This window comes from Mesorhizobium sp. WSM4806, assembly GCF_055811635.1.
Map to the genome: position 1 here is coordinate 1 of NZ_JBVVQZ010000024.1, position 42,438 is coordinate 42,438.

Sequence of the window (42,438 nt, forward strand, 5' to 3'; positions counted from 1 at the left end):
CCCCCCCCCCCCACGACAGGGGGAAAACTGTAACCCATGTATCCGGTTCAAAGTGTTACCCATCTATCAACTGGACAGCCTTCACAAAAGATTTCGCCAATGATCGCGTTTCGGAATGGCCTGTTCTCCGGGAAGTGTCCACTTGTAATAGACGATGGATTTGCTAAATGTAGTTGCGTGCAACCACAATGGAGGCAACAGCAGTGAAACACATCAACATTCGCGAAGCCAAGGCCACTTTGACGGCTCTCGTCGATGCCGCCGAGGCCGGCGAACCGATCACGATCACGAGGCACGGCAAGCCAGTGGCCGCTATCGTTCCGATCGAAGAAGCGAGGAAGATTTACCCCGAGAAGCCCAGCCTTGCGGAATACCTGCTGTCGTTCCCCGGTTGGCCCGAGGGCTTCGAACCGGAGCGCGACCGCACCCAGCAAAGCCGCGAGGTTAACCTTTGACCTCATACCTTTTCGACACCTCGGTGCTGTCGGCGACCGCGCCGGGAAAGCCTCCGCTGCCCCCGAATGCGGCAGCTTGGCTATTGCAGCAGACGGGCAACTTGTTTGTGCCTGCCTTTGCCCTCCACGAACTTCGGAGAGGCATCGCCAAGCTCGACCGCTCGGGTGCAACAGCGAAGGCTCTGACGCTAATGGCGTGGCTGCAGGGCATCATGACGGACTACAGCGCGGAAATCTTGCCGATCGATGCGGCGGTGGCGTTGGAGGCAGGCCTCATGGAAGACGCCGCCACAGCCGCAGGGAGTCATCCAGGGCTGGCTGACATTCTCATCGCCGCGACCGCTAAAGCGAACTCCTTGACGCTCCTGACTGGGAACCTGAGACACTTCCAGCCCTTAGGAGTTCCTTGCCTCGATCCACTGACGCTTTGACGGAGAAGAGATCCTAAAGGGGTCTGCTGCGGCTAGCCAAATCCGGCTGCGTAATCCGCATACCTCAAATGCGGGATGAGCGCGTCCAGGCTCCGTCTCGGGATAATTGAAGTCCCAATGCGGCGGCGGGCAACGGTTCGTCACATGCTTGTCACGTTTGGTGATTCGATTTCGGTCGCGTGATGTGAAAGACTTCGTTTTTGGCCCGACTTTTTTCACCATCGGGCCCTGTTTGCCGGAAACCACATGGTCAACAGTGAGTTTAAAGGTTCGATCAGGCACATAGCGATCGACCGGGAGGAAACAATGGATCGCCTGCAATTCTTTACGCCTGTGCGTATTTCGCGCGGGCAGGAAAGTCCTGCCGAAGAAATTGATAGCGTAGCCGAAGCGATGGAGTTCTTGCGTAGATGGCCAGTCGGCCGGCGTGGGCCAGTCTACCAATGCGCGGTAAATTGCTGCTCCGCGGCTCTGGCGGGCCGGATGTCGGCAGAGGAAGCAAGGAAGGCTTTTACCGGATTCGCCCGCATCACGCGCCTGCTCGACGAAGACATGGCACTGCCGATAGGCGGCGGCAATCTTGATAGCGTTCATGCGCTGAGGCGATGAACATTCCTGTTTGACCCGTGCCAGTAACGGGATGTCGGCAAGTCACAGCACCTCGAAAGTCACTGTACCTGGACCGGGGCAGCGAAGACGTAGCCAGCGCCCCGCTCGGTGACAATGAGTTTCGGCTCGCTCGGGCTGACCTCGAGCTTGCGGCGCAGTCGCAGTATCTGCACATCGATACTGCGGTCAAACACCTCTTCGTCGTGACTCCTGCTGGCGGCGAGAAGCTGCTCGCGGCTCATCTTTCACTGACCCCCTGATTTGGACTGCACCGGTATACGAGGCGCGGTGAATTGCTGCTCCGCGGCCTTGCGGACTCTGCGGCTCACGGGCCTGCTTTGAGGAAAGCCCGGGCAAACCCGGGTTGCGCTGCTTCTATCGTTCCATCGGGCAGCTTCAAAAGCCGGTCGATTGCGATGCCGTAGAGCCGCAGCCGATCATCGAGCAGTCGCGCCGCCTCGTCGATATTGCCCTGCTCGGCCTTCAGCAGGGCGCGGTGCATTACATCCCGAAAGATCAGCCGCAGCTGCAAGAACATCTCGGCGAAGGCTTCCGGGTCGGGCACATCGAAGATGCCTTCGTCGCTGCCTTTCCTGAGCAGATCGGTAATTATCGGCATGGCCAATTCCCTGGCCGCCTGGTCGACCCGATGGAAGAGGGCAAGGTTCTCGGGCCGGAACAGGACGAAAAATGTCTTGCGCATTTGCGGGGCAAGCTCGACGTTCAGCCGCCGCGAGCCGGCAAACAGGGCATTGAGCCGGCCAAGCCCATCGAGTGAAGGATCGTTGAGCACCGGCTGCAACTCGGCGAAGCTGTCGCGGGCGAGACGTGTGGCGAGCGCCTCCAGCAGGGCCTCTTTCGATGCGAAATAGTGGTAGAACGCGCCCTTCGACAGGCCGGCCTGGCGGATGATGTCGTTCACCGTCGTGTTGTCGTAGCCGCGCTCGAAGAAAAGCCGCTGGGCGCAGTCGAGGAGCTCGGCGGATCGTATCTCCGGCGGCTTTATCACTCGGGGCAAATCGAACCTCACAAAGTGCAGGTGGAGCAAGAGGAGCACGAACCGGAGCTTTATGCAACTTTTATAGACCGACGGTCGGTCTAGTGCTATTATCTGTCACCGCAGGACATTCGGATTCGATCATGAAGGAGAGTCTCTTGCGACGGATACGCTGGACGGCCAGCATCGTTGTTGTCGCGGCCGCGGCTGCTTTCGGCGCCTGGTATCTGTGGCAACCGGCCAAGGTTTCGCTGGTGACGCCACAACGCGGCGACGCGGCGGAAATCGTTTACGCGAGTGGCTCCGTCGAGCCGCGAACCTGGGCCAAGGTAACTCCGGTGGTTCGCGAAAGGATCGTCGAGCAATGCAATTGCGAGGGATCGAGGGTTGCACAAGGCGACGTGCTCGCCAGGCTCGACGACAGCGAGGCCCGGGCCGTGCTTGGCGAACTCGAGGCCCGTCAAGCGCTTGCCCAGGAAGAGCTCCGGCGGCTGAAGGTGCTTGCCGAAAGGCGTGCGGCGAGCCAGCAGGCTCTCGATCGTGCGCAGAGCGAGCTCGGCCAGATCGAAGCGCTGGTCGCCGGACAGAAGGCGCGACTTGACTCCTACGTGTTACGCGCGCCGAGCGCCGGCGTCGTGCTCAGGCAGGACGGCGAGGTGGGTGAGGTCGCCGAACTCGGCACGGTGTTATTCTGGGTCGGCGAGCCGAAGCCGCTCCTGGTGGTCGCCGAGGTGAACGAGGAGGACATACCCCGGGTCGAGGTCGGCCAGCGCGCGTTGCTTAAATCCGACGCGTTCCGCCAGCAGAACCTGGAAGCGGTGTTCGACAGCATCACACCCAAGGGCGATCCGGTGACGAAGACCTATCGCGTCCGTTTCCGCCTGCCGGACGATACGCCGCTTCGTATCGGCATGTCGACCGACGTGAACATCGTCATCCGCGTTTCGAAAAACGCGCTGTTGATCCCATCCGTTGCTGTGGACGGGAATAAGGTGTTCGTCGTCGAAGGCGACAAGGCCTGGCGACGTGAAATCCGAACCGGCATTCGCGGCACCAATGGCATCGAGGTTCTGTCGGGGCTCGATGAGAAGGCTCGCGTCGTCTCGCCCTATCCCGCCGACCTCACCGACGGCGCGCGCGCCAACATCACTGGCGCCCAGGAGCGATGAAGCAGGATGCCGCTCATCTTCGACATCGCCCTCACGCACATTGCCGGCCGCGGTCGCCAGACGCTGGTTGCCGTGATCGGCGTTGCGGTCGGTGTCGGATTCTCCATTGCCATGGCGGCGCTGATGCAGGGTGGGCAGGACGATTTCGTCAGGCAACTCGTCGACACGATGCCGCATGTCGACATCACCGACGAGCAGCGCACAGCCCGCCGTCAACCGGCCGAGGATGCTTTTGCGACTGTGGCGATTTCCGGGCTCAGGCCGCGCGACGATCGCCGCGGCATCATCAACCCGACCGCCGCGACCTCCTGGCTGGAGAGCTGGATTCCCGGTCGGTTCGCGGCAAGCCTCAAAACGAAGGGTGTGATCCGCTTTTCCAGCCGCGAAGTCGGCGCGGCGATCATTGGCATCGAACCGGAGCGCGAGTCCGGCGTGTCGCCGATTGTCGGAAACTTCGTCGAAGGCAGCTTTTCGGCGCTTGCCGCGGGCGGCAATAACGTGCTCATCGGCGACACGATGGCGAGCCGGCTCGGCGCCGGGTTCGGCGACACGATAACGGCGGTTTCTGCCGAGGGACTGTCGCGCAACTTCAAGATCGCCGGCCTGTTCCACACCGGCACCACCGCGCGCGACGAAGGCGAGGCCTATGTGCTTCTGAAAAACGCGCAGATCCTCTCGGCGCGTCCGAACGCCATCAACGAGATCCGCATCAAGCTCGACGATCCTGACCGCGCTCCGGCGGTGGCGCAGCGTGCCGAGGCCGAACTGGGCTACAAGGCGGTGGCGTGGCAGGAGGCCAATGAATCGATCCTCGAAGCGCTCGTCGTACGCAACGTCATCATGTACACCGTTGTCGGCGCGATCATGCTGGTCGCTGGCTTCGGCATCTACAACATCATCTCCACCATCACGCACGAAAAGGCGCGCGACATCGCCATCATGAAGTCGCTGGGCTTCCCGGAGTCCGACATGCGCCGGCTCTTTCTGCTGGAAGGCGTCGCGATCGGCGCTGCCGGCTCCGTGCTCGGCGGGCTGCTCGGCATCTCCATGACCTATGCGCTGTCGCTGGTGCGTTTCGAGATCGCCGCGACCGGCCAGGAGATGACCCGGCTGCCGATCGCCTGGAGCTTGATGCACTACGTCATCGCGTCGGCTTTCGCGCTGGGCTCGGCGGCAGTGGCCGGCTACCTGCCGGCGCGTCATGCGGCGCGCCTGAACCCCGTCGAGATCATCAGAGGCGCGTCATGAGCGCACTCATCGAGACCGAGAAACTCACCCGCGTGTTGCCCGAGACGGTTCCCGTCACGCTGGTCAAGGACATCACGCTGGCGATCAACGAAAGGGAATTCGTCGCCGTCACGGGTCCCTCCGGCTCCGGAAAATCGTCATTGCTCTACCTGCTCGGGCTGCTCGACCGGCCGACCGCCGGGACGTTGACAATAGGCGGCCGCGACGCCGAGCCGATGAATGAAAGGGAGCGCGCGCGGACCAGGCTTTCGATGCTGGGCTTCGTGTTCCAGTTTCATTTTCTGCTGCCGGAGTTCACGGCCCGCGAAAATGTCGAAATACCAATGCGCAAGCTTGGCCGGCTGGCGCGGCCTCAGATGCGCGAACGGGCCGGTGAGCTGCTTTCATCCCTGGGGCTCGGCGAACATCTCGACAAGCGGCCCGACCAGCTCTCTGGCGGCCAGCGTCAGCGCGTCGCGGTGGCACGCTCGCTCGCCAACGACCCGCCGCTTATCCTCGCCGATGAGCCGACGGGGAGCCTCGACAGCAAGAGCTCGGAGCAAGTCTTCGCAATTCTTGAGAATCTGGTGCGCGAGCGCGGCAAGACCGTCGTGGCAGTTACGCATGATCTCGACATGGCGGCGCGCATGGATCGCCGCATTCACATCGTGGACGGGAAGATCGGCTGAACCGGAACCAATCGGCGTTGATGGGATTAGCCATGGCGCGAGCCTGTCTGATGATCACCGGGATCGCGATCAGGACACCCACGCCGCGCCGAAATTGGCCTCGAGCCAGGCTATTGCCTGGGTCACGTCGTCCAGAACATAGCTTGCAGCCGTCGGTCCGCGCGGCTTCACGCGGATAGAGATGCCGCTGGCCTCGTTTATTGCCTCGAAACCGTTTTCGTCCGAAGTGTCATCTCCGAGGAATACGGGCCGCCGGCCGGCAAAGGGCTGGATTTCCATGAAACGCCGGATGGCAGCTCCTTTGACGGCTTCCAGCGGCATGAGTTCCACGCCAGCGTTTCCGGCAATCACGCGGTACCCCCGCGGAAGCTGCGTCAATGCTTGTTCGACAAGCTGCGTTGCCCGGGCAAGCAGTTGCGGCGCAGCGCGGGTATGGATGGCCAGGACTGGCCCCTTGCGCTCGACATAGACCTTGCGTCCACCCAGTTCGGCCTCAATCTCGTCGGCAAGAGCCGCGATATCCGCCGGAGCGTCGGCAAGGTCGACTTGACCGTCCGCCGTTAACCGATGCTCGAGGCCGTATAGCCCGGCAACGCGCAGTTTCAGGGGATGAAACAATCTGTCCGCGGCAGAGACCGAACGCCCGGTGATGAAGGCGAGGGCGCCGCCCAGCCTTCGCTCGATATCTCCGAGAAGCTGACGCAGTTCATCACCGACGAAGACAGCGTCGGGATGAGCGGCATGTTCCAGCAAGGTGCCGTCGATATCGAGAAAAAGCGCCCATTGCCCTTCCGGCAGGTCGGGGGCCAGCGGCAGTCGAAGGTCCGTCACGACGCCGCCTTTCGTGCCCGCTCGAAGATGGAAACGACGTTGTTGCTGTTGGATGGCCGCTCGCCGTTGCCGGTCACCCCGCGTTTGCGAAGGCGCGCAGCGTCCAAGAGCATGCTGCCGGCCCAGCGATACACATTATTGTCGCGGATCATCTCGCGCATGGGCCGCATGCGCTCGCGCTGCTCGTCCGGCGTCATGGTCAGCGCCTGCAGCAGCGCCTCGCCCATCATGGTCGCATCATAGGGGTTGACGATCAGTGCCTCCAGCAGTTCGCGCGAAGCGCCGGCAAAGGTGCTGAGCAGCAGCACGCCCTGTTCGTCGTCGCGCGCCGCGACGAATTCCTTGGCCACCAGGTTCATGCCGTCATGCAGGCTGGTGACCATGCATATGTCGGCGGCGCGATAGATCTCGTAGACCTGCTCCTGCGAATGATGTTCGGCGAGCATCAGGACGGGACTGTAGTTGTCGCTGCCGTAGCGCTGGTTGAGCTCTTCGGCAGAGCGATGGCATTCGTCATGAAGTTGCTGGTAGACCGGCAATGTGCCCCGGCTGGGCGCCGCCACCTGCAGGAAAACCACTTTGCCTACCCATTCGGGATATCGCGTGAACAATTCGTCCAAGGCGTGAAAGCGATCGGGAATGCCTTTGGTGTAGTCGAGGCGCTCGACGCCGACGCACAGTTTGACGTTCGCAGGCAGCCCGAATCTTTGGCGCACACGGGCACGGCATTCCTCGACGGCCGGCAATCTTGCCAGCAGTTCGGCCGGCCATTCTATGGAGATGGGGTAAGCGTGGACCAGAGTCGTTTGCCCGCCATAGGAGATCGCCGCGTCCGCCCGTTCTATCCGGCTTTCCAGGATGCGATCGACGCTCTCGGTGAAATTATTGGCATGAAACTGCGTATGGAAGCCGATGATGGAGCTGCCGAGCAAACCTTCCAGGATCCGTTCACGCCATGGACAGATGCTGTACACTTCCGAGTTCGGCCATGGGATATGCCAGAAAGTAATGATGATCGCCTCGGGCAGGCGCTCACGGATCATGCGCGGCAAGAGCGCGAAATGGTAGTCCTGGACCAGCACGATCGGCCGCTCGTTGCGCGCTTCGGCAACCACCGTGTCGGCGAACTTCCGGTTGACGGCTTCATAGGCCTGCCAGTCCGACGCCCGAAAAATCGGGCGGGTGAAGGCGATATGACAAAGCGGCCACAGGCCTTCATTGGCGAAGCCTAGATAATAGGCCTGGTATTCTTCCTCGCTCAGCCAGACCCTGCGCAGCGTGTAGGACGGATTGCCGGGCGGCACTTCAACCCGGTCGTTCTCATCGACGGTAAGACGGTCCGCTGTTCCGCCGCCATACGCAATCCAGGTGCCGGCACAGGCGCGGGTGATCGGCTCAAGTGCCGAAACCAGCCCGCTGGCCGGCACCAGGAGCTCGATGCCATCATTCCTGGTGTTGTGGATGTAGGGCTCGCGGTTGGATACGACGATCACCTGCGTCTCCGGCAGATCGTCGGCCAGGATCTTGCGCAAGGTGTCGGGCGACCATGTGATCAGCGCTGCATCGGCCGAGTGGCCATTCTTTTCAAACTCCCGCAGCACCGTGCGAGCCGCTTCCGAAGCCAGGTCATCGCCTGAGGAGGATGCGGCCGCAGGTATGTGGCGCCGGCGGGATATCGAGAACACCAGGGCAACAGCGGAAAGGCCAAGGCTTGCAATGATTAGAACCCAGAGTACCTCTGTGCCAAAGTCTGACATGGGAACAACGATCTTCTCCGGCCGGTCGGTGGCCCTTTTGATTGTTTTTCGAAACTCGCAGCCGCCAATCAGCTGCCGTGCGTCGGAACGCTCGGACGGGCCATCGGTTCCGCTAATTGCAGCCCGGCGGCTGGTTCCATGCGAAAAGCCAAACTAGGTCCGCACGATGAGCGGCACCAATCCCTCGTGCCGGTCGGCGAGAAAGGCGACCACCCTGTCGCCGACACGCTGGAATGTCAGATCCACCTTCCTGGTGCCAACGCCAAGATGCCTCAGCGTCAGCGTGTCGATGCCGATCGGCAGCCTGGGACGGGTGACGTGGATTTCGCCGTCCCAGCCATCGATCTCGAGACCGAGGCAGGCCTGCATCAGCATGAAGGCAGACCCAGCCGACCATGCCTGCGGCAGGCAGGCGACGGGATAGGCGATCGGCGCCTCGCCCGGCGCGCGGGTAAAGCCGCAGAACAGTTCGGGCAACCGCATGTTGAAGTGGACCGCCGATTCGAAGGTGCTGCTCATCAGCCGGATCACGTGTTCACGCTCGCCAAAGCGTGCCAGACCGGCGCCGCAAATGGCGGTGTCATGCGGCCAGATCGAGCCGTTGTGGTATGACATCGGGTTGAAGAACACAGCATCGTCGGCGAGCGTCCTCAGCCCCCAGCCCGAATGGAAGGACGCCGAAAGCAGCTGGTCGGCGACCATCTGCGCCCGTGCCGGCGCGGGGAGGCCGACATAGAGAAGGTGCCCGACATTAGACGTCCGCACCTTGCAGGGCTCGCCGGCGCCGTCGATCGCCAAGGCATAGAAGCCGAGATCGTCCAGCCAGAAATGGCGCTCCACAGCGGCGCGCATGGCTTCGGCGCTGCTCTCCCAATGATAGGCCCTGTCGATCTCGCCGCGGCGGCGGGCGAGCGCCGCCAACCCCCGGAACGCGGCAAAGGCATAGCCTTGCACCTCCACCAGGGCGATCGGTCCCCTGGGGGTTCGGCCGTCGGCATGGAAGACGGAATCGTGGCTGTCCTTCCATCCCTGGTTGGCGAGGCCCGACTCGGCGGCACGCTGATAGGTGACGAAGCCGGTCGGCCGGCTTGCCTCCTCGGTCCATTCAGCCGCAGCGCAGAGCGACGGCCACAGGCTGTCGACGAACGCCATGTCACCTGTACGGTCCGCATAGGCGCAGGCGAGGTGGATGTAGAGTGGCGTCGTGTCGACACCGCCATAGTAACGGCCGAAGGGGAGCTCCCGCAGCGCCGCCATTTCGCCTTTGCGGGTCTCGTGCATGATCTTGCCCGGCTGCGAATCGCTGAACGGCGATGTCTCAGTCGCCTGGTGCTGGGCAAGGAAGGCCAGCACGCCTCGCGCCAGGCCCGGGTTGAGCCACAGCATCTGCAAGGCGGAGATCACGCCGTCGCGGCCGAACGCCGTCGAAAACCAGGGGATGCCCGCATAGGGGTAGGGTCCGGTCGAAAGCTCGGTGGTCAGCAGCGCCACATCGGCGCGGGCACGCTCGACCCAATCGTTGAAGACGCGCCCGGAACTGTGCACCGTAGCACCGTGGCGGCGCTTGGCCCGCATGCCGAAGCGAGCCCGGGCCGCGGCGGCGCGGAAACGATCGCGGTTCGGCGTTTCCGCCATTTCGGGACCGACTTCGACATACAGCATCTTGCGGCTGCGCCTCGTCACGGCAATCAGGAAATCCGCACGGTCGCCCGTCAGCTGGTCTGGCGCCTGCGAGAACGATATCGCCGACATCCGCGCCAGCCCATCCAACCCGTCGTAGCGAAGCAGCACGCAGGTCGCATCCGTCTTGGCAGCATGGGCCATGCCGCGCTTCGGCCTTGTCGAGCCGCGCACTTCGAACATGTCGCGGAAATCGGCGGCAAAATGCAGCGAAACGCGGATGGTCGACTGTTCCTGGCTGTAGTTGGAAAGGGTGATGCGTTCAAACAGCCGGTCCTGCCAAAGCAGCCTGACGCGCTCGATATGGATCGCGCCCTGCGGAATGTCCCGGCCGCGGACGCTCTGCATCGGCAGATTGGTCAGGTTGGAGGTGAAGAGCACATTGTCCTGGCTGAGCGACGCACCGAGCAGCGATGTCTGCCGGTCGCCGACGGTCAGCCGGAATTCGGAAAGCACTCGCGTGTCGTCACGGAAGAAACCGTCGCCGGCGCCGCGGATATCGCCGTAGGCGTCGGACACGGCAAAACAATCGCCTTGCTTGAGGGCGAACAGCCGATGCGGCTCTCGAGGTGCGGTAGCGTCCAGGGACGCAAGCGCTACCGAGGGATCAAGCCTGCGCTCGTCGAGTTGGGCCATTCTCTACATATCCCTCTCGTTTCGCCCCCCCGAGGTAATGCCGCTCACGACGCTCTTGCTTCGGTCGAGGCGCCGATCAGGCGCGCATAAACGGAAACATAGTCGCGGGTCATTCTTTTGGCAGAAAACCGCCTTTCGAAGACAGCTCGCACCCTCCGCCTGTCGAGCCGCAGCAAGTCGGGCACCGAGGCAACCGCCCCTTGCATGGAATCCACGATAAAACCGGTCACGCGTTGATCGACGATTTCCGGCAAGGCGCCGGATTTCCAGGCGATCACCGGCGTGCCGCAGGCCATCGCTTCTATAACGGCAAGACCAAACGGCTCCGGCCAGTCGATCGGGAATACGAGGCCGGCCGCGTTGCCGAGGAATTCCGCCTTCTTGTCTTCCTCGATCTCGCCGACATAGTCGACACGATCGCCGTCGACCAGCGGCTCGACCATGTTGCGGAAATATGCCCGGTCGTCGTCGCCGATCTTTGCTGCAAGCTTCAGTTTCAGCCCCGAGCGCAGCGCGATCTCAATGGCACGATCCGGACGCTTGTCGCGCGACATCCGGCCAAGGAAGGCGAGGTAGGGCTCCCCTGGGCTCGGCTCGAAAACCGCCTTGTAGAGTTCGGTCGGCAGCCCGTGGTGGATCGTCGCCAGCCAGTTGGCGTCGGCCAGCCCCGTCCTTTGGCTGCCGGACACGGAGATCATCGGAAAGCGCGGAAAACGCTCATAGGCCGGTGCCAGATCGACATAGTCGAGCCTGCCATGCGGCGTCGTCACCGTCCGCTGATGGATGTGCTCGAAGAAGGAAAAATGCAGGAAATGGCTGAGGTGGAAGTGAATGATATCAAATTCGTGAGCTCGTTTCCTCACCTCGGAAAGCATCGAAAGGTGCGCGGCTGTCTCGGACTTCAGCGGGCTTGGGTCAAGACGCAGCGCACGCTCGCGGCACGGCACCAATTTTGCCGAGGTCTTTGTATCGCCACTGGCGAACAAAGTTACGTCATGGCCCAGCTCGACCAACCCTTCGGTCAGATAGGAGACAATGCGCTCCGTGCCTCCATAGAGCCGAGGCGGCACGGATTCGTGGAGCGGCGCCACATGGGCTATTTTCATAGACTGGCATTTCCCAGAAAGATCATCGCTGATGTCGAAATGCACCACTCCCCCGAACGTTCCGCAACGGCAAGAAGTCGGGCGATGACTGGCGATTCACCCAGCCGGCGTTTTTGCCGGGAACCAATTGGCTGGCCGTGAATTTAACTAGGTTCGATCGAACGCATCGCGATCGACGGGAGGAAAAGATGAATCGCCTGGAATTCTTTACGCCGGTGCGAATTGCGCGCGGGCACAGAGAGCCTGTGGAAGAAATCGACAATGTCAGCGAAGCGATGACGTTTTTGCGCCACTGGCCGAAGGGTAGGCGCGGCCCGGTGTATCAATGCGCGCTGAACTGCTGCGCTGCGGCACTGGCAGGTCGGATGTCTGCCGAGGAAGCAAGAAAGGCTTTTAAGGGCTTTGCCCGGATCACCCGGCTCCTGGATGATGACATAGCGCTGCCGATACGCGGCGAAAAGATGGACAGCGCATACACGCCTCGGCGATAGACGCCAGCGCTCCCAGGTGCCAGTTTGCCGACCGGCCCAGTTGGCGAGCAGCGTCACCGCGACAGCGGCGATCTGCGTCGGTGCGCAGGATGCCTGGGCGCCTGGATCCAGGCCGACCCCAAAATCATGGCAAGACCGAAATCCGCCCCAGAAGAGCCACCAGTTCCGCCTGACGTCTCGTTTCGGTCTTGGCGAACAGCGAGGCAAGCTGTGAGCGGATCGTGGTGCGGCTGAGCCGCCAGCTGCGGGCGATCTCCAACGGCGCATCGCCCTGAGCCAAACGCAGAGCCAGATGCGTTTCCGCGCTCGTCAGGCCAAACATCCTTTGCAGTGTCTGAGGGTTTGGCCCCGACCTGTTCACACGGCCAAGCAATGCCACGATGCTCGTTCCATCGGGGGCGATAAGACCGTTCTCTTTCAGTACCACCGGCCTGTCACCTGTGCTGCGGATCACCACCCAGGAAAGGGAGCCGGGCAGGAAAGGCGCCGGGACGTTTGCGACCAGCCGCCTTAGGGCTGCCGAAAGCACACTGGCTGTATCAGCCGCTTCGCCTTTGTGCTCCAGAGTGGGGCGCTCCGGCGTGGGGCGCTCCAGCGTGGTTAGAGCGGCCGCGTTCCATTCGATTACTTTTCTATCGCGGTCTAGTACGAGATAGCCACAGCCGAGGCGATCAAGCATGCCGGTGACGGATTCCAGGCTGCGTCTCCTTGGTTCGTCGCCCTCTGTCTCCGGCCGATCGGATGCACGAGCTGAAGGATAAGCATAGGAGGGCCGCGTCACCTGCGCGTCAGGGTTATACTTGGTTCCTGTCGTGATGTACCGGTCGCCCACAACGGCATCACTGTATCTATCGATCATAGCCATTTTTCAACCTCCCCAAAGGTCCATCAGCCCGTAGTAACTTGCCCGGGATTTACGAACAGTCTTCTTGCGCAGGGCTCGCAAAAAATGCGCTCCCTACTGTCTTGAAACTCGTTATATTCTGATGAGTTCTGTTCGCCCCTGTTTGATAAAATGCGCGCTGTGATAGTGGTATGGCAATCCCGCAGTCGGACTAGGTTGTACGTTTTTTGCTCTAGTCTCGATGGCCTAGTCAAAAGGTAGTAGTCTATGTCGATGAACTGGCAGTCGCGCAGGTCGGATTTGAACCCAACAGGCAGACTGCTAACTCACATTGCCTCCGCATCGGTGCTGGCTGCTACGCTGATATTTGAAACAAAAGCGTCAGCATACATCGGAGAAGGGTCGAGTTTCCTGGAATTTATTCCAGCTATTATTATCATTTCCTACCTTGAAGACCGTGGTCCTGCGCTTGCGGCGACGGTCCTGATGGTGGGTGCCGGCTTGTGGACACGAAGCACCCTGCATGGTCAGATCTCCGGAGAAGATTGGGCGCGCGCCATCCTGCTTCTGATTTCAGGTGGCGTGATTGCCATGACATTCCATCGGCTGCGGCAGGACGTGCGTGAGCTGCTGGAGGTAGCCGAAGCCAGGCTCGCTGCCGTCGAAGCAACCGAAAGCCGCTATCGTTGGGCTTTCGAGCGCGCCGCCATGGGGTTCGCAAACATCAACGAGAAAGGTGAGCTGCTGCAATCCAACAGACGCCTCAGCGAGATGACAGGCTACGAGGAGGACGAGCTTGCCCAATTGCAGCTGGAGACACTCGTTCACCCGGACGACCGTGATGCCTTGGCGCAATTGCTGGCTGGCCTGGGCAAAGACTCCGCTTCGTTCGCTTCGGAGGTGCGTCTGTCAAGAAAGAACGGTTCGGCATTCTGGGCGCGGCTAACGCTGTCTTTGTCCGTGCCCGACGGGGTTCTCTCAGAGACCATTTTCGTGGTGGTCGACGATATCTCGGGACGACGAGCCGTGCACGAAGCGCTTCGGGCTCAGAAGGAGTGGCTGGATCTCGCTTTGTCTGCTGGACGCCTGGCCACGTGGCGGATCGACCTTAAAGACGGCATCGTCACCGGTTCGGGCGCGTTCTGGGACATTCTCGGACTGCCTCCGGCCGGCAGCCGCCGGTTGGAGGAACTGTCGGCCGTCGTTCATCCGGCGGACTGGCCAAAGCTGGCCGTATCGAGAAAGCTCGCATCGGTCACCAACTACGACGTCGAGATTCGCGTCCGACGACCGGACGGACATATCCGCTGGGTTGCTCTGCGCGGAAGGGAAGAGAAATACGATGATCGTCTACAGCGGCTCGGCGTGGCCGCCGACCTGACCGAGCGACGGCAAACCACGCTGCTGCGTGCCGCGGCAAAGAAGCGGGAGCGCATCATGCTCGAGCAACGCCACAGGTTCATCAACCTGTTCCCGGTGATCACGGCACTGGTGAACATGGTCAATGATCCCGAGCACAATCTCGCCAGGTACAAGGAGACGCTCATCGACAGGATTCGTTCGCTCGAGGCAACGCATCTGCTCCTTTCGGGCAACAGCAGCGGGTCGGGGATGCTTCACGATCTCGTTGTCCAGGAGCTGCAACCGTATATGGGGACACGCGAAATATCTGTCGGCGGTCCTTCGGTTACGATGTCGGGAGGCGCCGCCGAGAGCTTTGCGATGATTGTTCACGAGCTTGCGACCAATTCCTTGAAACATGGAGCGCTTGGCGATTCAAAAGGCCGGATCGAGGTAAATTGGACGTTCGCCTCGGAAGATGCAGGCAGTGACATCGTGTTCGACTGGGTGGAATCAGGGCGGCGGCGGCGGCCTGCAAAAGTTGTCCGCCATGGTTTCGGTTCGATGATAATCGGAGTGGATGGGGCGCCGCTTGTCGGTCACTCTCCCAAGCTGGAAATGACGGATCACGGGCTGCGATATTCGCTGCGGCTGTCGCGCAAGGAAATCGGACCTTGACGCCATCGGAAGCGTTTAACAGCGCCCCTTGCGTATCAAAAGAACGTGGCGCTCTAATTAATTGATATCCCTCGTTAACCACGTCTTCAGCATAACGGCAGCCTCCGTCCGATTCCGCACCCCAAGCTCACGCAAAACGGCAGCGGCATGGATTTTCGTCGTCGCTTCGGCAATCTCCAGATCGCGCGCGATTTCCTTGTTCGAATAGCCTTCCGCCATCAGCTTCAGGACCTCCTTTTGCCTCGAGGTCAGCCTGCCAAGATTGCCGGTGGTGGTGCGTCGGTGCGGGACAGGCTCGGCGGGAGCAGGTATGTGAGGTGTTGGCGCAGCACCGGGGCGCGACAGAAGTGCAGGGACGTAGATGCGGCCCGAGAGGATTTCGTTGACGGCCATAACGACCTCCTCGTCTTTTTGCGACTTTACGATATAGCCGTGGAGACCGATCGACAGAGCCGTGAGTATCTCCGAGCGTGAATCGTTTCCGGAAACGATGGCAAATCGCGTATCCGGATAAGCCGACAGAATGCCGCTGAGCACTTCCTGATTGAACAATCCCGGCATGTTCAAGTCCAGGATCGCAAGATCAACGGACGCCTGCTCGGCCAGCAGACTGAGCGCGGCGTCGAAACACGACGCCTCGAATATCTCCACACCTGGAATGCCTGCGCTCAGAGCCAAGCGCAGGCCACGACGATACAGGCCGTGATCGTCGGCGATGACGATTCGATACATTGAACTACCCCAACGAAACCTGAATGGATTGAACGGTCACGGGCCTTTGGAGTCGTGGCCAATCACTCGTCAATTCATCCAGTCAACGCCAGCGGTGCCCCAACACCGCAAGCCCAGCTTGCTAATATAATCCTAAAAGGCAGGTAAGGCTCCTCTTTTTTTGAACCCTGTCAACGGGAGCCGCTGAACACGTCGAATCTTCCGTTCCTATCCTCCAGGACCATGTGCCAACGCCTTTGAGACGATGCCGATAACTCGCGATCGCAAATGCCCATGGCGAGGCGTGTTTTTCGATTGCCGATCGGGAACTTAGTGATTTAACTTCCACTCAATTGTCGGGCACTGCGACCCGGCAAGACAGGGAGGGAACTGTCGTGAGCGAAGAGATCAGTGTCGCCGAAGCCTACCGCAAAGGCCGCACCATCTTCATGGGGCTGGAGTTGCTCATCGCGCCCGGTGCGCTCGTTCCCCGGCCGGAGACGGAGTTGCTCGGCACGACAGCACTTGATGTTCTGCGGCAAATGAACCTGTCGGCGCCGCGGGTTGTCGACATGTGCTGCGGGGCCGGCAATCTGGCCTGCGCCATTGCGCATTACGCCCCTGCCGCGCAGGTCTGGGCGAGCGATCTCACCGATGGATGCGTCGAGGTCGCGCGCCGCAACGTCGCCCATCACGACATGGCAGATCGCGTGTCGGTGCTGAGGGGTGACTTGTTCAGTGCTTTCTCGGGCTTGCAACTCGACAGCACGATCGACGTGATCGTCTGCAACCCGCCATACATTTCGGAAAAGCGGCTCGAGGGCGACCGCGCGCATCTGACCGAGCTCGAGCCTCGTGAAGCGTTTGCAGCCGGCCCCTACGGCTTGAGCATCCATATGCGGGTGATCAAGGACGCGCCGCGCTACTTGCGGCGCGGAGGCATCCTGCTCTTCGAGGTCGGTCTCGGCCAGGACCGGCAGGTCATGCGTTTGCTGGAGCGCTCCAAGTCCTTCGAGGGGATCCGGGCGGTCACGAACGAAGCCGGCGAGGGAAGGGTGGTTGTGGGACATACCACGCCGTGAGCGTCAGCCATGCCGCAACGGCTGGCTCAATTCCCGGTGTTCACGCTTCTGGCGCGCTCCAGCAAAAAGCAAAAAAGGTGGCGCTTACTCGCGTCCCTGATCAGCTTTTTGGGCTTTTCTTGATTTATTCGGTGCTATTACAAGCCCGCTGTTGTCTGGGTTTGCGTCGGAGACAAAGCTGTATGCAAAGATATGTCCCCGGTTCTCGTCGGTCACTCGGATCCAATCCTTTTCCCACCTTCGCAGCGTAACATGTCGATCTGTCGACATGGCGGCGGCTTTGAAGGGGCTCGGCGCGTTGATGACACGCACCGTGATCACGTCGTCGCCCTCCATTTGTTCGACGAGGTACGTCTGCATAAAGGCCTCCCCAGCGCCACTGCAACCCTAACGTCAGTCAAAAAGTTCGGTTGCAGCGTAGCAAAGAGATTTCGACAAATGTGACGGACCGAAGAGGCGTGCGGGCGAGGGTTAGCCCTGGATCGACCAAGCGGCGCGCAGGTGGTTGGCTTGGGCGATCCTGACGCCACAAGCAGTCAGAGCGCCTCTGGTCGCTGTCACGAGCGCGGCATTGTCCTTGGCAGTCGTGCCATCGGCCAGGGTAAAATTGTTCTCGAAGCCGACGCGGGCATGACCGCCCAGCAGCGCACCGGCCGCAACGCAAGCGGTTTCCTGCCGACCGAAGGCACAGACCATCCAGTGCGCGAAGCGCGGGCGGTCCTGCGCAAGGAAGGGCAGCAGATCGGCCGGTCGCGAAACCTGTCCCGGCGTGTAGCGGCCGAGCACATAGAGCACCGGGATGTCGTCGAAAGGCACCAGCCCGCGCTGCTGCATGGCGGCCAGGGCCGACGCCTCTTCGGGCGCGTAAAGGATGATCTGAGGGGCGATCCGCTCGCTCTTCAACCACGCCAGGAACTGCGCGAAATCAGTCTCATGGGCAGCGTCCGGCACCAGTTCACGCAGCGCCAGCGAAACCGCCTCAGGGCGGGCAGCGCGCACCACCGCCATCTGCTCGGCCGGCTGGTAGCGGCCGATCGCTTCGCTGGTGATCTGGATGATCAGCCGCTCGCCCACCGCATCACGTATCGCTTTCGTCGTCTCGCGATAGGCGTGCGCGTCAAGCAAATGGCCGCCGTCGCGGTCGCGGACATGGGTATGGATCATGGCGGCGCCCGCCTCGAGGCAGGCGGCGGCAGTCCGGGCCAATTCCCAGGGGCCGATCGGCAGGGCAGGGTGGTCTTGCTTGCCACGCCGTCCACCATTCGGTGCAACGGCGATTGCCGTCGGTGCGATAAGTCCGGGGCCGGTCGCGTCCCTGTCGGCGGTCATAAGCTCAGTCCAATTGTTTCAAGTATTGCGCAGTGTGTAACATATGTTGCATGATAGGTTCGCTGCAAATCGCGCCATCGTCAATCGGGGAACGCATGACACACATCCTGCACCGCCAGATCCACGCGAGCCTGCCCGTCGCGGCTGGCGGCAAGGGCATCGAACTGTTCGACCGCGATGGCCGCGCCTATATCGACGCGTCAGGTGGCGCGGCGGTTTCCTGCCTCGGCCACGGCCATCCCGAGGTGACAGCCGCGCTCCATGCGCAGGCCGACAAGCTCGCCTATGCCCACACCAGCTTCTTCACCAACGAGCCGGCCGAGACATTGGCCGACAAGCTCGTCGCCGGCGCGCCACAAGGTATCAGCCACGGCTACTTCGTGTCCGGCGGCTCCGAAGCGGTGGAGGCGGCGCTCAAGATGGCCCGCCAGTTTTTCGTCGAGACCGGCAGGCCAGAGCGGCGAAACGTCATCGCCCGCCGCCAGAGCTATCACGGCAACACGCTCGGCGCTCTCGCTGCCGGGGGCAATGAGTGGCGCCGCGCCCAATTCCGCCCTTTGCTGATCGACACGCATCACATCGACCCATGCTATGCCTACCGCTACCAGAAAGCCGGTGAGAGCGAGGCGGCCTACGGACTGCGCGCCGCCCAGGCGCTCGAGGATAGAATTCTCGAACTCGGTCCGGACACTGTCATGGCCTTCGTCGCGGAACCTGTGGTCGGCGCGACAGCAGGAGCTGTGCCCGCGGTTCCCGGCTATTTCAGGCGCGTTCGCGAAATCTGCGACCGCTACGGTGTGCTCCTCATCCTCGATGAGGTGATGTGCGGCATGGGCCGCACCGGCACGCTGCACGCCTGCGAGCAGGACGGCGTCGCGCCCGACCTGATGACAATCGCCAAAGGGCTCGGTGGCGGCTACCAACCCATCGGTGCGGTGCTGCTTTCGCGCCGCATCTTCGACGCTTTCGCCGAAGGCTCCGGCTTCTTCCAGCATGGCCACACCTATATGTGCCACCCGATGGCCTGCGCGGCGGCGCTCGCCGTCCAGGAGGTGATTGCTCGCGACGATCTGCTTGCCAATGTCCGGGCGATGGGAGCGCATCTTTCGCGGCGACTGGGCGAACGGTTCGGCAACCATGCCCATATCGGCGACATTCGCGGGCGTGGCCTTTTCATGGGTGTAGAGTTGGTCGAGGATCGCTCGACCAAGGCGCCGTTCGAACCGAAGCGGAAGCTCAATGCGAAGATCAGGCGCGAGGCGATGGCGCGCGGCCTGCTGGTCTATCCCGCAGGGGGAACGATCGACGGCGTGCGCGGCGATCATGTGCTGCTGGCGCCGCCCTTCATCATAGACGCCGCGGCAATCGACGCGGTTGTCGAACGGCTCGGCGACGCGATAGACGCTGCAGTGGCATAGCGCCAGCGCTCTTCATTCCGGCAGATAGGCACCGAACGCCTGTAACTCCAGTTCCGTCTCCCTGACACGAGCCGCGGCTGCCGGCCCGCTGCGCGCCAGCATCGTTGCGGCCAGCGCTTCCACGATAGCCATGGCTGCGGCTACCGATGGGAAGAAGGACGGGCTGTCGGTAGAGAATCGCAAGACAACCTGCGCATGCCGCGCGATCGGAGCAGCCATGCTGTCGACGATCGCGACAATCGGAACGCTGTGTCGTTGCGCAGCCTCCACCACGGGCCCGAGTTCACGCGAATACGGCGAAAAGCCGATCGCGACGACCGCTTCCTTCTTTCCAAGCGCTGCGAGTTCCGCCTCGATCGCACCGCCGTCGCCGCCGAGCAGCGTGATCTCGCGCCGAAACATCCGGCAGAGATAGACAAGCGCGTGGGCGGGCGCGCGGCAGCTTCGGAACCCGGCGACACGTATGCGCTGAGCCTTCTCCAGTATCGCGCAGGCCCTTGCGATTTCTTCGCTGCCGTTGACGGCTTCGGCCGTCGCCAGATTGGCCACCGTCGTCCTCAGCGATTCGGCGAAGATCGTCTCCGACCTGCGCCTGACAAGCGCATCGGCCCTTGCCGCGAAAGGCGCCTTGCCGGAGCGCAGCCGGTCTTCGAACGGCTTGCGCAGCGCCGCCCAGTCGCCAAAACCCAGTCGCCGCGCCAGTCGCACGAAGGTCGTCGGTGTCACCTCTGATCTCGAGGCCAGCACCCGCATGGACACCAGCGCCACCTCGTCAGGGTGATCGACCAGGAAACGCGCCGCCTTGCGCAGTTCCGAGCTCAATTTTGGGAGTTCGGTCAGTATGCGCGCCAAAAGCGCGTCGAAACCCATCTCCCGACTGTCCATTGTAACAAGCATTTCCCTTGATTGATAAAGCGCAACAATCGTAGCATGCATCGACGTGCCTTGACACCAAAACACCGGACGGCCGCGACGGCACGCAAAGTACCAAGGGAGAACCAGATGAAACATGCCCGGACTGCACGCCTCGGAGCGCAGATCGCCGCCTTGTCGGCGGCGCTGCTGTTTTCGGCCAGCGCAATGGCGCAGCAGAATTTCGTTACCATCGGGACCGGTGGCGTCACCGGCGTCTACTATGCCGCCGGCGGCGCTATCTGCCGGTTGCTCAACAAGGATCGCAAGACACACGGCATCCGCTGCTCGGTCGAATCGACCGGCGGATCGGCATTCAACGTGAACACGATCAAGGAAGGCGAACTCGACTTCGGCATGGCCCAGTCGGACGTCCAGTACAACGCCTACAAGGGACTGGAATCATTCAAGGACGGTGGCCCCCATACCGACCTGCGCGCGGTCTTCTCGATCCATCCGGAGCCGTTCACGGTGCTGGCGCATCCCAATGCCGGCGTGACGAAGTTCGAGGATTTTAAGGGCAAGCGTTTCAACGTCGGCAATCCTGGTTCCGGGACGCGCGCTTCTATGGAGCGTCTGCTCGGTGCGATGGGCTGGACGTTGGCCGACTTTTCCCTCGCATCGGAGCTGAAGGCTGACGAGCACGGGCCGGCGCTCTGCGACGGCAAGATCGACGGGTTCTTCTACGGCGTCGGCCATCCTTCAGCGAACATCCAGGATCCGACGACCACCTGCGCCGCCAAGCTGGTGCCGTTGACTGGAGAAGTCGTGGACAAGCTTGTCGCCGAGAATCCGTACTACGCCAAGGCGATCATTCCGGGCGGACTCTACGCGAACAATCCCGACGATACCGGGACTTTCGGCGTGCTCGCCACGTTGGTCACTTCGGCCAAGGTTCCCGATGAGAGCGTCTATCAATTGACCAGGGCGGTGTTCGAGAACTTCGACGAGTTCAAGTCGCTGCATCCGGCCTTCGCCAATCTCGATCCCGCCAAGATGGTAGCGGAAGGAAATTCCGCGCCGCTGCATCCGGGCGCTGAAAAATACTTCAAGGAGAAGGGCTGGTTGAAGTAGGCTTCGTGACCTGACGACGGGCCGGCGGGTCCAGCTGATCCGCCGGGGCCATCCGCAACAGGAGACGACGTCATGAGCGAAGTGAAGGCACAACCGGCCGGCGTCGATCTCGAAGAGCTCGAACAACTTGTCGCGGAGGCCGACACGGGTGGCCGGCATCCGGCTGGAACGGTCGGGCGAATCCTGCTGTGGGTTGCAGTCGCGTGGTCGCTTTTCCAGCTCTGGTACGCTTCGCCTTTGCCGTTCGTGTTCGGCTTCGGCATCCTCAACGACACGGAAGCGCGCGCCATCCATCTCGGCTTTGCGCTGTTCTTGACCTTTCTCGCCTATCCGGCGCTAAGATCCTCGCCCCGCGATCACGTGCCGCTGCTCGACTGGGTGCTGGCCGTGGTCGGCGGATTTGCCGGCGCCTACCTTTTTCTCTTTTACGTCGTGCTTTCCGGACGGCCGGGCCAGCCGACCACGCTCGATCTGGTGACCGGCACCGTTGGCATCCTGTTGTTGCTCGAGGCGACGCGCCGTGCGCTCGGCCTGCCGATGGTTGTCGTGGCCTGTACCTTCATCTTCTACACCTTTGCCGGCCAGTACATGCCGGACGTGATTCAGCATCGCGGCGCATCGCTCACCAAGTTTCTCAACCATCAATGGCTGACGACCGAAGGCGTCTTCGGGATTGCACTTGGCGTGTCGACGAGTTTCGTCTTTCTGTTCGTCCTGTTCGGCACGCTTCTGGAAAAGGCAGGCGCCGGCAACTGGATGATGCAGATTTCCATCGCGCTGCTCGGCCACCTGCGCGGCGGCCCGGCGAAAGTCGCCGTGGTCTCATCGGCTCTCAACGGCGTCGTGTCCGGCTCGTCCGTCTCCAACGTGGTTTCAGGCGGCATCTTCACCATCCCGCTGATGAAGCGCACCGGCCTTTCCGGCGTCAAGGCGGGCGCCATCGAGGCTTCAGCCTCGATCAACGGCCAGATCATGCCGCCGGTCATGGGCGCGGCCGCCTTCCTGATGGTCGAATATGTCGGCATTCCCTATTCGGAGATCGTCAAGCACGCGCTGCTGCCGGCGGTCTTCTCCTATATCGCGCTGCTCTACATGGTTCATCTCGAAGCGATAAAGATGGGCCTGAAGACGATCCCGCAGCGTCCGACGCCGGCAAGAGAACGGATGCTGCGGATGGGACTGGGACTGTCGGGCAGCGTTCTCGCCGTCTGTATCGTCTATTACGGCATTGTTGCTATCCAGGCTGTCTTCGGTGGGGCCGCGCCGCCGGTGCTCGCAATCGCCGGCTTCGCTCTCTACGTCGCCTCGGTCTGGTATTCCTCGCGCTATCCGGATCTCGCGCTCGACGATCCGAACGCGCCAATCCTGGAACTGCCGCGCGCCTGGGACGTCACCCGGACCGGGCTCGACTTCCTCATCCCGATCGCGGTGCTTCTGTGGTGCCTGATGGTCGAGCAGATGTCGCCCGGCCTTTCGGCGTTCTGGGCGACCGTTTCAATCCTCGGGATCGTCGCCACCCGCAAGCCGCTGATGGCGGTGTTCCGTAAAGAAAATCTCGCCGCCTCAGTGCGGGCTGCCTGGGACGATCTGATCGACGGGCTGGCGCTCGGCGCCCGCAACATGATCGGCATCGGTATCGCCACGGCCACTGCCGGCATCGTCGTCGGCACGATCACGCTGACCGGTCTCGGCCTGATGATGACGGAACTCGTCGAGTTCATCTCCGGCGGCAATGTCATCCTGATGCTGATCCTCATCGCCGCGATCAGCCTTGTGCTCGGCATGGGCATCCCGACCACCGCAAACTACATTCTGGTCGCCACGCTGATGGCCCCGGTCGTGGTCGATCTCGGCGCGCAGGCCGGACTGCCAATCCCGCTGATCGCGGTCCACCTGTTCGTCTTCTACTTCGGCATCATGGCCGACATCACCCCGCCCGTCGGGCTGGCAGCGTTCGCGGCGGCGGCGATTTCCAAGGAGGATCCGATCGCCACCGGTTTCCAGGGCGCGCTCTATTCGCTGCGCACTGCGATCCTGCCGTTTGTTTTCATCTTCAATCCGGCGATCCTGCTGATCGGAGTCGACACCTGGCCGCAGACGATCTGGGTGGCAACGGTCTCGTTGATCGCCATCCTGCTGTTTTCGGCCGCGACCATGAACTGGTTCGTGACCAAAAGCCGCCTGTGGGAAAGTGCGGCGCTGCTGCTCATCTGCTTCACGCTGTTTCGGCCGGACTGGTGGCTCAACCAGGTGTCGCCGCCTTACGAGGAGTTGCCGGCGAGCGAGTTCCTGTCGGCGGTGGCTCAGACGCCGGCCGATGGCCGCATCAATTTCGTCGTCGAGGGTGTCGACCTCATGGGCGAGGATGTCCGCAAGACGGTCAACGTGCCGCTTGGCGAGCCGGGCGAGCCGCTGGAGCGGCTGCGCGGCATCGGCCTTACCATCACGCAAGCGGGCGACGCGCTGATGATCAGCAATGTCGATTTCGGATCCTACGCCAAGCGCATCGGGCTGGATGTCGGGTATGACGTGGTGGCGGTGCTCAGAAAGGCCGACCAGCCCTCGAGCCTCATTCCTATCGGCCTGGCGCTCGCTGCGACGGCCGGCGTCGCCGGGCTGCAGTTTGCGCGGGCGCGCAAGCAGGCCGACAGGAAGGAAACCGGGCCGGCAGGCTGAGACTGGAACGGTTGATACAGTTGGGAGGCGCCGGGAAAAACGCGTCAGTCGGCGGTCAGCACCACCTTGACGCTCTGCGAGCGGTCGGCGGCCAGGGCAAACGCATCGTAGGCCGAGGAGAGGGGGCGTTCGGCGGTCACCAGCTTTAGGACATCTATATCCCCGCTGACGATGAGGTCGACCGCCTCGTTGAATTCTGCGCCGAAACGAAACGTGCCGTTCAGATTGATTTCCTTGGCCATCACCGCATTGGCGGCCACCGGGATCTGACCACCCGGCAGATTGCCGACCTGAACGACCGTGCCGCCGCGCCGGACGCTGGCGATCGCCGCTGCGAGACCCGCGGCGGTGCCTGAAATCTCGAACGCGACATCGATCATCTTGTCGGCCGCGAGCGCCTTGAGTTCGTCGTCGCCGCCGAACAGGTTGATCGTCCTGTTTGCTCCAAGTTTGCTGGCGAAGGCGAGCGGCGCCTCGGCTATGTCGGCGACGGTGAGCTCGCCACAACCCTTGAGCCTGGCGGCGAGCATGGTCAGGAGCCCGATGGGGCCGGCGCCGATCAGGATGACGTTGCGGCCGGCAATGTCGCCGGCCCGCGCCACGGCATGCAGGCTGACGGCGAGCGGTTCGGCGAGCGCCGCCGCCTTGTAGGCGACAGCATGCGGGACTTTGATGCATTGCGCCGGCGTGGCATCGAACACGCTGGCAAAACCGCCTTGCATGTGCGGCGTTTTCGACGCCGAGCCCATGAAATAGATGTTTTCACAGAGATTGGCGCGGCCCTCTGCGCATCGGACGCATTGTCCGCACCAGCGCGACGGGTTGACCGCCACGCGACCACCGACGGCAAGTCCTGGCGCGTCCGCGTTGATTTCGACGATCTCTCCGGCGACCTCGTGGCCGAGCACGAGCGGCGACGTGACGACAAAGTCGCCGGTCCGCGCGTGGCGGAAATAGTGCAGGTCGGAACCGCAGATGCCGCCTGCGCCGAAGCGCACGCGCACCATTCCGGGCGCGAGGGGGCCGAGCGGATGCTCGACGACGCGCAGATCCTCAGGGCCAAAAAGCGTTGCGGCGATTGGACTGTCGATCAACGGATCAGCCCCATTTGCGTCGGCAGCCACAGCGTGATGGCGGGGACGAAGGTGATCAGGATCAGCGCGACGATCAGCGGCACGAGCCAGGGCAGAATTGCCATGGTGGTACGCTCGACCGACAGTTTTGCGACCCGCGAGAGGACGAACAGCACCATGCCGAGCGGCGGATGGAGCAGACCGATCATCAGATTGAGCGTCATGATCAGACCGAAATGCACCGGATCGATGCCGTAGAGAACCACGATCGGCAGGAGGATCGGCACAAGGATCGTGATGGCGGCGATCGTGTCGAGAAAACAACCGACGACCAGCATCAGGATGTTGACCAGGATCAGGAACACCCATTTGTTTTCGGTCAGCGATGTGATGAAGACCGAGAACAGCTGCGCCGCCTGGCTGACCGTGAGCAACCAGGCGAAGATCGACGCTGCGGTGACGATGAAAAGGACCGACGCCGTCGTCTCGATCGTGTCGAAACTGGCCTTGGCGAGGGCTGAAAGTGTCATCGTCCGATAACGCACAAGCCCGAGAAACAACGACCAGATGACGGCGGCCATGGCCGCTTCGGTCGGGGTGAACCAGCCCATGGTCATGCCGCCGATCAGGATGATCGGCGTCATCAGCGCCATGACGGCGGAAAAGTCGAAATACCAGTCGCAGGCGATCAGGACGACGAGCGCGATGCCAACGGCGATGTTGAGCGACAGTCCCATCTGGACAAGGACATAGACGGCCAGCGGAAAGCAGCACACGACGGCGACCTCGATCGAGGCGGCGGCGAGCCGGTTCAGTTTGAACGGTGTGTCCGAACCCCAGCCCCGGCGGTGGGCGAAGATCGCGACCGTCACCATCATCAGCGCCGTCATGACGACGCCGGGCAGGATGCCGGCCATGAACAGCGCGCCGATCGAGACGTTGGCCATCATGCCGTAGATGACGAAGGGCAGCGACGGCGGGAAGATCGGGCCGAGCGTCGAGGAGGCGGCGGTGACGCCGACCGCCGCCTCGACGGGATAGCCGTGGTCCTTCATCGCCTTGATCTCGATGGTGCCGATGCCGGCGGCGTCGGCAAGGGCTGCGCCCGACATGCCGGCGAAGACCACCGATCCGATGATGTTCACCTGCGCGAGGCCGCCCTTCATCCAGCCGACAAGCGCCAGCGCGAAGGAATAGATCCGCCCGGTGACACCGGCGATGTTCATGAGGTTGCCGGCAAAGATGAAGAACGGCACGGCAAGCAGCGGAAAGCTCTCGACACCGGCGATCATGCGCTGCGCGGCGATGATGTCAGGCGCCACGCCATAGAAGACGAGATAGAGCAGCGACGACACCGCCATCGACACAGCGACAGGCACGCCGACCAGCATCAGGACGAGAAAGGCTCCGATCAGAAGCAGCATGGCCTATTCCCCCAATCCGTCGAACGCGGCGGGGCGCTCCAGCGCCGAGTAGCCACGGCGAATGTTGCCGATGAAGACCTGGATGGCGCGCAGCATCATCAGCACGAAACCGGCGAAGACGGCGTAGAAGACGACGTTGCGCGGCAGGTTGATGGTGACCATCCGCTCGCGGTGGACGATCCCGACATAGCGCCAGAGGAGCCAGGACATGTAGGCGAAGAAGCAAATGGTAATCACATTGACCGCGAGCGCCAGGTAGCGCCCGGCCCCAGCGGGGAGATAGTGATAGAGCACGTCGACGTGGATGTGGCGCGTGGTGCGCGTGCACATGACCGAGCCCAGGAAGACCACGACGACGAGGCAGTTGATGGCGATCTCCTCGGTCCAGGCAAAACTGTTGTTCATGACGTAGCGCGTAAAGAACTGCAGGAACACGCAGAACGACATGCCCCAGAACACGGCGAGCGTGACCCAGTCCTCCACCGCGTATCGCGACAGATCGATGGGCGGCGCTTCTTCCTCGAAGGCATGCGCCAGTTCTTCTGCTGTAACCTGGGTGTGGACCTCTTGGGTCATCGGCAAGCTCCGGGCACTGTTGGACAGCGGGCTCGACAGACCCGACGCGCTTGTCGCGCCGGGCCCGGATCGATGCGGCTTACTTGACGGCGCGGATCGCCTCCCAATCCTCCTTGCGGTAGCCGAACTCCTCGAACGTCACCTTCTCCATCACGTTCTTTTCGAAATCGGCGCGATCGACTTCGGTGACGGTGAGACCGCGCTCCTTGAAGGTTTCGACCAAAGCCTTCTCGCGATCGACGATGATCTTGGTCGCTCGCGCGGCGGCTTCCTGCATCACCTCGGTGAAGATCGCCTTGTCCTCGTCCGACAATTGCGACCAGCGCGATTGCGACACGAGCGTGTTGAGATGATCGACGATGTGCCCGGTCAGGATAATGTGCTTTTGCACTTCGTAGAATTTTTTGGCGTCGATCGTCGTCAGCGGGTTTTCCTGCGCTTCCACCGTACCCTGCTGCAAGGCGAGATAGACCTCGGCGAAGGCGATCGGCGCGGTGTTGGCACCGCAGGCGCGCGGCATGGCGAGATAGGCCGGCACATCAGGCACGCGGATCTTCAGGCCCTGCATGTCGGCGCATTTCTCGATCGGCCGGTTGGAGGTCGTGTGACGCGTGCCGTAGTAGGTGGTCGCGGTGATGTGATGGCCGGAGGCCTCTTCGAAGCCGGCGGTCAACTCCTTGTATTTGGCGCTCTTGGTGTAAGCGAGCAGGTGATCCGCGTCGCGGAAAGTGAACGGGAAGTAGGTCACGCCGATCGGCGGGTATTCGCGGGCGGCGAAGCTCGATCCGGAGATGATGATGTCGACCGTGCCGAGGGTCAGCCCCTGGTTGATGTCGGCTTCCTTGCCGAGTTGCGAAGCCGGGAAGACGTCGATCGTATAGCGGCCGTCGGTGCGCTTCTTGATCTCCTCTGCCGCCCACACCGACTCGGTGTGGAAGGGTTCGGACGTTTCGTAGACATGGGCCCATTTCAGCGCGGTTTGTGCAGAGGCCGAAGCCATGGGCAGAGCGATTGCGGCGATCGTGCCGAGCAGAACGGCGTATTTCCTCAACATCATATTCCTCCCTGTGAATGGATTGACGGTGCCGACAGGACCCTCCCGGTCGGCTGACTCCTATCCCGCGACCTCCCTGGCCGCGGATTTCTCACCGAAATTGCGTGAGAATCTCAGTTGCGACTGACGCAGATGTTCTTGCATGGCGGCCTTGGCCCGTTCAGGGTCGCGCGCCGCGATCGCGTCGCGCACGGCGCGATGCTCCTCCGCGGCGGCCCGCCAGGACTCCCTGTTCTCGAAATAGCTCGACAGGCGTTCGAAACATGGGTTCATGCGCTGGTCGAAGAGCTCGCCAATGCAGCGCACCAGCACGGCGTTTCCGAGAATGCCCGCCACTATCGTATGGAACTCGCGGTCGAGCGCGATCGTCATCCTGGTCGGGCGAGGTATGTCCTCCATGCGGCGCAGCACGTCGTCCATATGTTCGATGTCGATCGGCCGGGCATGGAGGGCGGCTTCGGCGGCGATCGCCCCTTCGATGAACTCGCGCGCCCGCAACAGCTCGAACGGGCCTTCATCCATTTCTGCCGTCAAAATTTCGGCGCGCGGCGGTTCGGTGACGTAGATGCCCGAGCCGACGCGAATGCGTATGCGCCCCTCGACCTCGAGCGCGATCAGCGCTTCACGGACGGTCGGGCGGGAGATGCCAAGCTGATCGGCCAGCTCGCGCTCGGTCGGCAGCCGATCGCCGACTGCGAACTCACCCGCGTCGATCAGCTGCCTGAGCTGATCGGCGATCTGTCGGTAAAGTCGACGCGGTTCAACGGCCTGGATCGGCATTGTTACCCAGTTCTACTTCAACGGAATCATCTGGCAGATCCCGGATCGGTAAATTGGTCTGACCTATTGATCGAAACCTGCCGCGAAAAAGGCTGAGAGTCAAGTAGCAGAGAACGCCGATGGGAACCCATTCTCCGTGACTTTCTTGCAAACGACGGATCGGCCATGGCTGGACGGCAACTCTTGAACTTCCAGCAGCTGGAAGGATTATCGCGTGGTTTCCGCCGGCGGACAGCCGAATTATTTCACCATCAACGGCCGCGCCTATCCTTCGAGGGACACGATCAGGATGAAAGTCGGCGAAACTCTGAAAGTGCGCTTCATCGGCACCAATGTGCCACTTATGGCAGCGGATCATGCAGAGGCGACTTCCGGCACCGTAGCATATCTCACCTGCGCAATGAGTATAGACTGAGAGGGGCGCCAGGGCAGCTAGGGGAGCCGTGTCATCGAGCCAGTGGATAGGCCTGCGGCGACTTCCGATATGCCTCTTCACAACGCGGCGAACAAAACCATGGCCCTTCTGGGGCGGCCCGTCGATAGGATGCATACGGAGCATGCATCTTGCACACTGGATCGATCCAGGCCGGGTCAGGCGAGGGGGCAAGTTCGATCTCGTAAAGAGGGATTTCATCAGCTACCGACCGCAGCGCCACCTCTCCAAGATCCCGCACCAAGATGCCTTTGGCGGCAGCGGCGTCGGCAATGGGTTGAGTCGCAAGCAATTGACCGGGGGACGCAAGCGCAGCAATACGTGCCGCTATGTTGACGGTCGATCCAAACAGATCACCTGCCCTGCGGATGACCGGTCCATGGTTCAGCGCCGACCGGGTGAGCGGAAGGCGCGGTTCTTCCCGGCATGCCTGCAACAGCGTTCCAAGCGCCTGGATCGCTAACTCCGGCTCCGGAAACGAGAGCATCGCTTCATCCCCGATCCACTTGATCGGAGGCTCGTAGCCAGCAAGCGCCTCGCGGACCATGCTCTCGAAAATCTCGAGCACATCGATTGCCGCTGCATCTCCATAAACGTCCGCGATGGCGCTAAAGCCCGCAAGATCGATGAATGCCACCGTAGCCGAAGCGCCGACGGAACTCTGCGTCTGGCTCATATCCCTGTCCATGCGAAGTTATTTAGCGCCTGTAACACGGTTTCGCGAATCTCGGACGCGATCGTCAGCGCTCCAGGGCGTCGGTACGCCACACCGCAGACCTCCCTTCGAGTGAAATTGGAGAAGGCGTTAGCCGCCTGTTTCCTCGGGAACACTTTGGTCTCGCAAAGTGTTTTGCCGCGTGGCAAAGGCGAAAGGGAGCGTGAACATGCGCGCAGTCATCATTGGTGCAGGCATCGCCGGACTTGCAGTTGCCAGGGGCCTGCGACTCCTCGGATGGGAGACCGAGATTTACGAGCAGGCGAGCGAACTGAAACCTCTGGGTGCGGGTCTCAGTCTCAGCGCCAATGCGCTTCGTGCCCTTCGTACGCTCGGCCTATATGAAGCGGTTGTGGCCGAGGCGCAGCCAATACACAGACTCGACCTTCTCGACGACAAGGGACAAGTTCTCCAATCCACGGATTTTCAGCGCTTCAGTCAGCTATATGGTCACCTCAGCATGGCCGTGCTGCACCGTGGCGATCTCCACAAGGCCCTTCTTTCGGAACTACCGCGTTCTGTCATCCGCACCGACATGGAATGCGTGGATGCACGGCAGGTTGGTGAGAATATTGCCCTGCGCTTCGCAAATGGGGAGATTGTGGAAAGCGAGCTGGTGCTCGCTTGCGATGGCATTCACTCCGCGGTTCGTAGGGCGCTGTTTCCGCAGTCGCGCGAGCATTTCGCCCGCTACACCTGCTGGCGCGCCATCGCGCCCGGTTTCCCGCAAGGAATGGACCCGACGCGTCTTACCGAAAGCTGGGGGGCCGGAAAACGCATCGGCCTGGCCGCGATCCCCGGCGAAAGGATCTACTGGTTTGCTTGCTGTGGCGCGAATCACCGGGACGACCCCAAGCTGGCTCAGGCCGATCTTGCAGAAGTGCAGGCGATGTTTTCCGGATTTCACGAGCCAGTCCCGGAGGTCCTTGATCGGACACCGGCGGACTCGCTGATCTGGACGGATATACTCGATCTCGATCCAATGCCCTCGTTTACGCACGGAAAGGCGGTTTTGCTTGGCGACGCCGCGCATGCGGTGACGCCCGATCTAGGACAAGGAGCCGGACTTGCGATCGAAGACGCGGCCGTTCTTGCAGCGTTGTTCGGGCGGCTTCCGACCGACCGGGCCATCCGCGAGTATGACAAGCGCCGTCTCAGCAGGGCACATAGGGTCGCGGCTGAATCGCGCCTCTATGCGAAAGTGGCGCAGTGGCAGAACCCGCTTGTCGTCCCGCTACGCAACTTGCTGGTAAAGAGCATACCGGAGCGTTTCATGGACCGGCAGCTCGAGGCGGTTCTCGATATCGATTTCGAGCCTGTCAGGAACGCCGCCTAGCGCCGGCGATTAAACGCACACCAATCGTCCAATTTTTCTTGTCGGCGGCATAGTGGCCAAGGCCCTGGCGGCAGGTGAAGGGGCGCCCATCTCATCCTGCGGCAGCCCACAGGGGGACACGCTGGCCATATCGCGGCGGAAGTAAGCGATCATTTTGCAGAAAGCCACTTGACCTTCCAGTAACTGGAAACCGTAGGTGGAAGGGGAGTTGCCCATTTAGGAGTGCCCCATGATCGACCGTCACGATGATGCCACCCACACCGACGCATCGCATGGCTCGTGCTGTTCCTCGCACGCGCCGGCCGCTGCCTCAATCGTCGTCACTCGCGATCCAGTGTGCGGCATGACAGTCGATCCAGCGGCGGGAAAGCCGTCAGCGACCTTGGGCGGCCACAGCTATCATTTCTGTTCGGAAGGCTGCCGGACCAAGTTCCAGAAGGAGCCAGAAGCCTTTCTGAATGCAACCGATCCGGTTTGCGGGATGAAAGTCGAGCGCTCCACGGCGAAGCATTTCGTGCGGCATGAGGGCAAGGGTTTTTACTTCTGCTCCGCCGGGTGCAAAGCCAAGTTCGAGGCCGATCCTCAGAAATATCTGAGCGGCCAGCCAGCGCCGGAGCCGATGCCGAAGGGCACGCAATATACTTGCCCGATGCATCCCGAGATTGTCCGCGACAAGCCCGGCTCCTGCCCGATCTGCGGCATGGCGCTGGAGCCGATGGGCGTGCCGACCGGCGACGAAGGTCCCAATCCGGAACTCGTCGACTTCACCCGCCGCTTTTGGGTAAGTGCCGTCCTGTCGATCCCGCTGCTTCTGATCACCATGGGACCGATGCTGGGCCTGCCGTTCCGCGACTGGCTCGGCGAACATCCGGCAGCCTGGATTGAGTTGGCGCTGGCGACCCCGGTGGTGCTCTGGGCGGCGATCCCCTTCTTCCATCGCGGCTGGGAGTCGATCGTCAACCGCAGTCCGAACATGTGGACGCTGATCTCGATCGGCGTCGGCACGGCCTATGTCTACAGCGTCGTGGCGACGTTATTCCCCAATCTCTTCCCGCACCAGTTTCGCGGCCACGGTGGCACGGTTCCGGTCTATTTCGAGGCAGCCGCAGTAATCGTCGCGCTGGTCTTTCTCGGCCAGGTGCTGGAGTTGAAGGCAAGGGAGCGCACCGGCTCGGCGATCCGCGCGCTTCTCGACTTGGCGCCGAAGACGGCCAGGCGAATTGCGGCGGACGGTTCGGAGGCAGACGTGCCGCTCGATGAAGTCAAGGCCGGCGAGCGGCTCCGCGTGCGGCCCGGCGACAGTGTGCCGGTCGACGGCACGGTGCTCGAAGGCCGCTCCTCGGTCGACGAATCGATGCTGAGCGGCGAACCTGTCCCCGTCGAGAAGACGCAAGGCGACTTTGTGACCGGCGGCACGCTCAACAAGAACGGAACGCTGGTCATGCGCGCCGAAAAGGTCGGCGCCGATACGATGCTGTCGCGCATCGTCGAAATGGTTGCCAAGGCGCAGCGCAGCAGAGCGCCCATCCAGGGACTTGCCGACCGCGTCTCCTATTACTTCGTGCCTACTGTCGTTCTGGTCGCCATCGTCGCCTTCATCGTCTGGGCCATCTATGGGCCTCAGCCGAGCATGGTCTTCGCCATCGTTTCGGCCGTCTCGGTGCTGATCATCGCCTGTCCCTGCGCGCTTGGGTTGGCGACGCCAATGTCGATTATGACCGCCACGGGACGCGGCGCGCAGGCTGGCGTGCTGATCAAGGAGGCCGAAGCGCTGGAGCGCTTCTCCAAGGTCGACACGCTGATCGTCGACAAGACCGGCACGCTGACCGAGGGCAAGCCCAAGTTGACCGACGTCGTCGGGTTCGATGGCTTTGACGAGGCCGAACTTCTCGGCCTTGCCGCCAGCCTAGAGAAGGGTTCGGAGCACCCGCTTGCCGAGGCGATCGTCGATGGCGCGCGGGAGCGCGGCGCGACCGTCGAAGACGCAGCGGATTTCGAGGCCGTCACGGGCAAGGGCGTCACGGGAACGGTCAAGGGCCGCGCCGTTTCGCTCGGCAATCAGGCGCTGATGGACGATCTGGGCATCGGCCTGGAGGTGGCGAAGGAGCGTGCCGACGCGCTGCGTTCCGACGGCAAGACGGTGATGTTCGTCGCGGCCGACGGCAGGCTTGCCGGTTTCGTCGCCGTGGCCGATCCGATCAAGGCGACGACGGTGGAAGCGATCCGCGCCCTGCACGACAGCGGGCTCAGGATCATTATGGCGACGGGCGACAACGAGCGCACAGCGAAAGCGGTGGCGGCGAAGCTCGGCATCGACGAGGTGCGCGCCGACATGCTGCCGGAGAGCAAGAAGGCGCTGATCGACGAACTGCATGCGAAGGGCGCGGGCGTCGCGATGGCCGGCGACGGCGTGAACGACGCACCGGCGCTGGCGGCGGCCGATATCGGCATCGCGATGGGAACCGGCGCCGACGTGGCGGTCGAGAGCGCCGGCATCACGTTGGTCAAAGGCGACCTCAACGGCATCGTCCGGGCGCGGCGGCTGTCGCAGGCGACGATCCGCAATATCAAGCAGAACCTGTTCTTCGCCTTCGTCTACAACGCACTCGGCGTGCCGGTAGCGGCGGGCATCCTCTACCCGATCTTCGGCACGCTGCTGTCACCGATGATCGCGGCAGCGGCAATGAGCCTTTCGTCGGTTTCCGTGATCGGAAACGCGCTGCGACTTCGTTCCTTGAAGCTTTGAGGTCAGACCATGAACATAGGAACCGCCGCAGAAAAGTCCGGCCTGCCGCCAAAGACCATCCGATACTACGAAGACATCGGTCTTCTTAGGCCTGATCGTGCCGACAACGGGTACCGGGATTATTCGACGGCCGACGTCCATCGCCTGCGCTTCCTGCAGCGGTCCCGAAGTCTTGGCTTCTCTGTGGAGGAATGCCGACAACTCCTTTCGCTCTACCGCGACAAGGAGCGCGAGAGCGCGGATGTGAAGGCCATAGCGGAAGCCAAGCTCGCTGAAATCGACCGGAAACTGGCGGACCTCGCCGGACTGCGGGACATGCTTCGGCATCTCGCCGACCATTGCAACGGCGATGACCGACCTGATTGCCCGATCATCGACGGGCTTGCTGGACACGGCACGGTTCAGTGAGGCGCGTCCCCATCATTGCAGCAGTCCTTGTTACCGCCGGGATCGCCGCCGGGACGGCGCTCCCGAAGACAGCCGTCGCCCCAGTCGTCGCCGAGCGCCAAGCGTCGATGAAGGCGATGGCGAGCGCCGCCAAGACCATCTCCGAAATTTTTGCCGGCAAGGTGGCCTACGATGCCGCAGCCTTCAAGGCGGCAACCGAGACCATTCGCCGCCGGTCCGGAAGTGCCATGGTAGACGCATTTCCAGCGGACTCGCTTGGTGAACCCTCGGCCGCTAAGGCGGATATCGGTCAGTCCCAAGAAGAATTCGCCGCGCTCGCTCGCCATCTCGAAAGCCTGGCTGCGGCGCTGTCAGATGCGGCTGACGATGCGCCCGAAGGCATTACGGAAGCCATGAGGATGAAACCCGGAATGGCAATGGGCAGCAGCCTGCTCGGAAAACGGGCTGGCGGCGCGGCCGATTCCGATCCTTCGAAGATCCCAGCCGAACACGTATTCCATCTGATGCTGCAGAACTGCACGAACTGCCACGCCAAGTTCAGGGAGAAACGGCAGTAGGCAAGGCATCGACTTCACCCGATGCCGGACTAGGTGACATTGACGACAATCGACAGGAATCCTGCAATGTTCGTACAGCCCGTCGACTACTTCCTCGCAGTCTGGTTCGTTCTGGCGGGCCTGAGCACGGCCTATGTTGCGTGGGACCAGTTCCGCAACAACCCCGAACCCGTGGTGATGAAATGGGGTTTCATCCTGGTCACGCTTTATATGGGGCCGCTGGGACTGCTGATTTACGTGCTGGCCGACAAGGAGCCTCGGCCAGGCGAACACGAGGCGTTCACCAAGCCGCTCTGGAAGCAAGGAGTCGGCTCGACGATCCACTGTGTCGCCGGAGACGCCACCGGCATCATCCTCGCGGCGGCAATCACCGCCGCTCTTGGGCTGCCGATGTGGATCGATCTCATTGTCGAGTATGTTGCCGGATTCGCATTCGGCCTGTTCATCTTCCAGTCGCTGTTCATGAAATCGATGATGGGCGGCACCTACTGGGAGAATGTCCGCAAGAGCTTCATGCCGGAATTCATCAGCATGAATTTCATGATGGCGGGCATGGCGCCGATCATGAGCTTCCTGATGATGGGCAGCGACATGCGGGCCATGGAACCGACCGAGCTCCTGTTCTGGGGCGTGATGTCGTTCGGCGTGATCGTTGGATTCGTCACCGCATATCCCGCCAACATATGGATGGTGGCCCGTGGACTGAAGCACGGGCTGATGACCGAACGCGAACCGGAGCTCGACAAGGCAAGGGAAGGCAGGCGCGAGCACGCACATAGCGGCGCGAAAGCCGGGATGGTGGGGCAACACGCTTACGCGCGCCTCGATGAACATGCCAAGCCCAGACATGCCAACCCAGGCGGCAATCCCGGGCCTGGCCATCATGGATCCGGCCATGGCTCCTCCCACGGCGATGGGGGAGGAGGGTTGCGTGGTTCGCATGGCGGTCACAACGGTATGGAACCGGATGCAACTGTGCCGCAACTCGCGGCCTTCGGCGGCGTGTCCGTACTCGCGCTGGCGCTCGGCATGATCGCTCCGGCCAACTGGGTGAACCTCACCCTCAGCGCGCGAGACGTAGGCGGCGCCATCATGCCGCCCGGCATGATCATGGACCGCGACACGCCGGCTGCAGCGATGCTGGACATGGCCGCCGTGCATCCTCGCCTGATCACGGCCAGCCATGGCTTGGAGGTTCGCGGCGACCGGGAACTGGAAGCCAGGATGGAGAACGGGGTAAAGGTGTTCGACCTGGAAACCTCGGTCATCCGCTGGGCGATCTTGCCAGACGTGAAAGTCGACGCCTATGCGATCAACGGCCAGGTTCCCGGCCCACGGCTGCATATCCGGCAAGGCGACCGGGTGCGCATCAACGTCACGAATCGCCTGCCGGAGAGTACGACCATCCATTGGCACGGGTTGATCCTGCCGAACGAAATGGACGGCCCGGCCGAGATCACGCAGGAGCCGATCCCGCCCGGCGGCAGCTACCGATACGAATTTACGGCAGGCCAATCGGGAACCTACTTCTATCACTCGCATGACCATGTCGATCGCCAGCAGGCGCTCGGACTCTACGGTGCACTCATCATCGATCCCGCCAATCCCCAGGACGAGATTGCGGCAGACCACGACTATGTTATCCAGCTTCAGGAATGGCTGATGCGGGAGGGCCTGACTTTTCCGTCGATGCCGATGGACGGCGGGCAGCCGAATTATTTCACCATCAACGGCCGCGCCTATCCGTCGACGGACACGATCAGGATGAAGGTCGGCGAAACTCTGAAGGTGCGCTTCATCGGCACCAATAATGGGTTTATCCACCCTATGCACATCCACGGCGGTCCCTTCGAAGTTGTCGCCCGCGACGGCGAGACCATCCCGGCGTCGGCACGATTCCTTGCCGACACAGTCAACGTCGGACCAGGGCAACGCTACGATGTCGTCTGGCGGGCACGTCGGCCCGGAAAATGGCTGATCCATTGCCATATCGGGCATCATACGACCAACAACAATGTCGAAGAGAAGGGCGGTGGCGGACTGATGGTCGTAATCGATGTGCAACCCTGAAGCCCGCTCCGCAAGGCGAAACGTAGATGGATATCCTTGCCATCTACGGCGGCCTGTTTGCTCTTGCCTTCGCTGCGGCGACCATCCTCCCGGCGCAGTCGGAGGCCGCCCTTGCAGGGCTCCTCGCCATGGATTCGTTCTCGCCCGCAATGCTGGTTCTTGTCGCCAGCCTGGGCAACGTCCTGGGTTCTGTGGTGAACTGGGGTCTTGGTCGAGGGATCGAACGCTTCCGGGACAGGCCCTGGTTTCCGCTGCGTCCCGCGACGCTCAACCGCGCCACGAACTGGTATCGCCGTTATGGAAGGTGGTCGCTCCTGTTAAGCTGGATGCCGATCGTCGGCGATCCACTGACCATGGTCGCTGGGGTTTTGCGCGAGCCGCTATGGAGCTTTGTCGTAATCGTCGCCCTCGCGAAGGTTTCGCGTTATCTGGTTGTCGCCGGAGCGGTGCTGGGCCTGATGTAAAACCGAAATCGCGGACATCGCAGCAGGCGTTGCGTTCACTTTTTGGTTGCAATGCAACAAAGCGGCCGCGGCGACCTTGACAAATCAGACGAACAATTGTCGGAAGGGTGCGATGAGGACTCTTGGTCGAACTACGATCCTAGGAAGCATACCGCTCCGAGCAATGCTGGCGGTCGTGTTCCTGGTCGTGTCGGCTCTTCAGCCTGGTCTGTTCGCCGCAGCCAATGCCACGGGTTTTCATGCCGGGGCGGATATTCAGGCCGGGGTGGATCTCCAGGCCGAGACACCCGCACACGATATGGGCCATCACGGCGCAACGGCGGACGACGCGGACACGTCGGAGCATCATCACGGCGACAAGCAATCCTCTGACAAAACCTGCGAAGTCCATTGTGCACCGGCACATGCGGTGCCGGTCGAATGCCCTGACTTGGAGCATGTTGTCTCCCGCTGCTTTGCGTCGGTCGTTGCCGTGACTTTGCCGCTTGGCGAATACGCAGCGCTGATAAGGCCCCCCAAACACATCTGAACTGACGCGCCCTCTTCGGGCGTTCGCGCGCAGCGTCGGGAATCCGTTCCCGCGCGGCCAAACGCATACGTCATGCTTCAGGTCTACAATGAAAATCGCAAGCTCCGCGATGCTCGCATCGCTGTTAGTTACCGGATGTGCGGCGACCACGCCACCGGACATCCTTCCCACCTTCAATCCGGCCGATCCGGCAATGGGCGTCCGTGATGCGCACTACCATCCGGTCGTCGTCTATAGCCACCGGGAGCCAGTCGACCCGCAGAATTGGCGGCGTCTCAATGAAGAACGCTCCTCTGCGAACCCGGGAGCCGGATCATGAAGCGCCGGCCCCTGACCATAGCTGCGATGGTAACCATCCCGCTGATCGCTGCCGGATGCACGACAAGCGGGGCCCTTGATGGCATCTCAGCCCCCATGGCTGGTTTCACGACAGTCGCGGCACGTGCCGAATCCGTGACCGGCAAGAAAACCGTCTGGGTGCAATCCAGCGAGGAAGCGCGGACGGTTTCAGAGCGCGTGAAAAGCCTCGTCCAGAAGAAAACAATCGGTCCAGACACCGCGGTGCAGGTCGCCTTGCTCAACAACAAGGGCCTGCAGGCCGCCTACACCGAGATCGGCCTGTCGGCGGCCGACATGTGGCAGGAATCGATGCTCGTCAATCCGACGATCTCGATCGGCATGATCGGCGTCGATCCTGTGCGGACGATTGAAGGAGCGGTGGTCAGCAACATCCTTGCGCTGGCGACTCACAAGCGGCGCATCGCAGTCGCGGATGCACGTTTTCGTCAGGCCCAGCTCCGCGCCGCCGAAGAAACGTTACGACTGGCCGCGGACACGCGGCGGGCCTGGATCAACGCCGTCTCGGCCTGGGAGAGCGTTTCCTATCTGAGCAAGGCGCAAGCCGCCGCCGATGCTGCCTCCGAACTCGCTCAAAAACTTGGAGAGACGGGCGCCTTCACAAAGACCGGCCAAGCCCGCGAACACGTCTTCTATGCCGAGATCACCGGTCAGGCGGCGGAGGCGCGGCTCGCCGCCCGCACCGCCAAGGAAGAGCTCACCCGGCTGATGGGTCTATGGGGACCGGATGTCGATTACTCAGTCCCCAACATGCTTCCAGCCTTGCCCAAAGGCGCCAAGGCCAAACGCGCAATCGAGGCGGAGGCGCTAAGAAATCGCGTCGACCTTGAGATCGCGAAACTAGAGCTGGAAGCGCTGGCGAAATCCTACGGTCTGACCGAGGCGACGCGCTACGTCAGCGATCTGGAGTTACTTTCCGGTGTGGAGGTGGAACGCGAGGAGTCGGAGGAGGGTGCGACGGAAACGAGTGTCTCACCCACTCTCGAGCTCGAGTTCGTCATTCCGATTTTTGACACCGGCGAGGCACGCATGCGCAAGGCCGAGCTTGGTTACATGCAAGCCGCAAATCGGATGGCCGAAAAGGCGGTCAACATCCGGTCGGAGGCCAGATCCGCCTATGACGCCTACCGTTCGACTTACGACATTGCCCGGCACTATCGGAACAATGTCGTGCCGCTGCGAACAAAGATCGAGGCGGAGTCGCTCCTCACCTACAACGGCATGATCACCAACACGTTCGAGCTGCTGGCGGACACACGCGCGAAAATCAGCTCGATCATGCTTTCCCTCAACGCCAAGCGCAATTTCTGGCTGGCCGACGTCGACCTCGGGACCGCCATCCACGGTGGCGGCGCAGGCTCGCCCGGCGGCGGCGACGCACCGGCAGCAGCCGAAGCGGGCGCCGAAGGCCACTGAACCTCAAGGAGAAGAAAATGCTTTCAAGACGTCAGTTGCTTGGCGCGGGAGCCCTGCTCGCCGGCGCCACTGCATGGACCAAAACGTCCGCGATGGGGCTGCCCGACGCTGCAATCATGGAGTCCCCCGACATGCAGCCTCCGATCTTCCCGACGAGCGGACCGGACTACCAGCCGGTCGTGACGCTCAACGGCTGGACCCTTCCGCAGCGCATGAACAACGGCGTGAAGGAGTTCCATCTGGTGGCCGAGCCGGTCGAGCGCGAGATGTCGCCCGGCATGACTGCCTATCTCTGGGGCTACAACGGTCAATCTCCCGGCCCGACCATAGAGGCGGTCGAGGGCGATCGAGTCCGCATCTTCGTAACAAACAAGCTGCCGGAGCACACGACGATCCATTGGCACGGCATGATCCTGCCCAACGGCATGGACGGAGTGACCGGTCTAACCCAGCCCGGCATCCCGCCCGGCAAGACCTTCGTCTACGAGTTCGACCTCGTGAAGAGCGGCACATTCATGTACCACCCGCACGCCGACGAAATGGTCCAGATGGCCATGGGCATGATGGGCTTCTTCGTCATTCATCCCAAAGACCCGAAGTTCATGCGCGTGGACCGCGATTTCGTATTCCTGCTGAACGCCTTCGACATCGAACCGGGGTCGTACGTCCCGCGCATCATGGAGATGACGGATTTCAATCTCTGGGCATGGAACAGCCGCGTTTTTCCCGGAATCAGCCATCTTCCAGTGGCGAAAAACGACCGGGTCAGGGTCCGGGTGGGCAACCTGACCATGACCAATCATCCGATCCACATGCATGGCTACGATTTCGAGGTGACCTGCACCGATGGCGGCTGGGTCCGGCCGGAGGCGCGGTGGCCGGAGGTGTCGATCGACATCCCCGTCGGCGCCATGCGGGCATATGAGTTCGAAGCCAAATACGAGGGCGACTGGGCGATTCATTGCCATAAGTCGCACCACACAATGAACGCCATGGGCCACGACGTTCCCACGTTTATCGGCGTCGACAACTCGAAGGTCACCGACAAAATCCGCCGGGTCCAGCCCGAATACATGGCAATGGGTGACCGCGGCATGGCCGACATGGGCGAGATGGAGATGCCGCTTCCCGACAACACGATCCCGATGATGACCGGCTGGGGCCAATTCGGCGCCATCGAGATGGGCGGCATGTTCTCGGTCGTGAAGGTTCGCGAGGGCCTTGCCTCGAACGATTACGCCGATCCGGGATGGTACCAGCATCCGGAGGGAACCGTGGCTTACGAGTGGAAGGGGGATGTCCCCGCTCCGACGAAATCAGGCGACGCAAAAACGATGGCCCCGGCAGCGCACGGCGGTCACGGCAAACAGGGATGAGAACCGAAACCCCTCAACCTCAACCATGAGAGAAAGTGCAGCATGAAACATTTAATCGCAGCGGCCGTTTTGATGGCGGTCAGTTCGGGAACAGCTCTTGCCGGTGGAACGCATGCCGGAGGCCATGGCGACAAGGCCGCCACGATGCCGATCGGCAGCCCTGGCCAGGCTGGCAAGGCAAAGCGGACCATCAACATCTCGATGTCGGAGAAGGACGATGGAAAAATGTTGTTCCAGCCGGCCGTGCTCAAGGTGAAGAAGGGCGAGACCGTTCGCCTGGAGTTCGTCAACAAGGGCCAAGTCGACCACGAATTCGTCATGGACGTCCATGACGGGATCATGGAGCACAAGGCGCTGATGGAGAAATTCCCCGAGATGGAGCACGCCGATCCCAATTCGATCCGGCTGGCGCCCGGCGCCAGAGGCGAGATCATCTGGACGTTCGCCAACGCCGGCGAATTCGGCTTCGCCTGCCTGATCCCGGGTCACTACGATTCCGGCATGAAGGGCGATATCACCGTCGCCCACTAACCCCCAAAATCGCAAAGGAAGCAGTCATGAAGATATTGATAAGAGCATTCTCGACCCTCGCGCTCGCGCTCGCCATCGGCGGGAGCGCGTTCGCACAGGAATACGTGAAAGGCGAAGTCGTCAAGGTCGACGCCAAACAGAAGAAGCTGACGATCAAGCATGAGCCGCTGACCAATCTCGACATGCCCGCGATGACGATGGTGTTCGTCGTCGCGGAGGACGGCATGATCGAGAAGGTCAAAGCGGGTCAGGCAATCGAGTTTGCAGCCGACCGCGTCAACGGGCGCATCACGGTCACCGATATCAAGTGATCCACGACTAGCGCCCCCGGGTGGAAAAAAAACCCCCGCCCCCGGCCGCAAAGGCAAAAAAACGCGTAAATACGAGGGGGGCGGGGAGAATTTTTTTCAGATATTATGTTTAGAATCGTGAGGTGGGGGACGGCGTATT

At 62.0% G+C, this 42,438-nt stretch carries 40 protein-coding genes and 1 pseudogene; 24 read left to right on the forward strand and 17 right to left on the reverse strand.

The genetic code is table 11. The features are described 5' to 3' along the window. Positions 1–203 precede the first annotated feature (203 nt). The 3 genes from AC0L2M_RS29395 (at position 204) to AC0L2M_RS29405 (ending at position 1,495) form a co-directional block, all read left to right on the forward strand. A complete protein-coding gene (locus AC0L2M_RS29395) occupies positions 204–455 on the forward strand; it encodes a type II toxin-antitoxin system Phd/YefM family antitoxin (protein WP_023798583.1) in 252 nt (83 codons plus the stop codon). Further along, a complete protein-coding gene (locus AC0L2M_RS29400; protein WP_128172423.1) occupies positions 452–886 on the forward strand; it encodes a type II toxin-antitoxin system VapC family toxin in 435 nt (144 codons plus the stop codon). Before AC0L2M_RS29395 ends, AC0L2M_RS29400 begins: the two co-directional genes overlap by 4 nt. Before the next feature lie 306 nt (positions 887–1,192). Continuing rightward, positions 1,193–1,495 carry a DUF982 domain-containing protein gene (locus AC0L2M_RS29405; RefSeq protein ID WP_473536651.1) on the forward strand — a complete coding sequence of 101 codons (303 nt, stop codon included), beginning with the start codon at positions 1,193–1,195 and terminating at the stop codon, positions 1,493–1,495. A 59-nt stretch (positions 1,496–1,554) separates the two neighbouring features. Here AC0L2M_RS29405 and AC0L2M_RS29410 read toward each other — a convergent pair. Then, a pseudogene (locus AC0L2M_RS29410) lies at positions 1,555–1,737 on the reverse strand (winged helix-turn-helix domain-containing protein); the annotation flags it as partial. An 83-nt stretch (positions 1,738–1,820) separates the two neighbouring features. Beyond that, positions 1,821–2,504 (reverse strand): TetR/AcrR family transcriptional regulator, encoded by a 684-nt coding sequence (locus AC0L2M_RS29415; RefSeq protein ID WP_473536652.1) that lies wholly within the window; start codon positions 2,502–2,504, stop codon positions 1,821–1,823. Positions 2,505–2,635: 131 nt separating this feature from the next. On the opposite strand from AC0L2M_RS29415, the gene AC0L2M_RS29420 reads away from it, so the two are divergent. Genes AC0L2M_RS29420 through AC0L2M_RS29430 form a run of 3 tightly spaced genes read left to right on the forward strand, consistent with a single transcriptional unit; the run spans position 2,636 to position 5,577 of the window. Next, positions 2,636–3,661: an efflux RND transporter periplasmic adaptor subunit gene (locus AC0L2M_RS29420; RefSeq protein ID WP_473536598.1), complete on the forward strand. Its 1,026-nt coding sequence runs from the start codon at positions 2,636–2,638 to the stop codon at positions 3,659–3,661. Positions 3,662–3,667: 6 nt separating this feature from the next. Next, complete coding sequence (locus AC0L2M_RS29425; protein ID WP_473536599.1) at positions 3,668–4,909, forward strand: ABC transporter permease; 1,242 nt, start codon at positions 3,668–3,670, stop codon at positions 4,907–4,909. Further along, a complete protein-coding gene (locus tag AC0L2M_RS29430) occupies positions 4,906–5,577 on the forward strand; it encodes an ABC transporter ATP-binding protein (protein ID WP_473536601.1) in 672 nt (223 codons plus the stop codon). Before AC0L2M_RS29425 ends, AC0L2M_RS29430 begins: the two co-directional genes overlap by 4 nt. 69 nt (positions 5,578–5,646) lie before the next feature. Here AC0L2M_RS29430 and otsB read toward each other — a convergent pair whose 3' ends face one another. The 4 genes from otsB to AC0L2M_RS29450 all read right to left on the reverse strand — a co-directional run bounded on the left by otsB (position 5,647) and on the right by AC0L2M_RS29450 (position 11,587). Next, positions 5,647–6,408 (reverse strand): trehalose-phosphatase, encoded by a 762-nt coding sequence (gene otsB / locus AC0L2M_RS29435; RefSeq protein WP_473536602.1) that lies wholly within the window; start codon positions 6,406–6,408, stop codon positions 5,647–5,649. Beyond that, positions 6,405–8,165: an alpha,alpha-trehalose-phosphate synthase (UDP-forming) gene (locus AC0L2M_RS29440; RefSeq protein WP_473536603.1), complete on the reverse strand. Its 1,761-nt coding sequence runs from the start codon at positions 8,163–8,165 to the stop codon at positions 6,405–6,407. The genes otsB and AC0L2M_RS29440 overlap by 4 nt, the downstream gene beginning before the upstream one ends. A 153-nt stretch (positions 8,166–8,318) precedes the next feature. After that, positions 8,319–10,481, reverse strand: a complete 2,163-nt coding sequence (locus AC0L2M_RS29445) for an amylo-alpha-1,6-glucosidase (protein ID WP_023798574.1) — start codon at positions 10,479–10,481, stop codon at positions 8,319–8,321. Between the two features lie 44 nt (positions 10,482–10,525). Continuing rightward, positions 10,526–11,587, reverse strand: coding sequence for a glycosyltransferase family 4 protein (locus AC0L2M_RS29450; protein ID WP_023798573.1), 1,062 nt, complete (start codon positions 11,585–11,587; stop codon positions 10,526–10,528). A 188-nt stretch (positions 11,588–11,775) separates the two neighbouring features. Between AC0L2M_RS29450 and AC0L2M_RS29455 the strand changes: the two genes are divergently transcribed. Further along, a complete protein-coding gene (locus AC0L2M_RS29455) occupies positions 11,776–12,078 on the forward strand; it encodes a DUF982 domain-containing protein (RefSeq protein WP_023798572.1) in 303 nt (100 codons plus the stop codon). 124 nt (positions 12,079–12,202) lie between these two features. Here AC0L2M_RS29455 and AC0L2M_RS29460 read toward each other — a convergent pair whose 3' ends face one another. Then, positions 12,203–12,943 carry a helix-turn-helix transcriptional regulator gene (locus tag AC0L2M_RS29460; protein ID WP_023798571.1) on the reverse strand — a complete coding sequence of 247 codons (741 nt, stop codon included), beginning with the start codon at positions 12,941–12,943 and terminating at the stop codon, positions 12,203–12,205. Positions 12,944–13,189: 246 nt separating this feature from the next. Between AC0L2M_RS29460 and AC0L2M_RS29465 the strand changes: the two genes are divergently transcribed. After that, entirely contained in the window at positions 13,190–14,941 is a 1,752-nt protein-coding gene (locus tag AC0L2M_RS29465) for a PAS domain S-box protein (RefSeq protein WP_288141870.1), read from the forward strand. A 57-nt stretch (positions 14,942–14,998) separates the two neighbouring features. Here AC0L2M_RS29465 and AC0L2M_RS29470 read toward each other — a convergent pair whose 3' ends face one another. Then, positions 14,999–15,673: a LuxR C-terminal-related transcriptional regulator gene (locus tag AC0L2M_RS29470; RefSeq protein ID WP_128244923.1), complete on the reverse strand. Its 675-nt coding sequence runs from the start codon at positions 15,671–15,673 to the stop codon at positions 14,999–15,001. Between the two features lie 374 nt (positions 15,674–16,047). Here AC0L2M_RS29470 and AC0L2M_RS29475 point away from each other — a divergent pair, with 374 nt between their 5' ends. Beyond that, positions 16,048–16,734 carry a N5-glutamine methyltransferase family protein gene (locus AC0L2M_RS29475; protein WP_473536605.1) on the forward strand — a complete coding sequence of 229 codons (687 nt, stop codon included), beginning with the start codon at positions 16,048–16,050 and terminating at the stop codon, positions 16,732–16,734. A gap of 84 nt (positions 16,735–16,818) precedes the next feature. Here AC0L2M_RS29475 and AC0L2M_RS29480 read toward each other — a convergent pair whose 3' ends face one another. Both AC0L2M_RS29480 and AC0L2M_RS29485 read right to left on the reverse strand, forming a co-directional pair. Then, positions 16,819–17,094, reverse strand: coding sequence for a hypothetical protein (locus tag AC0L2M_RS29480; RefSeq protein ID WP_198032602.1), 276 nt, complete (start codon positions 17,092–17,094; stop codon positions 16,819–16,821). Between the two features lie 111 nt (positions 17,095–17,205). Next, on the reverse strand, positions 17,206–18,063 hold the full coding sequence (locus tag AC0L2M_RS29485) for a beta-keto acid cleavage family enzyme (protein ID WP_473536607.1): 858 nt from the start codon (positions 18,061–18,063) through the stop codon (positions 17,206–17,208). Positions 18,064–18,158: 95 nt separating this feature from the next. Here AC0L2M_RS29485 and AC0L2M_RS29490 point away from each other — a divergent pair, with 95 nt between their 5' ends. Beyond that, positions 18,159–19,481 carry an aspartate aminotransferase family protein gene (locus tag AC0L2M_RS29490; protein WP_473536608.1) on the forward strand — a complete coding sequence of 441 codons (1,323 nt, stop codon included), beginning with the start codon at positions 18,159–18,161 and terminating at the stop codon, positions 19,479–19,481. 12 nt (positions 19,482–19,493) lie between these two features. On the opposite strand, the gene AC0L2M_RS29495 is transcribed toward AC0L2M_RS29490, so the two are convergent. Further along, a complete protein-coding gene (locus AC0L2M_RS29495) occupies positions 19,494–20,366 on the reverse strand; it encodes a MurR/RpiR family transcriptional regulator (protein WP_198032801.1) in 873 nt (290 codons plus the stop codon). A gap of 117 nt (positions 20,367–20,483) precedes the next feature. On the opposite strand from AC0L2M_RS29495, the gene AC0L2M_RS29500 reads away from it, so the two are divergent. Together AC0L2M_RS29500 and AC0L2M_RS29505 are read left to right on the forward strand one after the other, a co-directional pair. Then, on the forward strand, positions 20,484–21,467 hold the full coding sequence (locus tag AC0L2M_RS29500) for a TAXI family TRAP transporter solute-binding subunit (protein WP_023798563.1): 984 nt from the start codon (positions 20,484–20,486) through the stop codon (positions 21,465–21,467). A gap of 72 nt (positions 21,468–21,539) precedes the next feature. After that, positions 21,540–24,143, forward strand: a complete 2,604-nt coding sequence (locus AC0L2M_RS29505) for a TRAP transporter permease (RefSeq protein ID WP_473536609.1) — start codon at positions 21,540–21,542, stop codon at positions 24,141–24,143. 44 nt (positions 24,144–24,187) lie between these two features. Here AC0L2M_RS29505 and AC0L2M_RS29510 read toward each other — a convergent pair whose 3' ends face one another. From AC0L2M_RS29510 to AC0L2M_RS29530, 5 genes are all read right to left on the reverse strand, one after another. Next, positions 24,188–25,237, reverse strand: coding sequence for an L-idonate 5-dehydrogenase (locus AC0L2M_RS29510; RefSeq protein ID WP_473536610.1), 1,050 nt, complete (start codon positions 25,235–25,237; stop codon positions 24,188–24,190). Further along, a complete protein-coding gene (locus tag AC0L2M_RS29515; protein WP_287260309.1) occupies positions 25,234–26,640 on the reverse strand; it encodes a TRAP transporter large permease in 1,407 nt (468 codons plus the stop codon). Before AC0L2M_RS29515 ends, AC0L2M_RS29510 begins: the two co-directional genes overlap by 4 nt. Positions 26,641–26,643: 3 nt before the next feature. Next, the gene (locus AC0L2M_RS29520; protein ID WP_023798555.1) at positions 26,644–27,216 is read right to left on the reverse strand and encodes a TRAP transporter small permease; all 573 of its coding nucleotides are present in this window, start codon (positions 27,214–27,216) and stop codon (positions 26,644–26,646) included. Between the two features lie 79 nt (positions 27,217–27,295). Continuing rightward, positions 27,296–28,270, reverse strand: a complete 975-nt coding sequence (locus AC0L2M_RS29525; RefSeq protein WP_023798554.1) for a sialic acid TRAP transporter substrate-binding protein SiaP — start codon at positions 28,268–28,270, stop codon at positions 27,296–27,298. 60 nt (positions 28,271–28,330) lie between these two features. Next, on the reverse strand, positions 28,331–29,050 hold the full coding sequence (locus tag AC0L2M_RS29530; RefSeq protein WP_473536612.1) for a FadR/GntR family transcriptional regulator: 720 nt from the start codon (positions 29,048–29,050) through the stop codon (positions 28,331–28,333). 214 nt (positions 29,051–29,264) lie between these two features. Between AC0L2M_RS29530 and AC0L2M_RS29535 the strand changes: the two genes are divergently transcribed. Next, positions 29,265–29,465 carry a hypothetical protein gene (locus AC0L2M_RS29535; protein ID WP_473536661.1) on the forward strand — a complete coding sequence of 67 codons (201 nt, stop codon included), beginning with the start codon at positions 29,265–29,267 and terminating at the stop codon, positions 29,463–29,465. A gap of 31 nt (positions 29,466–29,496) precedes the next feature. Here AC0L2M_RS29535 and AC0L2M_RS29540 read toward each other — a convergent pair whose 3' ends face one another. Beyond that, complete coding sequence (locus AC0L2M_RS29540; RefSeq protein WP_236391751.1) at positions 29,497–30,159, reverse strand: hypothetical protein; 663 nt, start codon at positions 30,157–30,159, stop codon at positions 29,497–29,499. A gap of 208 nt (positions 30,160–30,367) precedes the next feature. Here AC0L2M_RS29540 and AC0L2M_RS29545 point away from each other — a divergent pair, with 208 nt between their 5' ends. From AC0L2M_RS29545 to AC0L2M_RS29595, 11 genes are all read left to right on the forward strand, one after another. Then, positions 30,368–31,534, forward strand: a complete 1,167-nt coding sequence (locus tag AC0L2M_RS29545; RefSeq protein WP_473536613.1) for an FAD-dependent monooxygenase — start codon at positions 30,368–30,370, stop codon at positions 31,532–31,534. Between the two features lie 229 nt (positions 31,535–31,763). Then, complete coding sequence (locus AC0L2M_RS29550; RefSeq protein WP_473536615.1) at positions 31,764–34,280, forward strand: heavy metal translocating P-type ATPase; 2,517 nt, start codon at positions 31,764–31,766, stop codon at positions 34,278–34,280. Positions 34,281–34,289: 9 nt separating this feature from the next. After that, the gene (gene cueR / locus AC0L2M_RS29555) at positions 34,290–34,688 is read left to right on the forward strand and encodes a Cu(I)-responsive transcriptional regulator (RefSeq protein ID WP_473536616.1); all 399 of its coding nucleotides are present in this window, start codon (positions 34,290–34,292) and stop codon (positions 34,686–34,688) included. Beyond that, positions 34,685–35,245, forward strand: coding sequence for a cytochrome c (locus AC0L2M_RS29560; RefSeq protein ID WP_287064503.1), 561 nt, complete (start codon positions 34,685–34,687; stop codon positions 35,243–35,245). The genes cueR and AC0L2M_RS29560 overlap by 4 nt, the downstream gene beginning before the upstream one ends. A 66-nt stretch (positions 35,246–35,311) precedes the next feature. After that, positions 35,312–37,315, forward strand: coding sequence for a multicopper oxidase domain-containing protein (locus tag AC0L2M_RS29565; protein WP_473478552.1), 2,004 nt, complete (start codon positions 35,312–35,314; stop codon positions 37,313–37,315). A gap of 26 nt (positions 37,316–37,341) precedes the next feature. Further along, the gene (locus AC0L2M_RS29570; RefSeq protein WP_128168190.1) at positions 37,342–37,779 is read left to right on the forward strand and encodes a YqaA family protein; all 438 of its coding nucleotides are present in this window, start codon (positions 37,342–37,344) and stop codon (positions 37,777–37,779) included. Positions 37,780–37,942: 163 nt separating this feature from the next. Then, complete coding sequence (locus AC0L2M_RS29575; protein WP_128168191.1) at positions 37,943–38,308, forward strand: hypothetical protein; 366 nt, start codon at positions 37,943–37,945, stop codon at positions 38,306–38,308. Between the two features lie 315 nt (positions 38,309–38,623). Then, positions 38,624–40,081: a TolC family protein gene (locus tag AC0L2M_RS29580; protein ID WP_419693346.1), complete on the forward strand. Its 1,458-nt coding sequence runs from the start codon at positions 38,624–38,626 to the stop codon at positions 40,079–40,081. Positions 40,082–40,098: 17 nt separating this feature from the next. Further along, a complete protein-coding gene (locus AC0L2M_RS29585) occupies positions 40,099–41,457 on the forward strand; it encodes a multicopper oxidase family protein (RefSeq protein WP_473478547.1) in 1,359 nt (452 codons plus the stop codon). A 42-nt stretch (positions 41,458–41,499) separates the two neighbouring features. After that, complete coding sequence (locus AC0L2M_RS29590) at positions 41,500–41,988, forward strand: cupredoxin domain-containing protein (RefSeq protein WP_473532277.1); 489 nt, start codon at positions 41,500–41,502, stop codon at positions 41,986–41,988. Between the two features lie 26 nt (positions 41,989–42,014). Then, positions 42,015–42,299 (forward strand): copper-binding protein, encoded by a 285-nt coding sequence (locus tag AC0L2M_RS29595; RefSeq protein WP_091593895.1) that lies wholly within the window; start codon positions 42,015–42,017, stop codon positions 42,297–42,299. Positions 42,300–42,438: the final 139 nt, after the last annotated feature.

Coding starts and splice junctions, on each gene's coding strand:
- AC0L2M_RS29495 (WP_198032801.1), bottom strand. CDS start 20,366: ATGGACAGTCGGGAGATGGGTTTCGACGCGCTTTTGGCGCGCATACTG.
- AC0L2M_RS29580 (WP_419693346.1), top strand. CDS start 38,624: ATGAAGCGCCGGCCCCTGACCATAGCTGCGATGGTAACCATCCCGCTG.
- AC0L2M_RS29525 (WP_023798554.1), bottom strand. CDS start 28,270: ATGTTGAGGAAATACGCCGTTCTGCTCGGCACGATCGCCGCAATCGCT.
- AC0L2M_RS29545 (WP_473536613.1), top strand. CDS start 30,368: ATGCGCGCAGTCATCATTGGTGCAGGCATCGCCGGACTTGCAGTTGCC.
- AC0L2M_RS29445 (WP_023798574.1), bottom strand. CDS start 10,481: ATGGCCCAACTCGACGAGCGCAGGCTTGATCCCTCGGTAGCGCTTGCG.
- AC0L2M_RS29505 (WP_473536609.1), top strand. CDS start 21,540: ATGAGCGAAGTGAAGGCACAACCGGCCGGCGTCGATCTCGAAGAGCTC.
- AC0L2M_RS29595 (WP_091593895.1), top strand. CDS start 42,015: ATGAAGATATTGATAAGAGCATTCTCGACCCTCGCGCTCGCGCTCGCC.
- AC0L2M_RS29420 (WP_473536598.1), top strand. CDS start 2,636: ATGAAGGAGAGTCTCTTGCGACGGATACGCTGGACGGCCAGCATCGTT.
- AC0L2M_RS29565 (WP_473478552.1), top strand. CDS start 35,312: ATGTTCGTACAGCCCGTCGACTACTTCCTCGCAGTCTGGTTCGTTCTG.
- AC0L2M_RS29430 (WP_473536601.1), top strand. CDS start 4,906: ATGAGCGCACTCATCGAGACCGAGAAACTCACCCGCGTGTTGCCCGAG.
- AC0L2M_RS29440 (WP_473536603.1), bottom strand. CDS start 8,165: ATGTCAGACTTTGGCACAGAGGTACTCTGGGTTCTAATCATTGCAAGC.
- AC0L2M_RS29515 (WP_287260309.1), bottom strand. CDS start 26,640: ATGCTGCTTCTGATCGGAGCCTTTCTCGTCCTGATGCTGGTCGGCGTG.
- AC0L2M_RS29480 (WP_198032602.1), bottom strand. CDS start 17,094: ATGCAGACGTACCTCGTCGAACAAATGGAGGGCGACGACGTGATCACG.
- AC0L2M_RS29575 (WP_128168191.1), top strand. CDS start 37,943: ATGCTGGCGGTCGTGTTCCTGGTCGTGTCGGCTCTTCAGCCTGGTCTG.
- AC0L2M_RS29465 (WP_288141870.1), top strand. CDS start 13,190: ATGTCGATGAACTGGCAGTCGCGCAGGTCGGATTTGAACCCAACAGGC.
- AC0L2M_RS29550 (WP_473536615.1), top strand. CDS start 31,764: ATGATCGACCGTCACGATGATGCCACCCACACCGACGCATCGCATGGC.
- AC0L2M_RS29450 (WP_023798573.1), bottom strand. CDS start 11,587: ATGAAAATAGCCCATGTGGCGCCGCTCCACGAATCCGTGCCGCCTCGG.
- AC0L2M_RS29500 (WP_023798563.1), top strand. CDS start 20,484: ATGAAACATGCCCGGACTGCACGCCTCGGAGCGCAGATCGCCGCCTTG.
- AC0L2M_RS29405 (WP_473536651.1), top strand. CDS start 1,193: ATGGATCGCCTGCAATTCTTTACGCCTGTGCGTATTTCGCGCGGGCAG.
- cueR (WP_473536616.1), top strand. CDS start 34,290: ATGAACATAGGAACCGCCGCAGAAAAGTCCGGCCTGCCGCCAAAGACC.
- AC0L2M_RS29455 (WP_023798572.1), top strand. CDS start 11,776: ATGAATCGCCTGGAATTCTTTACGCCGGTGCGAATTGCGCGCGGGCAC.
- AC0L2M_RS29570 (WP_128168190.1), top strand. CDS start 37,342: ATGGATATCCTTGCCATCTACGGCGGCCTGTTTGCTCTTGCCTTCGCT.
- AC0L2M_RS29485 (WP_473536607.1), bottom strand. CDS start 18,063: ATGACCGCCGACAGGGACGCGACCGGCCCCGGACTTATCGCACCGACG.
- AC0L2M_RS29520 (WP_023798555.1), bottom strand. CDS start 27,216: ATGACCCAAGAGGTCCACACCCAGGTTACAGCAGAAGAACTGGCGCAT.
- AC0L2M_RS29460 (WP_023798571.1), bottom strand. CDS start 12,943: ATGGCTATGATCGATAGATACAGTGATGCCGTTGTGGGCGACCGGTAC.
- AC0L2M_RS29590 (WP_473532277.1), top strand. CDS start 41,500: ATGAAACATTTAATCGCAGCGGCCGTTTTGATGGCGGTCAGTTCGGGA.
- AC0L2M_RS29490 (WP_473536608.1), top strand. CDS start 18,159: ATGACACACATCCTGCACCGCCAGATCCACGCGAGCCTGCCCGTCGCG.
- AC0L2M_RS29425 (WP_473536599.1), top strand. CDS start 3,668: ATGCCGCTCATCTTCGACATCGCCCTCACGCACATTGCCGGCCGCGGT.
- AC0L2M_RS29530 (WP_473536612.1), bottom strand. CDS start 29,050: ATGCCGATCCAGGCCGTTGAACCGCGTCGACTTTACCGACAGATCGCC.
- AC0L2M_RS29470 (WP_128244923.1), bottom strand. CDS start 15,673: ATGTATCGAATCGTCATCGCCGACGATCACGGCCTGTATCGTCGTGGC.
- AC0L2M_RS29540 (WP_236391751.1), bottom strand. CDS start 30,159: ATGAGCCAGACGCAGAGTTCCGTCGGCGCTTCGGCTACGGTGGCATTC.
- AC0L2M_RS29585 (WP_473478547.1), top strand. CDS start 40,099: ATGCTTTCAAGACGTCAGTTGCTTGGCGCGGGAGCCCTGCTCGCCGGC.